Here is a 57,671-nt window from a genome sequence, read left to right as displayed (position 1 = left end):
TTAGCAAAATTCATAAGCTCTATGGTATTAATGTAATATTCTGAGTCACAAATTTAAGTAAAAACGTTTTTGTGTAAAGGGTTTACGAGTTAAAATTATTTTCCGGGTATTAGGTATTAGGCGTTGGGTTTTTGGTTGTTAGTAAACTTGGCTATACAACAGATTAGCGTTTTACTCTCATAATCTAAAAATCGTTACCTTTGCAGTCTTCAAAAACATGCAAAAAACCGCCCACCCCATATACAACCTGCATTTCGGATTGCTGTGCCTTAGCTCACTGCTATTTTCGGCAAGCTTTAATATGCTTATACCCGAACTGCCTGCCTATCTAAGCAGTCTTGGTGGTGCAGAATATAAAGGGTTGATCATTGCGCTTTTTACTCTTACAGCAGGAATATCGAGACCATTTAGCGGTCGGCTTACCGACACCGTTGGCCGCGTGCCTGTAATGGCGTTTGGATCGCTGGTGTGTTTTGTTTGCGGCATATTATATCCTGTACTGGGCAGTGTATCGGGCTTTTTGTTTTTAAGGCTCATTCATGGTTTCAGCACAGGATTTAAACCTACTGCCACTGCTGCCTATGTTGCCGATATTGCTCCCAAAGAACGCTGGGGAGAAGCCCTTGGCATACACGGTTTGTGCTTTAGCACCGGAATGGCCATTGGCCCTGCTATTGGAGACTATCTTACACGACATTTTTCATTAAACATATTATTTTATGTATCGTCAGCCTTTGCGCTGCTGTCTATACTTATACTTACCCATCTTAAAGAAACCATAGCTGTAAAGCAAAAGTTCAGTTTTAAACTACTCAAAATAACCCGTAAAGATATTATTGCCCCAGAGGTACTCCCGGCCGGCATTGTTACTTTTATGGCTTACATAAGCAGTGGTGTAATCCTGACGCTCCTGCCAGATTTTACATCCTCTATTGGCGTAGAAAATAAAGGCATGTTTTTTATGGTGTTTACCATAGCATCTTTAGTTATACGCTTTGTGGCAGGAAAGGCTTCAGACAAATACGGTCGCATTCGCGTTATAAAACTGGGGCTCGTACTGCTTGCCGCCGGAATATCGCTAACGGGCTTTGCCCAAAACCTTACCGGACTTTTAATTGGCTCTATTGTATATGGCATTGCAGCCGGAATACTATCGCCTGCACTTAATGCCTGGACGGTAGACATGAGCCTGCCCGACCACCGTGGCAAAGCCATGGCAACTATGTATATTGCCCTTGAGGCCGGTATTGGCCTGGGGGCACTTATTTCGGGCTGGTATTATCAGGACATCATCGCCCGCATTCCGCTTTTAATGTATGCGTCGGCTATAATTGTGCTGCTTGCATTTGTTTACACCTATTGGTACGAAAAGAAAAAAGCTACTTTACAATAATTCCCCGATTATGCAATCTACCGATAAGCAAAACAGCCGCCAAAAGGCAGCTGTTGTTTTGTTGTTTGTGTAAAGAAGCGTCTGTTTATACAATGGTGTAACCGCCATCGGCAATAAAATAGCCACCTGTAGTAAACGATGATTTTTCTGAGCTTAAAAAGGTAACCAACTCTGCTATTTCCTGTGGTGTGCCCAACCTGTTCATTACAGATTTAGCTTCAAGAGCTTTCAACATATCCTGATTGGCATGTGCTGTTAGTAACGGAGTTTCTATATAGCCTGGGCCAACCGCATTACAGCGAATGTTTTTTTGACCATATTCTGCAGCAATATTTTTAGTGAGTCCCACTACTCCATGCTTAGACGCCGTATAGGCCACACTGTTTGGTGCCGCTACTGTGCCGTGTATAGAAGCTATATTTACAATACTGCCCCCTCCGTTTTTTTCCATTTGCTCCAATTGATAACGACAGGCATAAAATACACCACTAAGGTTAAGGGCAATTACTTTATCCCATGCAGTAACATCATATTCACCGGTTGGTGTGGCCGGGCCACCTATTCCAGCATTGTTGCAGGCCACATCCAGCCTGCCATATTTTGCCACAACGGCCTCAACCAGTTTTTTATTTTCTTCCGGCAAGGACGAATCGGCTTTTACAAAAAAAGCATCCCCACCGGCATCCTGTATAGCTTTTACGGTTTCTTCACCGTGTTCTGTACTCACATCGGCAACAACAACTTTTGCACCCTCACGGGCATAAGTTTGTGCTATGGCGCGGCCTATTCCGGATCCTGCACCCGAAACTACCGCTATTTTGCCTGCTAATAAAGACATATCTGTTTTGTTTTAAAATTTGTACTATAAAGTTAATGCTTTTTCTAATTAAAGCTTCAAAAAGAAGCGTTAAATTAAGATCAGGAACCATCCTAAAATGAAAATATGATAAAAAACACAGGCATACTTTTTGTATATTTGAGAATATACAACATAATGAACTCCTATGTTTGAAAATTTTTGCAGCTACCTGAATGACAAAGCCAAATTTACCAATGCCGAAATAGAGCAAATAAAAGCGGTAAGCCAGGTTAAAAAAATAAGCAAAGGCGAATTATTAATGCAGGAGGGCACTTTGTGGATTTACAACGCCTTTGTGTGTAGTGGCCTGCTGCGTTCTTTTTACACCGATGTTAACGGCACTGAATTTACCCTGAGCTTTGCTCCCGAAAATTACTGGGCAGGCGACCGCCAAAGCATTTTAAGCGGTAAACCTACACCCTACAGCGTTGATGCCATAGAAGACACCGTGGTAATACTCATAGAGCAAAAAGACTTTTATGAGCTCAGCAAAAAAATAGATGCATTTAACACCATGATGAGCACGCTTATACAAAAACATCTTGTGGTTACTGAAGACAATGTAAACAACAGCATTCGTCTTTCTGCTGCTCAAAAGTATTATACCTTTCTTGCAAAATACGGGAGGGCCGCACAGCGAATACCTGCCCACATGATAGCCTCATACATTGGCACAACACTACAGGGGCTGGAACAAATTAAAAAGAACAGGCTGTAGTTTTTAACAGGCAATCAAACTCAAATCTGCTAACTTTGTACTCATGTATGCCTTAGTAGACTGCAATAACTTTTATGTATCCTGCGAGAGGGTTTTCCAGCCGCAATGGCAGGACAAACCTGTTGTAGTATTGTCTAACAACGACGGCTGTATTATATCGCGCAGCGAGGAAGCAAAAGCATTGGGCATAGGCATGGCCGAACCTGAGTTCAAGATCAGGGCGGTGCTCCAACAAAACAATGTAAAAGTCTTCTCGTCTAATTACTCCCTCTACGGCGACCTTAGCCAACGTGTTATGGGCATTATGCGCCTCTATACCCCCAATGTGGAAGAATATAGTATAGACGAAGCATTTTTAGATTTTAACGGAGTCGATGTACCTAACTATCATGCCTTGGGTTTAGAAATGCGAAACAGGGTGCAAAAATGGCTTAGCCTGCCTATTTGTGTAGGCATTGCACCAAGCAAAACACTTAGCAAAGCTGCCAACCGTATTGCTAAAAAATTTCAAGGGCGTACACAGGGCATTTATGTTATAGATAGTGAAGAAAAGCGTATTAAAGCCCTTAAGTGGCTTAAAATAGAAGACGTTTGGGGCATAGGTTACCGTACTGCAAAAAAACTTAAGGCTAAAAACGTACTTACTGCTTATGATTTTACACTGCCTCAATTAGAGCCATGGATCAAAAAAGAAATGGGCGTTGTGGGCATGCGCATTAAAATGGAACTGGAAGGCAATCCCGCTATTGGCGATGGCTCTGTACCCGAACAAAAAAAGAGCATTGCCACCACACGCAGTTTCCCAAAGCAGCTTAAAGATTATGACCTTATTCGTGAACGCGTAAGTACCTTTGCCTCGGTTACCGCCGAAAAGCTGCGAAAGCAAAACTCTATGTGCCATACCGTTATTGTAATGCTTGTGGCAGACAAACACAGTATAGACACCCCTAAATATCATTACAGCCGCGCAATTACATTGCCGTTTGCTACAAACTCGGCTCTTACCATTAGTAATGCTTCCATACAATTACTCAAAGACCTGCTGGCTGGTACGGATACGGTTAAGTTTAAAAAGGCAGGTGTTATTGTGAGCGAACTCGTGCCCGACAACGCTAAGCAGTTTAACCTGTTTAACGACGAAGACCCACGCCATTTAGCACTCATGAAAACCATGGATAAAGTAAACAGCAAAATGGGCAGCCGTATTGTTCGCCTTGGTGCACAGGCGCAAAAAACCTGGGACATGAACCAAAACATGCTTTCGCCCCGCTATACTACAGACATTAACGAAATACTTGTGGTGCAATGCCGGTAGATAAAAACAAAACAAATCTTACTTTTTATACCCCAAACCATGAGGCCGGTACTGCACTGCCGCTTGTAAATCATAGTGTTTCGGCAGGTTTTCCTTCGCCTGCGCTCGATTTTATGGAGTATAAAATAGACCTCAACCAGCACCTTACGCGCAATGCCTTAAGTACGTTTTATATAAAAGTGGCAGGGTCGTCTATGACAGATGCAGGTATAGACGATGGTGACCTGCTTGTGGTAGACCGCAGCCTTGAACCCGCAGACAGACGTATTGCCATTTGCCTTATTGATGGTGAGTTTACCGTAAAGCGCCTAAAGTTGGAAACCGACTGCCTGTATCTTATACCCGAAAACCCAGCATACCACCCCATAAAAGTAACCGAAGAAAATCAGTTCATTATTTGGGCTATTGTTACGTATGTGGTTAAGAAAATCGTATAAATCATTATTCCCAAAATCCATAAAAAAGAATTAACACAAAAACAAAATCCCACAATAAAAACATTATGGGATTTTGCATCAGACTATTATATTACCTAAGGATTCAGGACTTTAAAGCGCGCTTTAATAACCTCCGGGCCTCCATTGGCCATATCGGTACTGTGCAGGTAGGTAATTTCTTCATCCCCATTTTCAAGACCTTCAAAAACCTTATCAATAAAACCGCTTACTGGCGGAAAACTGCTGTGTATGCCCGTACCGCCAAGGTCGGTATCAAGAGCAGGAGGAATAAGCTCTATAACCTCTACTCCCTTATCTCTAAGCAAATAGCGTGTACTAAGGGTAAAAGAATGTAAAAATGCTTTGGTTGCACTGTAAACGGCTATTTTACTGGCAGGCACAAACGCTAACCCCGACGTTACATTTATAAGTGTTTTAATCGATGAGAGCTTTGAAAATAAATGTGTAATATGCAGAGGAGCCTCAATATTGGTTACAATTTCGGCATGGGCACGCTCCACAAAATCAGTATCAGCAATGTCCATCCAGTTTTGTATACCCGCATTGTTTATAACAGCATCAAGGTCAGGATGGTTTTCCAACACCCAATTGTATAGCTCCTCACGACTTTGTGAATCAGAAAGGTCGCAAACTTTTGTTATTACATTAGGGTACTTAGCTGCAACTTCATTAAGCAGGTTTTCTCGCCTGCCGCAAATTATTACGGTATTTCCGTGCTGCAAAAATCTTTCGGTAAGCCCCAAACCTATACCACTGGCGCCCCCTGTTATTAAAATTTTACTGCCTGATAATTTCATTTTAAATTGAATTTTATGATGGTACAAATTTACACCCCCACTGATGGTTGTCATTTACGCGTTTCAATCTATAATTTGTAAAAATCAAATCAGGTATGCTATTCCCTAAATGCCTGAGGCGAGAGCTTAACCTGCTTTTTAAAGAAGTTACTAAAGTGTGCCACCTCATCAAAGCCTAAAGACCAGGCAATTTCGCTAATGCTCCAGCTTGTTTGGCGCAACAGTATTTTAGCCTCCTGCAGCAAACGGTCTTTTATAAGGTGAGTAGTGGTTTTGCCTGTGTGTTCCTTAAGCATTTTATTAAGGTGGTTTACGTGTATTGAAAGGCGCGCAGCAAAATCGCCTGCCGTTTTCAACACAGGTTTGTGGTTTGGCGATGCAATGGGAAACTGCCTTTCCAGCAACTCTATAAACAGCGATACCACCCGCGCCCCCGACGTATTTGCTGTGTACAAATCGGTATCGGGCTGCAACTTTTGACCGTAGTGTATCAGCTCCATAAGATAATTTCGCAGCAAGTCGTATTTATGGGCATAGTTGCCCTCTAGCTCATTATACATTTTCACAAACAAGGCTTTAACTTCTTCTGCCTGTGTAGCATTAAGCATAAAAACCGGAAAGCCTCCGGGAGAAAAGATAGGTAACTCGTCTATAACCACGCCGCTCTTGCTTTTCACCAAGAACTCGGGGGTAAAGATGCAGAAATAACCATCGGGGTTTTCGTCCAGTGGGTGCCAGTGGTAAGGCACGCGGGGAGAGGCAAACAGCAACGCATAGCTGTCTATCTCTACGGTCTTATCGGCATACTCGGCCCGGTGCCGCCCTATAATAAAACTTATTTTATAAAACGCCCTGCGGTTGTAGGGCATTACAGGCTTCTCCCGATACTTAGCTACCATTTCGCCCACATTAAACACATTAAAATGCCCTATATCCTTACTTATGCCTTCCGGAAGCAAACCGCCTCCTGCCCCATTTCCTTTATGAAATTCTTTGCTGTAAAACTGTTCTAAGGTTGTGCTTTCCATATGCTATGTATTTGCAAAAATCAAAGGTAGAGAAAAATTGCTTTCGGGTCAATTTCCCGTACGATAGGTGTTTAGACATTACAACTTCAATACATCACTTTTCCCTCAGCAATAAATTTCTTTTCCCGAAATTTGCAGCATGGAAACTACTATCACTAAAACACAAATTACGGTTATGAGCATTGCCGCCGGAATTTGCGTGGCAAACATATACTACAACCAGCCTATACTGAACGACATAGCAAAAAACTTTAATGTAAGTGCCAGCAAAGCAGGCATAATATCGGTAATGGCACAGGCAGGCTATGGGTTAGGGCTCTTTTTCCTGACACCGCTGGGCGATAAAATAAACCGCAAAAAACTCATCATTGCACTTATGGCGGCATTGGTAGCGGTTCTGGTAGGCACTACGTTCGTGCAAAACTTTTTTTGGCTTTGTGTTTTTAGCCTGCTAACAGGTTTGCTGGGTGTTGCCGCACAGGTAATATTGCCCATGGCCGCCAGTATGGACAGCAAAAACCGGGGGCGCACGGTGGGCATTATTTTTACAGGGATACTTGTAGGGATACTCTCGGCACGGGTAGTAAGCGGCTTTATTGCAGGCTGGCTCAACTGGCGCTATGTGTATGGCATATCGGCAGTAATGGTGCTGTTAAGCATGGCATTAATACAGTTTACCCTGCCCAATGCAACACCGGGATATCAAGGCAATTATGCAAGCCTTTTAGGCAGCACGCTCAAACAATTGCAACGCTTTGCACTACTGCGCAAAACTGCACTTTTGGGTGCGTTGGTGTTTGGATTGTTCTGCTCATTTTGGACCACGCTTACCTTTCATCTTAGTGGCGAGCCTTTTAATTATAAAACCGATGTTATTGGCCTCTTCGGGATGCTTGCCATAGCCGGAGCCATGCTTGCCCCACTCTTTGGAAAGCTTGCCGATAAAGGCAACCCACGCAAATCTCAGCTTTTTTCGGTATCTTTAATACTTGTGGGAGTACTTTTAATACAGGTGTATCCACTATCGGTTACAGCATTTATTATATCAGTGCTATTGCTCGACGTGGGTGTCCAGGCCACACAGGTAACCAATGTTGCTACAATCTATACCCTCGATGAAACCGCACCCAGCCGCATAAACACTGCCTACATGACCACTTATTTTATTGGCGGTGCGCTGGGCAGCTTTGCCGGCATACAGTGCTGGAATGCCGGGGGCTGGCAACTGGTATCCTGGCAATTGCTAATATGGTGCCTTTTAGCACTAGCCATAGTGGTTGTAAAGTCGAAAGCTATAAAATCATAACATTAAAAGCCTGAACTTCTATTATCTATCCTCTAAAGTCTATTTTGAATCTAATAAATATCTGCCATCTAAATGAAAAACCTCATTATATCTATTCTTATTGCCATCCCTCTTTATGCCCAAAAGCCACAACTGGAAGAGGTTGCCGATGTTGGTAAAAACCAGCCTATAGGCGTGGCTGTGGAGAGCAGTACTAACAGGTTGTTTGTTTCTTTCCCCCACAACGAGCCGTTTATGTTTGCCCTTACAGAGATAAAAAACGGCAGGCGCGTGGCTTATCCTAACGAAGAATGGAACAAACAAGGCACCGACGATAAGCATTTTAACAACGTGCAGGATTTGTATGCCGACGATAAAGGATCGCTTTGGGTGTTAGACTCCAAACCTGCCGGTGGAGCATCGGTTTTTGGCGATTCGGGAAGTGCTCAAACAGGAGAATTTAAACTGATACAATTCGACCTTGCCAGCAATACAGCAAAAAAGGTGTATCGTTTTGGTGGGCTCCCGTTAGATAAAAGCGGACTTAACGATGTTCGTGTTGACACCCAAAAACAATTGGCCTACCTTAGCGACCCCGCCCTTAAAGCCATTGTGGTTTTAGACCTTAAAACCGACACGGTTAGGATAGTATTGCAGGACGATGCCTCTACAACTGCCACCCCCAGATATACACTTAAAATAGATGGGGTGGAAATGACCGACGAAAATAACAAGCCTTTTGTGAGCAATGTAAACAGCATTGCCCTTACTAAAGATAACAACTATTTTTATTACAAACCAATTAACCACGACCGCCTGTATCGCATAAGGACCAAACATTTGGCTAATACTAAACTTAGTGCAGAAGACATTACATTTAAAGTAGAAAAAATTGCCGATGTTGGCATGAGCCATGGACTTGAGTGTGATGCCAAAGGCAATATTTATTATGGTGACTCTCAAATGCACGCTATTAGATATGTTACGCGCTTTGGAAAAGTAAAAACCCTTGTAATTGATGGCCGTATTATATGGCCCGACTCTTTTGGTGTGGGCAGCGACGGCTATTTGTATTTTAGCTGCGCGCAGCTAAACCGACAGCCAAAATATAACAATCAGCAAAGCAAAGTAGACCTTCCTTACAGAATTTACAGGGTGAAAATGCCGAACTAAACCGGGCGCCTCTATACCGATTCTAAAAATCACTCCTAACCAGGCTGATTAAAAACCGTTTACACCTACAGGCAGATTTTGTTAGTAAATAGTATGCCAAAGCCGTGTTAAAGAGCTTTAAATTATAGCTGTTTTGTGTAGTTTTGAGATTTTGAGAGCAAAAAACCAATATCATGAACTACAGGCAACTATGCCTTTAACCTGCTTAAATTTTTAAATCGTACTATGGGAATGTTTGTAATTAGCAAACGCTTTAACGGAGATTACAAATTTGTTTATACCTCGCGCAAGGGCAAAACTATTTTTACCAGCATCAGCTGCAAGCAAAAATCAGATTGCGAGCTCATGATAGCCGGTATTAAAGACAATCTCCCACAGTTTACTTTTACAAAGAACAGCACAGCCAGCGGCAAATATTTTTTCCGGCTGTCTAAAGGCGGATTGGTACTGGCTACAAGCCGCAAATATTCTACAGAGCTTAGCTTAAAAAAGGGCATAACCGAGATCCATAAATACATGGACAGATCGGAGATGCTCGATTTCTCTGAAAATGATCTTTTATTCCCTGCTGCCGAAGAGGTATTTGGACAGGAAGTGCAGGCATAAAACCTCTTTTATTAATTTTGCAATATTGACAACAAGCTTAGTATTAATAAAGACGATGGAAAATAACGTTAAGATTTTTAGGGAGGCTAAAAATATAACTCAGACAGAGCTTGCCGAAAAATCAGGGATTTCTTTGCGAACTGTTCAGAGAATTGAGGCCGGGAATGCATTGAAAGGCTTTACACTCAAAGTCCTCGCAGAATCTTTAGATACCGAACCTGAAAATTTGATTATTAAACCACAAGAAACATTAATAGACAGGGCTAAATTAATAAATCTTGCGGCACTATCAGGACTCATAATTCCTTTTGGAGGTGTAATCTTTCCTTTAATCCTAACATATAGAACAAAAGACTTAAAAAATAAAATGCTTGGACAGGATATAGTTGTTGTCCAAATTTTGCTGTCATTCTTTTTTTCTGTTTTAATGATCGTAAGCCCGTTTATTCAAAAAGGTCTGTCATTAAAATTTCCACTTTTTATAGTTCCGCTCGTAGCAATGATCTTTATAAAACTTTTCATTATCATTAAAAACGGCATCAGCCTGAACCAACACAAAAAAACATTTATTCAATTAAATATCAGCATTCTATAACTTTATTTACACAAATGTCATAAAAGTGTCGTATTACATTTTGTGCTTCATTGGTTAAAAAAGCCGAAGCTTGCACAAAAAACATATGATGATACTTAAAAGGGTCTTGTTGATTGTTTGTGTAACAATTATTCTTTTGTCTTTAGGCGGATTTTTTTACTTAAAAAATAAATTCACTCCCGCTGAAAATTGCTTGACTGTAAGTCAATTTACCCAAAATATCCCTATAAAATGGAATACAGATGATGAAGATACTTACTCAGCAATGTATTTGCCAATTCAAATTAAAGGAATTAACAGAACATTCTACATGCAATTAGATTGTGGCGCTCCAAGCACTCTTTTTTATAAAAGATCGTTGTATTCCATCGTTAATAAATTTAGCGATAAGCTTAAGGCTGATTTGAAACAAAATCAGGCACAATTAACTTTTTATATTGGCAACATGAGTGTGAGCTCAGATAGCTTTTCTTTACTTGATTATGGGCAACATACCGATTTAAATAAAGATTTTAATATTATTGGAACAATTGGTACAGACCTGTTAGAAAAAAGGGTGACCGTTCTAGATTTTAAGAACGAACGCTGCTCATTTATACAGAAAATGCCAGAAGATGATTTTACAGATTTCGAATTCAAAAACCGCCGAATTATAATTCCTGCAACTATTGAAAACAGGAAATTAAAACTGCTGTACGATTCCGGTAGCAGCGGCTATGAACTCATAACCAACAAATCAGAATGGGAAACATATAGAACCCCCAACGGCAAAATAACAACCGATAAAGGAAACTCATGGGGAAATACCCTAACAGTTATTTCTGCATCGGCAAACAAACAAATATTATTTGGCAACCTCAACCTTCCGCTTACAAAAGTTACCTACATAGAGGGTATCTCTCATATACAAAAGCTATTAATGAAAAAATCAGGCATGCAGGGAATGATAGGCAACAAAATCTTTAAAGGTCATAAAATTATCCTTGACTGTAAAAATGAAAAATACAAAATTGAATAAACTCTATGACCTTTTATAAAAGATCAGATCAGCTACATATGCACTATTGATAGTTCTTAATAGCTTCTACCGGGGCAAGAACATTATAATCTTTCCAGATAGCCGGGTCAAATTTACTGATGTAGTTAACGTTATAATTAGCTTTTTCGGTTATGCCTGCAAACTCTGCAGCAGTTGCAGGCTTGCGGTCTATTATAAACAGCTCGTTAGTAGCAAATACATCTACTTCCATTAAAAATTCAATCTTAAGCATGCGGGTTTCCTCGTCTTTACTTACTTTGTTTTTAGTAAATTTTAAAGACCTGTTTATGTACATATAATTGCGCATTTGCTTTTTCACAAAGTTTACAGCATACTGCCCGGCTTCGTTCTTAGCAAAAGTTGCTGACACCTTTGTGCCGTCCTGGATCATTTTTAGACCTAAAACAAGCTTAAGGTTTACTTTGCGCTCGTACTCTCCGTCTACAAGATTGTAATCCAGCTTTACAAGGGCAAAGTCTGCGGCGTTAACATATAGCTTGCCGTAATAATGCGCAGATCCTTTAGCAGGTTTAAAGTCTATAATATAAATGGTCTCTCCATTAAAGGTGGCAAATCCTTCAAGAGCATAGGTGTATCGCTTAAACTCGGTTAAAAAATCAAGCTCTTCGTTAGTGTAAAACTTGTTCAGTTTTTCGCTTAGTGCAGTAATACTGCTCCTTAACGATGCGGTCTTGACATCTTCTTTAACGTCTTTTGCGGGAGAGCTTACTTTTAGCGAATCGTCTACCGGCAGGATCCCTGAGCGCACTTTGTAGGTAGCATCGGGTTCTAAGTGCTTTTTAATTACTTCTATAAGCTTACTGTTTTGGTCTCCCGCCACATCTTTTTCTTTATTTTTCAATTCCACAGCCTTTTCTACCACAAGTTTAGATTCGCCGTTTTGTGTATATAAAAATCCGTAAGCCTCAGAGAAATCAGTAGAACGTTGCCCTTTTTTCTTCTTAGCAATTTCTTCCAGCTCTTTGTTAAGATCTTTTAGTGTCGACTTTTTTTCGAGCGACGATTTTATCATTTCAAACTTGCTGTCTATTAATTTGTTGTCATGGCTATTTCGCAGAAAAAAAGTTTGCTTTGCCGTTTGTGAAGCATAGTTTTGGGGCGCGTTCTCTTTTACTTTAGTAAGTATTTCAATAGGCGTGTATTTTTTATTGGTAATAAATACCTCATCCAAAACATTTACCTGCTCTTTAAGCACATAAGTGCCCGCTTTTAAGTCGGCCAACGGAATGGTAAGTGTTTCATAACCTATAGACGAAAAGATAATTTTGTTGTCTTCGGGTTTTTCCGGAACAGTAATTACAAATATACCTTCCTCATTGCTCATAACCCCATATGTAGGGCCTATTTGTATCGAAACATAAGGGACAGGTTGATTTTGTGCATCGATCACTTTAGCTGTAACCGTTTGTGCAGCAGCATTTATACTAAAAACAAAAAATAGTATAGCCGTAAATTGTAATATTTTTTTCATTGGTAGGGTGTTTTTAAGTGTAAACGATTTGCACATTGTTTTGTAACATAACAGCAAAGCAGCCAAACTTTAAAATCAGGATAACTCTTTATTTATTTAACCGATGAGCCAGCCAAAAATATAAAATTTTCGTTAACATTTAATAAAAAACACAACAGCTCCAAGCCTACCCCTAATTTTAATCAAAATGCTATTTTGTTTTCCAACGGGTGTTTTTCCATTGTTTTTGCTCTCCGGCATCCAGAAACGTCCAGGCAACAATGCGCGTAGATTTATTACCTGTGCCCATAGTAATGGTTTGAACCTTTGTAGCTTTTACAGCCTCTAAAGTTTTGTAAATACCTTTAAGGTTAGACTGTTTAGACACTAATGTAGAGAACCAAAATACATTTTTAGCAAACTTTTTGCTCTCTGCAGCCATGTTGTTTATAAAAGCATATTCGCCACCATTGTAAATAAGTTCGTTACTTATTCCTGCGAAATTCAATTCGGCAGCCTTAACTTTCTTCCCTGATAAATTCTGTACTTTTCTAAGCGTGCCTTTTTGCGCATCCTGTGCCGATGCATGAAAAGGCGGATTGCATACCGTTATATCGATCCTGTCTGTCTCAGCAACTATTCCACTAAAAAACTGCTTGGGATTGCTTTGCAGCCGGCATTCAATCTTATCCTTAAGTAGACTATTTTGATCTGTGATGTGCTTTGCCGATGCTAAAGAATCTGCATTAATATCTGATGCTATAAAGTTCCATCCATATTCTGCAACTCCTAAAATGGGGTAAATGCATGTAGCACCCGTACCTACGTCTAGCGGTAACGCTGCTGCCCAAAGGCGTGCGCCCAAAATTGCTTTCAGCGAGCAAATCGGCCATGTAATGAATGTAATCTGCCCGGCCCGGAATGGGCGGTACTAAATTATCATCCGGAAAATCCCAATTCCTGATATTATAATAATGACTTAGCAGGGCTTTATTGAGCAACTTTACCGCAAGAGGGCTCGCAAAATCTACCGAGTCATCGCCATATTTATTAGGTTTTACGTGTTGTAGTAATTCAGGAACAGCAACTGTTAATGCTTTAAGGTCATAGCGCTCGCGGTTTTTATTTCGGGGATGCAGTGTAGTTTTTTCCTGCCTATTTTTTTCTGAAGACATAAATTAAAAAGTTCCTGAAGCATACTGAATAATGCTGAATGAATAATGTTGTGTTTTAAAATAAGGCAAGATAGCATAAAGGAGTAATTTAAAACTGCTTCTCAATTCTTTCGGCTTTATGACTTTTAAATTTTAGACTTACTTATTTGCTTATCCCGGCAATAACGTTTACAGTTAAGGCCACAATAATAGTATTAAACACAAAAGATATAAGGCTGTGCAACAGCACAAAACGCCTTACGGTTTTAGATGATATGGTAACATCTGATACCTGAAAGGTCATGCCAATTACAAACGAAAAATAGGCAAAATCTATATAATCAGGCTTAGCAGCATCGGGAAAGTCTATGCCGCCGCCCTCTTTGCCTGTTTTTATATTATCAAAATTGTGATACAGGTGCGCATATCTGATGGTAAAAATGGTGTGCAACAATATCCAGGATGTGGTTACTGCTGCAAGTGTAGCAACGGTGCGCAGATCCTGATCAAAAACCGATTCGGCCCCACTAACAATCAGCAATACTGTACCCGCCAGGCTAATACACACCGAACTAAGCACAATGGCAAATATTACCCGCACATCGTCGTCCTGCCTCTTTACTATTTCGTGCTGCTGTGCGGCAGTGGTGTTAAAAAACAGTAGCCAGCTCATGCTGATCATGGCAATTGCAAAAACATCCCAACACAAAATAATACGTGTACTGCCACTAATATGTAGTAGTTGTGTTGCAGCATAGCAAACCCCCGCACAAAAGAGCGATATCAGCAGTTTTTGATAGCCACTGGTGCGCACTATCCATTTAGGCATGTTCGTTTTTTTCTCCATTCTTAGAATTTACCCTCCCGACGATTACTCTTCTTTAGCAACATAACGTGCATCGGCAGGCAAAACAGTACCACATTTCGTGCAGGTACGCAGCTCTTCGCTGTTATAAAAATGTTTAAAGTGCGGAAGAAAATCTTTCTCTATATTATGCAATTCAAAATAGACTTCGTGCAATTTATGATTGCAGTTTTCGCAAAACCAGAGCAATCCGTCAGTAAAACCACGTTCGGCACGAACGCGTTCTATTACAAGCCCAATAGACCCCTCGCTCCTTACAGGAGAGTGTGGTACCCTGGCAGGATGCAAATACATATCTCCGGCAGTAAGCTCCATTTCTTTACGTTCACCCTCGTCCTGAACCACTACTTTAATAGTGCCTTCAAGTTGATAGAATAATTCTTCGGTTTCGTTGTAATGATAGTCTTTTCGGGCATTGGGTCCGGCAACCACCATTACAATATAATCGTCAGACAGCGGATAGATATTCTTGTTCCCTACAGGAGGTTTTAAAAGGTGTCGGTTCTCGTCGATCCATTTATTCAGGTTAAAGGGCTTTTGTAAGGCCATGGTATGCGTATTTTAAAGTTAGAACTAAGGTACTGAAATCTGCTGTAACAAATAGCTGATCTTTATCAGGAATTTCATAAAAAAGCTTAGGCACCATCTATTATTTTATTTCGATACCATTATTGGGGTACAGCAACATTTCATCCTTTTGTATTATAAATCAATACAATAACTTTTCAAACTTTGTAATGTCTTTAAATGATGCGCATCTTACTAAAAGACAAAGGCGGAATCTGAAAAGCCTAAAAAGAGTAAGAAAAGATAATTTCTAAAAATCAACTATAATGGAACTAATTAATATTCTAGTTACAGTAGACGGAGCCAAACTTGCAGAGCAGGTAAGTGATTCCAAAATTGCGGCAGGTACTAAAAATGCACCAACCGGCTTGGGCGCCTGGAGCACTTCTGATGTTTATATCGCAATGATATCACAGTATAGTAACGTTGTAAATGACGGAGGTAAATCCGAACTAACAATTTCAGCAAATTCCGGAGATTCAATCCGATGGGCCATGACAACATTTGGAAATAATGCTGATTATTCTGCATTTCTATATGCCAGTTCATTTAACCCGTCTGACGCAATTGTCCCGAACCCACTAACATATATCAATTCTCAAATTGAGGAGCATCTTCCAAATAACAGTGGTACCTTAACTCCTTTTACAAACAACATATATATTGCTCAGGGTACAGTTGTAAAAGTAGGTCTACAAGTTCAATATACGCTTTCGTTTCAATTAGTAGATAATTCAAATGGCAGCACAATTGGATATTTTTCTTGGGATCCGTTTATTCAGGTAAACCAAGGCTGATTAATCTAAATTACTTTTATAGGGGTTGTTATGAAATCATAACAACCCCTATAATTGTTTCTGCTCAAAGCCATGATGTAGTTTATATCTTGATACTGGTAAATAGACTTTACTGGCTAAATTTGAATCAAATTTTTTTAGTCCTCCCATATTTTCCTAAAGTATTTGCCTTTTAGATTTATAAAAGATAACTTTACTTTTTATGATACCCAAATCATGCTCCATGAAAGTAAAAACCATTATAATTTTAATAACAACCGGTATATTTATGTCGTGCCAAAGAGAAAACAAGGCAGAGACCATTGGCGATGATAATCCGCTGCTGGCCATGTGGGATACTCCGTATGGAGCTCCACCCTTTGATAAAATAGAGAACAAACACTACAAACCCGCCCTTGAAGAGGCAATGCGAATACAGCAGGCCGAGGTAGATGCCATTGCAAACAGCCATGAATTGCCTACATTTAAAAATACTATTGTAGCTCTTGAAAACAGCGGTACACTGCTTACCCGCATTAAAACCGTTTTTAACAACCTCAACACTGCCAATACTAACGATGAGCTACAGGCCATTGCCAAAGAAATGGCTCCGCTGCTCTCTAAAAACTACGACGACACCTACCTTAATGAAAAGCTGTTTGCCCGTGTAAAAAAAATATGGGATAAACAACTCTCGTTAAAACTCAGCACCGAAGACGCCAAACTTTTGGAGCGCAAATATAAAAGCTTTGTGCGAAGTGGTGCCCTGCTCGACGAAAAGCAAAAAGACAGGCTTAGAAAGATAAATGAAGAACTCTCTGTACTATCGTTACAGTTTGGAGACAATGTACTGGGCGAAACCAATAGCTATGAGCTTGTAATTAAAGACAAGGCAAACCTTGCCGGGCTGCCTAAAGAACTTGTTGATGCCGCCGCGCTCGAAGCCAAAGAGAAAGGTAAAGAAAACCAATGGGTGTTTACACTGCAAAATGCCAGCGTTATGCCTTTTTTGCAGTATGCAGATAACCGCGAACTCCGCAAAGAAATATGGACTGCCTATCAAAACCGCGCCAATAATGGCAACAAGCTAGACAACCGCATTGCCATAGTGCAAATGGCAAGCCTTCGTGCCGAAAAAGCCCAATTGCTGGGATACAAGAGCCATGCCCATTTTGTGCTCGAAGAGCGCATGGCCAAAACCCCCGAAGAAGTGTACAAACTTATCGACCAGATCTGGAAGCCTGCACTGGCTAAAGCTAAAGCCGAAGAAGCCGACATTAAAAAAATGATGGAAGCCGACGGTATTGCAGGCCCTGTACAGCCGTATGACTGGAGGTATTATACAGAAAAGATCCGCAGGCAACGATTTAACTTCGACGAGCAGGAACTTAAGCCTTACTTTAGCCTCGACAGTGTGCGCAACGGTATTTTTACTGTGACAGAAAAACTGTATGGGATTAAATTTAAACAGGTAAAGAACGTACCTGTTTATCATAAAGAGGTTACAGCATGGGAAGTTACCGAAGCAGACGGCAGGTTTATTGGCCTGTTGTATATGGATTTCTTTCCGCGGGCAAGCAAAAAAGGCGGTGCCTGGATGACTTCTTACCGCAAACAGTACAATACTGACGGTACACGCACTGCACCAATAATAAGCATAGTGTGCAATTTTACTAAGCCAACAGGCAACGAGCCTGCCCTGCTTACGTTTGACGAAACCACAACTTTTTTTCATGAGTTTGGACACGCACTGCACGGACTGCTGAGCAACGTTACTTATGAAACCTTATCGGGCACCAGTGTACCAACCGATTTTGTAGAGTTGCCTTCTCAGATAATGGAAAACTGGGCTGCCGAACCCGAAGTGCTTAAACTGTATGCCAAACACTATAAAACCGGCGAAACACTGCCTGATGAACTGATAGCAAAAATGCAACAGGCCGCCACTTTTGACCAGGGGTTTGCCACAGTTGAGTTTCTTGCTGCTACTTATTTAGATATGGCCTACCATACACGTTCTGAAGCCATGACCCAAAATATAGGCCCTTTCGAGGCAGAAGCCATGCAAAAAATAGGGCTTATACCGTCTATAATTCCACGATACAGGAGTACCTACTACAGTCACATTTTTAACGGCGGATATTCGGCCGGATACTACAGTTATATATGGAGCGGCGTGCTTGATACCGATGCCTTCGAAGCCTTCAAAACTACATCACTTTTTGACCCAGCGACGGCAAAATCATTCCGTACCAATATACTGGAACGTGGTTTTACTTTAGACCCGTCGCTGATGTACCGAAACTTCCGTGGTGCCGACCCGTCTATAGAGCCGCTATTAAGAAAGCGTGGCCTTCAGGAACAAGTTTTGATTAATGATAAGCTTTAAATCGTTTTTAAAATTGAAAGTTTATTACTAGAGATTTATAGCAACAACAAATTGTTGTTGCTATAAATCTTTGTTTTCTAAATATCTCTAAAGATCTAGTTGGGTATTTCTATTTCTTCCTGATCAATTTTATATGGCTCATAATCTTCTATTGGGGGTGGAGGTGGCGGAACATCATCCAAAGTATCAGATTTATTAACAGCAACTGCACCCATTATAAATCTTTCATTGTATGGTAGTGGCAAATCGATACTGTCATTATTAACACCTGTAATACTATCTACAACCACAACCTGCTCGATAGGCTGTTTGTTTCCGAAATCATCGGCACAGCTAAGAAGTGTTGTCCCCATGACAACTAATAGTGCAAGCATGAACATTCTCCTAAAACTGGTTTGAGTATATATAATTCTTTCCGGTACTTGTATAATTATACTCTCCAATTGGGTCTTCTTAAACCGCCCACACATTTTTTCCCCGGCATTGAGGTGAATATAAATAGCTATTTGGTCATTGGTCATACCACTAAAATCGGTCACGGTTTTTTGGCACTGTCCGCAAAATTTGCCCTGTGCATTTGGGGTCATATCCTCCCAGCTTTCATGGCATGGTGTAGGAATAGAAAGTTTAAAGTGGTTCATAGCTTCTAATGGATTGGTTGTTAAAACATAACGCTCTATTGTAACAGAATAGTGTTTAATTTTGAAAGAATTTTATTAATTTTTTAAACGCCATAGAGCATCCATTTTTTGTTCCTTGCCATGTATTAAGTATTTTTGAGATATGGAACAGCCCACACCTGAAAGGATAAAAGAAATATTCGATCCGTTTTACAAAGCCGATATAAATGTATGGGCAGAATTTTCTAAATGTGTACACCCACGCACTTTCGAAAAAAATGAAATTATAAAAGATTACCATAAAACTGAAAAATACATCAATATTGTTATTTCCGGATCGGTTGCTCATTTTGTCCTTGCAGATGAAAAAGATACGTGCATCAACCTGTACTACGAAAAGCAGTTTTTTAGCGACTACCTCTCATTCCTTACCCAATCGCCAACCGTTATAAAAACGCAGGCATTGGAAAATTCCGTTATCTGGTCGATAAGCCATACCGATTTAAATGAATTGTATGCAAGATCTAAAACCGGACTCGTTATTGGCAAAGCTATTTCAGATGCCATGTTTATTCGCAAACAGTTTGAGCAAATAAACCTTCTAACACTTTCGCCTACCGACAGGTATCTCAAACTTATTAAAGAACGCCCCGAAGTTTTCCAGAGAACATCTTTAAAAATTATTTGCTCATATCTTGGCATTACTGCCGAAAGCCTGAGCAGGATAAGGAAAAAAATATCCTAGAAATATCATTTCTTACCTTTCGTCAATTTTTTAGAAAAACCGTCTCTTTACCTTTGGCTTATAATTAAACCAAATACAAAAGATGAAAAACAAAATAAACTACACTGCTATTATTACCTTTTACGTTATTGCAGTTGCACTACGTTACCTTACTAACAAAACTGATATACTGAGCCCAATAGACAATGGCATTTTAAAGGCAATTTTACATGGCATTGGCCCTGCGGTAGGAGCAGTAGTAGTATTTACAGTTTTTAAAATAAAACCTGTTCTTAGCCTTAAAGGCAATTATAAAAAGCTGCTTACCCCATTCCTTATATTTTGGGCACTGCCTATAGTGTTAATTTTAGGAGCCGAATATTATACCAGTAAAACCGTTTCGTTTGCAACAGTTACTGCAATACTTATATATGGATTATTAGAAGAAATAGGATGGCGTGGCTTTTTGCAGCAGGAACTTAAATCGTTACCTCCATTCTTAAACATTTTAATTGTTGCGGTATTGTGGTTTGCATGGCATTTAAACTTCGAAATGACCAGCTCTAACATCATGTTTTTCGGAATTTTAGTTCTTGGAAGCTGGGGTATTGGTAAAGTGGCCAACAGTACCCACTCGCTACTTGCAGTATCGGCATTCCATTCGCTTAATAACTTTTTTGCCGAAATGAATTCGCTCAAAATAGCCATACTTATCACATTGTTGTCTGTTTGGGTAATTTCGCTGATAATCAAAAAAAGACAGTCTGTAAAAACCAATGCCGAACTGAAAACTGTGATTGAAAACTAAACGTTTACTCACTCACGATTTCTACCCGTCTTTGCACCTCATTGCCTGATTCGTCGGTAATGGTAATAGTATAGTTGCCCGTGTTTGCCTTTATCTGCATTTCATGAAAGGTTTGGGTTTCGCCCAGATATTTATCATTAAGATACCAAAACAGCCTGGCATTGTTTTGAGTATGGGCGGCCTTAACTATAAAAGGTTGCAGCCTGCCGTTAAAATCTTTAGTCAGGTATATTTTCCCATTCTCTTTTGGGTAGATAAAATCCATATAGGCACCAGAACCAGCTTCACAATCAGGCCTGAATGGAGGCAACGGCATGTAATCCATGTGCCCGCCTTTATAGTACCACTCCATTACAGGCGGCAGCACAAACCACGATCTTGTCTGCATTTTGTCGACACTCTCACAACTGCTGTTTACGCGATACCGCCCTGTAGAATCCAAATGTACCAATTTATGATACGGACATACGCTGGTTCGGCTACCTTTCAACGGAATCCACTGCTTTTCTGCCAGGCAGTATTCCCCTGCAATATGACCGCTCAATTTGCAAATATCTGCCTCTTCAAGGTCGTTAAGTGGTGCGGCAAACCAACGTTGACGCGGCAACAGGTTAAAAACATCAAATAAAACAGGTGCTGCACTGCCCACACCCGTAAGCGATGGCCTGCCCTCTCCCGATGCATTACCTACCCACACCCCCACCACATAGCGAGAGTTTGTACCAATAGCCCAGGCATCGCGGCTGCCAAAACTGGTTCCGGTTTTCCAGGCAATTTCTAAAGACGAATCATAAAAACGCCAAGCCTCATCGGCTTCAGGGCGGTTAACTTCTTTCATGGCATTATAGGTAAGCCATATAGAGCTTGCGCCAAGCTGTGGTTTATCGTAAACCTCTTTGCCAAAATCAGCACTATCAGATGAATCCCAATTCAGCTCGGCAAACTCATTGGTGTGGTATTTGGCATCGTGGGCAGTGAAATAATTAAGTGTAGAGGTCAGCCCGGCATATGTTCGGCACAGATCCCACAGGTTGCTTTCGGCACCACCAAGAATAAGCGACAACCCATAATGGTTGGGATGTTTTTTAATATCGCGCAGCTTAAAATGCTGCAACTGCTCATAAAATTTATATACTCCAAAATCTTTCAGCATCAGCACCGCCGGAATGTTAAGCGACCTTGATAGTGCACGTTGTGCAGGCACAGCACCATCATAAGTCAGTTCATAGTTTTTAGGGCTGTAGCCTGCAATCTGGGTGGGTACATCGGACACGAGTGTGTTGGGCAACAATTCGCCGGCATCGAGCATTGAGGCAAACAAAAAGGGTTTTAAAATACTGCCTGTACTTCTTGGGGCGGTAATAACATCTACATCTTTTTGGTGGGCGGCATCGGTTGGTGCATTGCCCACATAGGCAACAATGTTATGTGTTTGCACATCTATTACCAAAACGGCAAGGTTGTGTACTTCGGTTTGGCGGTATTCCTGATAATAGCGCGACGCAATTTGGTTTACACGGTTTTGCAACTCACTTTTTACGGTTGTTTTTATACGCTGCCCCTGTTTTGTTTTGGCTATGTGCTGTAATAAATGTGGTGCAGCCTGTGGCAAATTAAAAGGCTTTTGCGGCAGGGGTTCCTTTAACGAAAGTTCGTAAGTGGTTTTATCGATTATTGTTTCGTCGAAAAGTTTTTTGAGCAGGCGATTGCGCTTCTCGCGAAGTTTGATTTGATTTTTTCCCGGATAGATAAGTGCCGGTGCATTAGGCAATACCGCCAGTGTTGCGCTCTCTGCCCACGACAATTGCTGTGGCTGAACACCAAAATAACGCCACGAAGCCATTTGCAGTCCTACTACATTGCCTCCATAAGGCGCATGTGCGGCATACAGACCTAATATATCATCTTTGCTATGGCGAAATTCTAAACGGGTGGCGAGTATAATTTCTATAAACTTTTCAAAATAGCTACGCTTTTTATGTTCTCTACTAAGACGAATTACCTGCTGTGTTAGTGTGCTGCCACCCCGCACTACCCTGCCTGCATCATGGTTTTGCTTTACAGCTTTTGCGATGGCCACAGGATTAAACCCCGGATGACGGTAAAAATGCTGGTCTTCAAAATATACTATGCATTGCCTGAATTTGTATGGCACACTGTCCTGTGCAGGAAAACGCCATTGTCCATCTTTTGCAATACGTGCTCCCAAAAGTTCGCCCTCGGCACTTTCTATTACAGTGGCATAGGGAGTTTCAAAAAGTGTACGCGGAAGGCAAAAATAATAGGCTATCAATAATGCCGCAATTACACCCGACTTGATTTTGTTTGCCTTTACCCAATGCACAATGTACAGCCAAATGGCTGCTAAAAACCTGCGTATTTTGCCGGATAGCGATGCTGGATTCATGTATTTTTAAACGAAGAATAGTATTTGACGGCAGCACTAATATCGTAATTTTACTTGATAGAGAACGACATGGTTACTTTAAAAATGGCATTATCGGCAGCATCGCTGTAAGCATACCCACCATAACGGTAAAACACACCTGCCCCAAGCCCCAGATAACCTATATTAAGATAGTTGAATTTTAAAATGTTATCTACCTGCAGGCCTGTTTCAGAGAAAAATTTATCTTTTGTTTTATAGTTAATAAAACTGTGCCCTTCGGTATGCTTAAGGTTACCCCAACCAAAATTATTATGCAATACCAGTTGTGGTTGGAACCAGTCGGTTTTAAACAGCAAACCACCGAAATTGTGAGACGTAAACAGGTTTACATACCTGTCTGACAAAAATTCGTAAGGCCTTACCGTTTGAAATGTCCTGCGGATGATGAGCGGATATTTGGTATCATAACTTCCCTCGCCGGTAAACAGCATCCCGTAAGGCAATGCGCGATCTATATAACCGCCTTCTAATCGATAAGTAGTGCGCCCCACATTTTTTATAAGGAACGACTGCTCTACCGCTGCTTCAATTTTGTTGTACTCAAAGTTTCCATCAAAAGCACCTTTAAGCCCACGTGCATAGTGCAGGAATAACACAGGATAAACGGTTCCCATGCTTATGTTTTGCCCAAATCCTCCCACAATGCGCTCTTTAAATGCAAACTTAAGGTTAACACCAAGCTCTGTGTTATTATACTGAATGTATGTTTTGCCATTGTGTGTAAAAGCATAATTATACATAGGCGTGGTTCGTCCGGTAGTCAGTCCAATATTCCATTTGGTGTATCGCAAAGCCCTAAAGCCTACTTCGGCCCTGGCTTCCTGCACCCTGTCATATTGATAGCCCAGCAAAGCTCTTGTGTTGTAGGCATTCGGTACCGGAAACTTATAGCCATGCTTCCCGGTTTCGATAAGGTTATCCTGGTATTTTCCCCTAAACACAAACTCGTGTTTTTTTGACACCGTAAACACTGCTTCGCCACTGTATTTCCAGTCATGGTCTTCAAGGCCATAGCCTGCATAGCCACCTATTGAAACATTTTTAATTAGCTTATCGTTAGTGTAAAGCCCCAGCCCCGGCCTCCAGCCTTCGTAGCGGTTAAAAATAAACGCCTTTGTAATATCTACATCTATAAATCCCCAAGGAATGCGCCCTGTGGCAAGCTTTTCAGACAAGGTCATGAGCCTGTCAAAATTGTATTTCTGTCCCAGGCTGTCAATATATTTATAGGTATTCTGTTCATAAATAGTGAGAGGGTCTTTACGCACTCCTGCCCAATACAGGCTGTCTTTTTTCCCGGCATTGTCATCCATGTGTACTGCCTGGAGTGGAAAGTCACGCTTTCGCAATGGCGGATTTATCACTACATCGTCTATGTAACTTTTGCCTTCGGCAACCATTATGCCTAACGCTTTGTTCGGGCTTTCGGCAAAACTCAATACATAGTTTAATTGTTCCGGAAACCAGTAGCCATCTTTCAGACCGTACTGTTGTTGTATTTTTATATCTATTTTGCCTTTTTCATAGGGCGATGCTGTAACGTTTTGCACTGCATATTTATGGGTATTTATATACAGCAGCCCCGTTAACCCTTCAAAATTCTTTTTTGGCAAAGGTTTATAAGACAAAACATAAACCGTATCGTTGTTGGTATATAATGTATCCTGAATGGCAAACTTATATTTATTAAGGCTGCCTTTAGTGACTGGGTTGAGGTAGTTTACATTAAAAAAAGTAATGTTGTCTTTATAAAATGAAAACGGTTGCAGATCGGTTGCCAGGGATGCAAAATGCGGATCTTTTAAACCCGATGCCTTTGTAGCTATAACCTTCTCTTCGCTAATATCTGGGGCAATGAATTTCCGTTCTGATACCGACTCCATCATAAACAAATGCCCGTTTAATTTTTGCTTAAGTTTCAGGCTGTCTTCAGCCTTTTTAAACTTCATGTCAAAAACCACTTTGTTGTAAGTACGGCAGGTAAACGACGGAATATTCTCGGGGTCGTTAATATCTTTATTGGCAATAACCTTTCGCATTATGGCATTCGCCGGATTTTCTCCGCTGATAACTACCTCCTTTAGTTCATTAGAAGAAAACTCCAACCGAATATTCAGATTGAGCGGGTTGCCGTTCAGGATTAAGGTTTGCGTCTTGTAGCCTACATAACTACAGGTAAGCTTGGTTAGGGGCTTTGCAGATGTATAGGTAAACTTACCGTCTATATCGGCTGTAACCCCTGTTGTATTATTATCGTTGAAAACAACGCTGGCAAAAGCAAGGGGCTGTTTGGTAGCTGAATCGGTAATTGTACCGCTAACAGTTGTCTGGCTTATAACTGATGACGAAACAAGCAGGCATAAAAACAACAGCTTCTTTTTAAGAAGAGGTAACGATGATTTTAAAAACATTATAGTATAAGATTGATTGATGTAGTTATACTACGCAATTTTATACAAAAAATTGTACAAAAACTGCAATCCAACACAAAATCCCTCTTATTTTACAAAGTTTTGGTTGTTTTAATATCTACCAGCTACCTCCTGCACCACCGCCACTAAAGCCGCCGCCGCCAAAACCACCACCAAAACCACCTCCGCCTCCGGAGCCAAAACCACCGCCAAAGCCGCCACCCCTTCCGGAGCTCCTGCCCAGGCTGCCTAATATCATTCCTGTAAGTATAGAGTCGGCAATATCGCCGCCGCCACGGCCACCATTACCACCACGGCCACCACCGCCCCTGCGCGACAGGAACGATATAACAACAATAATTATAATGATAAAGAAAACTAATATACCTGCGGCACCGCCACCGTCATTGCCGCCATCACTGCCCTTGCGGGTGCCTTTATATTTCCCGGCAAGCATTTTTATAATTGCGTCGGTACCTTTATCAAGTCCATTATAATAGCTTCCAGCTTTAAATTCAGGAATGATAACTTCACGTGTCATTTCACCCACCTGGCCTGCAGTAAGCCGGTCTTCTACACCATAGCCGGGAGAAATCCATATTTGACGCTCTTTTTCTGCCAGTAAAATAAACACACCATTATCTTCTTTAGAAGATCCTCCCACTCCCCATTCCTGACCCCATTTTGGTGTAAGCAGCCCTATGTTTTCGCCCTTGATTGTAGGTGCAATGGCAATAACAATTTGTGTTGAGGTGCTGTCGGCATAGTTGATTAGCTTGCGCTCCAATTGCTGTTTTTCAGCTTCGGGCAGCAATTTGGCATAATCGTAAACGCTGGTCTGGAAATCAGGCTTTGGCGGAATATCAAACTGTGCAAACCCCGCCTGCGGAAACGCGAAGCAAACGAGTAGCAACAGTATAAATGCGGTATGTATTTTTTTCATTATCCTTTAGATATGGTATCCGGAAGTTCGTTCTTGTCGTCATCGGCATACGGAAAGTAATGCTTAAGCCTTTCGCCTGCGCGCAATATGCCTGCCACAAGCCCTTCGGCAAACAAGCCCTGTTTAAAATGATCTATAACAGTATCTTTAGTACAATCCCAAAAATCATTCTCTACAGCCTTATCAATACCTTCATCGCCCACAATGGCAAACGACTTATCTGCAACGCCCACATAAAACAACACCCCGTTACGGGCGGCGGTTGCATGCATGCCTAAAGCAAGAAAAACCTCCTGTGCCCTTTCGAGCGGAGGTTTTTCAGAATGGTTTTCTATGTGCACCCTTATTTCGCCCGATGTGTTTTTCTCGGCCTGCCCAATAGCTGCAACAACAGCCTCTTCCTGTGCAGGGGTTAAAAATTCGGTTACTTCGGCCATGGGGCTATTTTATATTAAATTCTACATCTACTGGTTTATCGGCACCCTCAACTGCATTAAAGTATGGTTTCTCTTTATATTCGCCAACGAACATAGAGTTAGGGAATTTCAGCACGTAATTATTATAATCCTTAACGGTTTCATTATAGCGGTTTCTTGCCGTTTGTATTGTATTCTCTGTTGAGGCAAGTTCGTCCTGTAATTTCAAGAAGTTTTGGTTTGACTTCAGGTCAGGATACCTTTCTACAGTTACGTTACCTATAAGCTTATTAACCGACCCCATAAGTTCTGATTGTGCTTTTGCAAATGCCGCAAGCTGCTCCGGTGTGGCGTTAGATGGGTCTACCTGCACAGAATTTGCCTTAGAGCGTGCCTCGGTAACCTCTACAAGTGTGCTTTTTTCAAAATTTGCTGCGCCCGATACTGTTTTTACAAGGTTGCCTATAAGGTCGTTCCTGCGCTGGTAAGAAGTGTTAACATTACCCCATGATTCGGCAACATTTTGATTTTCCGCAATAGCGCCATTTTTAACTTTCATAGACCAAAAAAAGCCTATTACAATTATTGCTACAATAATAAGTACGGGTATTAACCACTTTTTCATTTTTCTATTTTTTAGAGTTCGTTTTTAATGTTTGTCAACTGGGTTTTTATAGCTTCTAATTTACGGATAATTTCAAACTTATCCAGCGTTTTTTTCTGTCCTTCCTTCAGGTGTACTTTTGCCCCTTCGAGCGTAAACCCACGCTCTTTAACCAAGTGATAAATAAGTTGCAGGTTTTTTACATCTTCCGGAGTAAACATACGGTTGCCCTTGGCATTCTTCTTAGGCTTAAGGATGTCGAACTCCTTATCCCAAAAGCGAATTAGGGATGCGTTAACATCAAAAGCCTTAGCGAGTTCGCCTATACTGTAGTATCGTTTTTCGGGCAGGTCTAAATGCATTAATCGAGGGATTGGTTTTCCTGGTTAGCTAATTTAGAAATTAAAATGTATTCTTTAGCAGAAATATTGCCGTAATAAAAATTTAACGGGTTTACCACAGGTCCGTTCTTGTGCACTTCATAGTGCAGGTGAGGTGCTTCGCTGCGCCCTGTACTGCCTACATAGCCAATAACATCACCGCGTTTTACCCTTTGCCCGGCCTTGGCCTTGTAGCGGCTAAGATGCCCGTAAAGTGTTTCATAACCATAGCCGTGGCGGATAACAATATGGTTACCGTATCCGGACGCGCGTGCATCGGCAATTGTTACCACGCCATCTCCGGTCGCATAGACAGGCGTGCCGGTGCGGGCAGAAAAATCCATCCCGGCGTGAAACTTACGCACCTTTGTAAAAGGATCGGTCCTGTATCCAAAACCCGATGCCATGGCACGCAGGTCTTCGTTCTTTACAGGCTGAATGGCCGGAATAGCGGCCAGCAGTTTTTCTTTGTCTTTTGCAAGCTTGGCTATCTCATCCAGCGATTTGCTTTGTATAACCAGTTCCTTTGCCAGTACGTCGAGCCTTTTAGTAGTACCCTCTACCAGTTGCGAATTGTTGTAGCCCTCCAGCCCCTTGTATCGGTTTACCCCTCCAAATCCTGCCTTGCGCTGCTCTTCGGGTATTGGTGTACTGTTAAAATAAGTGCGGTACAGGTTGTTGTCGCGCTCCTCTACACTGCCCAATGCCTCTTCTATAAGGGCAGTCTTGCGGTTAAGGAGTTCGTACTGAATTTTCATATATTCTATTTCCCTTGCCTGCAGCCTGTCTTTGGGCGTTTCGAAAAAAGGAGTATTTAACAGCACTACAAAACACAAAAAGCCAAACAGCGCGGCTGCGGCAATAAACAGCACCACAACACCTATTTTTTTCCCCTTCCTGGTCTTTATCTTAGTAAAGGCCAGCTTTTCGGAATCGTAATAATATTTTGCCTTCGCCATGTTCTTAAATTATTCTATTTTTGCAGCTTACGGTAAATGCTTTAAACTGTAAAACCATAAACGCACAAATGTAAGAAATGTTACGGTTTTACGCTCATTTTTTGATGTATAAAGGCACTAACCACAGTTGATACAGAACATAAAACAAACTTTCATACCCATGAAAAGCCAGGATATAAGAAAACAATTCCTACAATTTTTTGCCGACAGGGGCCACCTTATCGTGCCTTCTGCTCCCATAGTTACTAAAGACGACCCTACCCTGATGTTTAACAACAGCGGTATGGCCCAGTTTAAAGAATATTTTTTGGGCAATGCCATACCTAAAAGCAACCGTATTGCCGATACCCAAAAATGCCTTCGCGTGAGCGGAAAGCACAACGACCTTGAAGATGTAGGCTTTGATACCTACCACCATACCATGTTTGAAATGCTGGGCAACTGGAGCTTTGGCGATTATTTTAAAAGGGATGCCATTAACTGGGCATGGGAACTGCTAACGGAAGTATATAAAATTCCGAAAGATATATTGTATGTTTCGGTTTTTGAAGGCAACCCCGAAGAGGGTGTGCCGTTTGACCGGGAAGCGTATGATATTTGGAAAGAACTGATAGATGAAGACCGCATATTGCTGGGCAATAAAAAAGACAACTTTTGGGAAATGGGCGACCAGGGTCCGTGCGGACCGTGCTCTGAAATTCACGTAGACATCCGCAGTGCCGAAGAGAAAGCTTTGGTATCGGGCAAAAGCCTTGTAAACAACGACCACCCACAGGTTGTAGAGATATGGAACAACGTGTTTATGGAGTTTAACCGCAAGGCCGATAAAAGCCTTGAGAAACTGCCTGCACAACACGTAGATACCGGTATGGGCTTTGAGCGCCTTTGTATGGTATTGCAGGGTGTTACGTCTAACTATGATACCGATGTTTTTACACCGCTTATCGAAAAAATTGAAAGCCTTACAGGCAAAAAATACACTATAAAGGCGGCTAACGAAACCGAAGACAAAACCAATATTGCCATTCGCGTTATTGCCGACCACGTTCGTGCCGTGGCTTTTGCCATTGCCGATGGTCAGCTGCCGTCTAACGGTGGTGCGGGCTATGTCATCCGCAGGATATTAAGGAGGGCTATCCGTTACGGGTTTACGTTCCTTGATACTAAAGAACCGTTTATTAACCAGCTTGTGGCGGTGCTTGCTGCACAAATGGGTGAATTTTTCCCTGAGATTAAATCGCAACAAGCATTGGTTACTAATGTGATTCGTGAGGAAGAGGCCTCGTTCTTAAGAACGCTTGACCAGGGATTACAGTTGCTTGACAACGTAATTACCCAGACTGAAGGCAAGGAAGTAAGTGGTGCAAAAGCTTTTGAACTGTATGATACTTTTGGCTTTCCGGAAGACCTTACGGCGCTTATCCTTAAAGAAAAAGGATATACGTATGATAAAGACGGTTTTGATGCCGAGCTTAAAAAACAAAAAGACCGCAGCCGTGCTGCAAGCGAAGTAGCTAAAGACGACTGGGTTACCCTTGTTGACGGCAATACCGAAAGTTTTGTGGGCTATGACCAGCTTGAAAATGAGGTTAACATTACACGCTACCGTAAAATAGATTCTAAAAAGGACGGATTATTATATCAGATAGTGCTTGACGCTACACCATTTTACCCTGAAGGCGGCGGCCAGGTGGGCGATAAAGGCGTACTGAAATCGGCCAATGAAAGCATTGAAGTTATTGATACTAAAAAAGAGAATAACCTTATACTGCATATTACAAAATCGCTGCCGGAAAACGTAAATGCTGCCTTTACTGCTGTAGTAAACGAAACGCTAAGGGACGAGTCGCAAAGCAACCATACCGCTACGCACTTACTGCACCAGGCATTGCGTACTATATTGGGCACGCACGTAGAGCAAAAAGGATCATTGGTTAGCCCTAACTACCTGCGTTTTGACTTTTCGCACTTTAGTAAAGTAACCGACGAGCAGCTTAAAGAGGTAGAAGATTTTGTAAACGCCCGCATACAGGAACACCTACCGCTTATAGAGCGCAGGAATATTCCGTTTAAACAGGCGGTTGAAGAAGGTGCCATGGCATTGTTTGGCGAAAAATATGGCGACAGTGTACGTGCTATTAAATTTGGCGACAGTATGGAGCTTTGCGGCGGTACGCACGTAAAAAACACTGCCGATATATGGTATTTTAAAATTATCAGCGAGGGTGCTGTAGCGGCCGGCATACGCCGAATTGAAGCGATAACCGGAACTGCGGTTAAAAATTTCTTTGCTGCACAGGAGCAAACTCTCGACGAAATTAAGGCTACGCTTAAAAATCCGCAGGACACTTTAAAAGCAGTGGTGTCTTTACAGGACGAGAATGCAAAACTTAAAAAACAGGTAGAGGCATTGCTTCGCGATAAGGCTAAAAACCTTAAAGGCGAACTTGCTGCCGAACTACAGCAAATAAACGGGGTGCAGTTCCTTGCAAAACAGGTGGCACTTGACCCTACTGGGGCTAAAGACCTTGCTTACGAACTGGGCGCTCTTGGCACGAACCTTTTTATTGTGCTTGCTACTGCCGAAGATAACAAACCTATGCTTACCTGCTACATCTCTAAAGAGTTGGTAGCCAAAAAAGGCTTTAATGCAGGTGCTGTGGTTAAAGAGCTTGGCAAATACATTCAGGGCGGCGGCGGCGGCCAGCCTTTCTTTGCTACTGCCGGAGGTAAAAAACCGGAGGGTATTGCTGAGGCACTGGCAGCAGCGGTGAATTTTGTGAAGTAAGAAGTTTTGTGAAAGATTTTTTCTCGCAAAGGCGCGAAGGCGCAAAGCTGTATGGATAAATATTGCACATACAGGCGTTACATAAGTCGCAAAGATTAAAATGCTAAAGCATTTTTGGAGCCGGATAGCATGAGGGTAACGTTCTCGAAAATTACGAAGTAATTTACTTTGCGCCTTATTAAACGTTAGCTTTATGATAACAGTTTACACATACAGCTTTGCGCCTTCGCGCCTTTGCGAGAAAATAAAATATTGAGAAAAATGTCACGCAAAGCCACTTTGATAAATAATTGCTTATGAAGTCTGTTTAAAAGTCGCAAAGATTAAAATGCTAAAGCATTTTTTTAAGCCTGTCGGCTTTGCATTCTTAAGAAATTACGAAGTAATTTACTCTGCGCCTTATTAAACGTTAGATTTATGATAACAGTTTATGCATACAGCTTTGCGTCTTCGCGCCTTTGCGAGAAATAAAATTAAATAGTTCCCATGACTGAAAATGAGATTTCTAAAATAATCGTTGACACTTGCTACAGGATACATGTCAAACTTGGTCCCGGTCTTTTAGAAACAGTTTATGAAACTATTTTATACTATGAGTTAACCAAATTGGGTTTAAAAGTTGAGCGTCAAAAAGCATTACCGTTATTTTGGGATGATTTAAAAATGGACGTGGGTTTTCGGGCTGATCTTATTGTTGAAGATAAAGTTATAATAGAAATTAAATCGGTAGAACAGCTTAATTCTGTCTGTTTAAAACAAGTGCTAACGTATCTTAAAATTACAAACTGTAAGTTAGGGTTGCTGGTTAATTTTAATGAGGAACTGATTAAAAACGGAATTACAAGAATTGTAAATAATCTCTAAATTTGATTTCTAACTTTATTATTACAAATAACAGTCCACATTGACAGATAAATATACCAGCTCCAAAATAGTAGCTATATCTTTCCTGCTCCAAATTTTTGTGGTGCTGATACACTCTATAAATCTCATTTTTAATTTTGGTGAAGAAAGCCTTAAAGCCCAAAGAACACTAAATTCTTTCACACAAAACTTTATCAGTAAAGGTTTGACAAATATTGCGGTGCCAATGTTTTTTATTATTTCCGGGTATCTGTTCTTCTGTAAAATTAAAACGGGTACCACAACAGAGTTTAAAGATAAATTTAAAAATAGGTTTAAAACACTCGCCATCCCGTACTTATTTTGGTCGCTATCCGGCATTTTGCTTTTTTTTATTCTCCAGTCTTTTCCGTTTTCAAAACCTTTCTTTACAAAAGATCTTGTTCAGGATTATGATTTTGACAAGTGGATACGAACCCTATTTTATTTACCCATAGCCGCACAACTATGGTTCATCCGCGACCTGATTGTTCTTATAATAATCAGTCCGCTGTTGTATAGGTTACTAAGTTTAACCCCAAAAGCAATCCTTCTATTTAGCTTTGTATTTTGGTGTTCCAACACACGGATATATTTATTTTCTCCCGAATCGTTACTTTTCTTTCTTATAGGGAGTTATTGGGGTATAAGTAAAATCAGTCTTCAAAATTTACCGCGTGTAAAAAACAGCACGCTTTTATTAGTGCTCTGGATAGTATTAATAACTGTAAAAACGCTGTTAACCGAAAATCATTTCCATATAAAATGGATGGTTATATTGCTGAACAAAGCAAGCATAATTACGGGCATTATTGCACTTTGGTATTTCTACGATATTCTTTATAAAGATGTCGATATTACCCAAAAAAGATATTACGTCCTTTTTAAATATTCGTTCTGGATATATGTTGCCCATCAGCCACTACTTAATATTATTAAAAAAGCATTATTATCGGTTATGGGTTTTACAAACACTACTTCGTTTATTGTCTATCTTGCAGCGCCTTTAATAACCTTACTCATAATTATACCCACAGCAATACTGTTAAGAAGATATGTACCTAAATTCTACTTTTTTACGACAGGCGGCAGATAATATAGTTTTGTAACTTTGCTATATAAACTTTGTAAAGCCACCGCATGCTGTTTTCTACACCAATACCTATTACAGAGGGCGAACATAAAATAAGCCATACCTCACGAGTGCTGTCTTTAGGATCGTGCTTTGCAGTTAATATAGGGCAAAAACTGAACTATTTTAAATTTCGCAACACTATCAATCCGTTTGGTATACTGTTTCATCCTCTGGCGTTAGAAAAGTTTGTTGGATATTCCGTAAACCAAAAAGCATTTACTGAAGAAGATCTTTTTTATCACAACGAGCGTTGGCACTGCTTTGACGCCCACTCTGACCTGAGTCATTCTGACAAAGACGTTTTACTGGCTAACCTGAATACCGCTACCTCCTTAGCCCATGCCGAAATAAAAAAAGCAAGCCATATTGCTATAACCCTCGGAACGGCATGGGTGTATCGTTACAACACCACCAATCAGTTTGTTGCCAATTGCCACAAAGTACCTCAAAAGGAATTTACTAAAGAACTGCTTAACATACAGGCAATAGAACAAAGTTTAAATAATATTATTGATATGATTGCAGAGGTAAACCCCAAGGTGCAGTTAATATTTACCATATCTCCTGTGCGCCACATTAAAGATGGTTTTACTGAGAACCAATGGAGCAAGGCTAACCTGATCTCGGCCTTACATCAAACAATAAACCGTAAACTACAAACATCAAACTGTAATTACTTCCCATCATACGAAATCGTAATGGACGAACTGCGCGATTACCGCTTTTATGCCGAAGATATGATCCACCCGAACCAAACTGCCATTGACTATATTTGGGAACGGTTTACAAAGGCCTGGGTCGACGAGGAATCTCAAACTATAATGAAAACCGTTGATGGCATACAAAAAGGTTTACAACACAGATCTTTTAATCCCGATGGTGAACAGCATAGAACATTTCTATCTAAATTGACTGATAAGATTGCCTCGTTGCAAAAACAGTATCCGCACATTACTTTTTAGGTTTACCCTAACACGGTTCTATTATAAATATTCTTACATTTAAAAATAAAAACCCAATGGTAAAAAAAGTACTTATAGTTGTGGTTATTATTGTGGTGGCAGTACTTGCTTTTCGTTTTTGCGAATTTAAAAAAGACGATACTGAGCGTACTACCATAGAAGAAACTGCGCTTATACAAGAGCAAATCAAAAACGTAGGGAAACTCGTGGTTACCGAAGGTCATTTTAGCGAAGTACTAACCTATAAAGACCAGCAAAAATATTTTATGGATATGATGTCTTTTGAAAAAAAGGCTATTGTTATTGTAAATGCAGATGTTACCGTAGCCTACGACATGAGTAAAATTGAGTATGATATTAACGAGGCTACAAAAACCATTACCATTAAAAATATACCTAAAGAAGAAATTAAGATAAGCCCTGACATTAAATTCTATGATGTACAGCAAAGCCAGATGAATACTTTTAGCGGAGACGATTACAACAAAATAAACAAGACTGCAAGGGAAAACATCAGTAAAAAAATCGAGAAATCTACTCTGAAGAGCAATGCCCAAAACAGGCTTTTAAGCGAACTTTCTAAACTTTTGATACTAACCAATACCATGGGATGGACGCTGCAATATAACGGCGAACAGGTAAATAACGAAAGTATAAATACGTTACTGTAAAAAGCACGAATTTCACAAATCGCCCGGATTGAATCCAGTTTGATCTGTGAAATTCATAGCTAAGCAATAGACAAAAATTAGTTCACGTTTTCTTTTTCAAATATAAGTTCGAGGCCACCCTCAATAAGGTGCGCTATTTTGTTACGCCTTACTTTAAGTTCGTCAAGATATTTTAAAACCTCATCCAGTAATTGGGTTCTACCCTGTTCATTCAACAGCTCGGCTATCTCTACCGACAGTAACCAATCATCAGGATGGTTTTGTTTAAGCAACATAAACAGGCTTTCAAGAATACCGGCATCGTCTTTACCTTCCCTTACATTACGAACCTGCAGGTATAGCTTCTCAAGTTCTTCACGCTCTTCCGAACGCTTTGCCTTAATGGTTTTTGTAGACGGCACATGCGATATCATATCGAAGCTGTTAACATCGGCCGGACCGGAAAAAGCAGAGATCACTTTTTTGCCTACAGCCATATCATAAATACCCCACTCTGGCCTGAACAGTACTGTACCATTATGGGTAACAGTACAGTCTTTAAAACTTATAAGTATAATTTTACCCTGTATATTTCGGGTACCTGTAATAATCTCTCCGTTAACAGTTATACCACCCTCAAACTCTAGTGTAACACGCTCCCCCTCATAAATAGCATAAGCTTTAAGGTCGCGCGGACTCATATCTTCAATAGCAAGATTAATACCATGCAGTTTACCAACAGGGCTGCCAAAACCTTCAGCATGATAATCAGTACTATGCCCTACTAATTCTTTTTCGCGATAAGAAAGGGCTGTCTTTCCTGTAGTTTGTATGTAAATAGGTTTGCCGTTTTCTTCTATAACATTAGTAAATACACCCGAAACCTGCAAACCTGTGCTTAGTTCAACCGTACCCAACGCTTTAGAATTTATAAGCTTTTCTACACCCGAAAGACCTCCGGTGCGTAGTGCCATGGTATTGGCAAACTCTTCGAGTACCTGGCTCAAATAGGCAAAATCCGGTGTAACATAAAGTTGGGGCTGCAGTTTTGTAATATCAAAACCCTGATAGGCAGCTTCAATGCTGTAAGGCAGTTTTTTTACATTATCGGTCATGCACCAGGCACTCTCTCCAATAGAAGACAACAGCCCTGCACCATATATTTTAGGATTTTCGGCAGTGCCAATAAGTCCGTATTCTACCGTCCACCAGTGCAGGTTTCTAATAAGTGCCATTTCAGATGGTTCAACGGGAGCATTCTGCAATTCGTCTACCTTTTTCTCTACAGCATCAATTTCGGCCTGTGGTGTTCCTTCGGCTTCTTTAAGTATTGAAAGCAGCCTTATAGCTTCGTATATTTCATAATCATGTGCCGACGATATAGCTTTACAGCCTATCTCGCCAAAACGCCTTAAATATTCGGCATACTCCGGATTGGCAATAATAGGGGCATGGCCCGCGCCCTCATGAATAATATCGGGCGCAGGAGTATATTCTATGTGCTCAAGCTGACGAATATCCGAAGCAATAACAAGCACATTATATGCCTGAAATTCCATGAACGCATTAGGAGGAATAAACCCGTCTACCGCAACTGCAGCCCAGCCAATTTCCTGCAATATACGGTTCATGCCATACATGCTGGGTATGCTGTTTATTTCGATGCCGGTTTTTTTTAGCCCGTCAAGATAAGAGCTGTGCGCCACACGGCTAAGGTAATTTACATTTTTGCGCATTACATAACGCCACACCGCCTGATTTATAGGAGTATAATCGCTGTAATCCTGTGGCTTTATAAACTGTCTTAAATGCTTAGGCAGCCTTTCTATAAGTGGATTGCTAATGATAGATGCGCTCATAAAATATGAATTTTAATACTACTGTAAAATTACGGATTTGTTATGTAATATTAGCAAATCGTAAAGTTTATAATTTAATTTTTAGCACAATAAAGTTTAAACTGAGAATAGTACAACGCAAAAGCCATGCTTTTGGCATGGCTTTATGTTATAGACTAAAAGTAAAATTATTGCCTTAACAACTTTTCTACTTTCGCACCTTTATCGGTAGTTACTTTTACAAAGTAAATGCCTGAAGCACGGTTAGAAATATCGATCGTTGCACCATGAACAGCCTGCAATAACCTGCCCTGAACATCATACAACTGTACAGACCTGATCTCTGACTTTGCTGTAATCTTTATAACACCGTCAGTCGGATTTGGAGCAACGGTTATAGAATTGTCTGTTGCGAATTTGCCTGCATTCAGAATAGCAAACGTAGTGGTAGCTTCGTTCGTTACAATAGGCCAGTTATAGTCAAAGAAAATATCGGCCTGCTGTGTAACACTACTATTTACCGCAAGGGTTTCCAGTGTTTTTATTTTAAAGGTAACATTACCCTTACCCTCACCCGGTAGTTGTATATCATCAAAATAGAACTCTACTTTGTTGCCTGTTACTCTTGCTTCCATTGGGTGAGAGGCATACAATACCTGCAATGTGCTTAGGTCATATTTTGCAGTATCTATAACGTCTTTAACCACAATAAAGGTTGCAGGGGCAGTGCCTGTATTCTCAAAGTTAATGTTATAATGCAGGTACTCTCCTATTTTGTCAGGACTAACTGTTGCACCTTCAAGGCAGGTAATATCGTTAGGATCATAAGAGCCTACAACAACCTGATCAAAATTAAATACATTATCATACGGTGTTTCATCACCTGTTGATGGGGTAATAGTTGCCGTAAAGTTTAATACATCACCAATATTTACAGCCGGCGTTTCCATGGGGCTGTTTACATTAAGGGTAACATTTACGGCACGGGTTTCAAACGGCAGCAGGTCAGAATAACCAAACGTTACAGAGCCTGCAGACGTAACTGATGGTGTTTGTGATGCCGTAACATAATCAAGCACAGCAGCATCATAAGTAAGAGTCACATTACCGGACAGTGCTTGATTACCCTTGTTTTTATATATAATTTGATACTCGGCATCAAAACCCGGACGGGCAGGAACTAATGATGAAATTATAACCTCAGCATCATTATGCACACCATTAGCAGTTACACAAAAGTTTTGGGTTGTCGTATTGTTATTGTTATCTGCAAAAGTTACTGTAGCAGGTGTGACAGTAAACCAGTTGCTTTCAAATTGCGGGGTAAGGGTAAATGCACCTACCTGAGTATAAAAGTTGTAAGTGCCATTTGAAGTAAACGAAATACCTGAAATTTCACCGCTAATTTCAACAGCCACTAAAGACACAGGCAAATCATTAGCATCGCAACCGTTGTTATCTGCATCAAAAAATACAGTCCCCGTAATTGTGTTATGATTTCCTCCCGGAGTAAAATCACAATAGGTACTTAAAACCACATTCTCTGCTAAATTTATAAAATTATCAGCTTCCCCCTCATCTATACAAACAAATATTTTATTGCTTACTGGCTGAATATCATTTACATAAAAGCTAAAATCAATAGTATAGTTTGCGTTTCCGTTCTTTAAATTTAAATATACGTCATCTAAAAAATTTCTTAATTCAATTGCCAGTAGGTTTATATTGCTACATCCGCTCAAATCTATATTTGTAAGGCTACTGGAAATAAGTTGAAAATTGTTTAACGATGGCTGAACACCCAATTCTAATGATGTAAGAACATTAAGATATTGTAAAGAAACTTCATTAAGGTTTGGTGAATCAGACAGATCAAGACTTGATATCGGATCTCTAAGAATAGCTATTCTACTTAAACTTGTCAATCCTGTTAGATTTATACTTGTAATCCTGCCAATCAAATCAAGGCTTGTTAAATTGGACAGCCCTGTTAAATCAACCGAAATATTATTCATTATACTCAAATGTAATGTTCTAAGATTATTAAATGACTCTATACCTTGCAGAGAAGTAAGGGTGGTGGCTGGAGAAGTTGATACATTTAAACTTGTAACCTCAAGTGCCTCAGACACCTGAATCTCTCCATCATTATTTGTATCTATTGACAACTGGTCACTTAACAAATAATTTTTAAAATTCACATCAGGAATATTCACAATTTGCGCACCTGCAATTCCTGAGACCATCAGGAAAAACATAAAGAATAAAGTTTTTTTCATAAGCAATTTATTAGCGTTTTTAATAAAAGATGAAAAAACTTACTAAAGGTTGCGTTAAAAAAACAAAAAAAGACCCGCTTTCGCGAGTCTTACATGTCAATATTGCATTTCTATTATTATTTATCCTTTTGTGGTGGGAATTTAGCAACTATCTCAGCAACAAATTCGTTTATACGTTCCTGCTTTTTGTTACGGTCCTGAGTCAATACCCCGGTGCCTATGCCCTGCCAAACCAGTTCTTTTTTAGAAGCATCTATAAGATCTATATATAATGTACCTTCGGTGTGGGTGCTTACACTGTTGTAGTTTCCACCCCAACCCCAGGGGCCGCCCCAACCCCAACCGGGTCCCCAGCCATAACCATAATATCCCATTCCGTAGCCGCCCCAATTGTTTACATTAACCTCTTTATTGGCTTTAGTAAAAAAGTTAACCAGTACATCGGGCTTTTCACTTTTAGTGAAACCTTTTTTCTGCAACTCTGCATCGAGGGCTTTTAATATGCGCTTCTTGTCAAGGTCAGATATTTCGGCCTTATCTACCCCGTCTTTAAGGTAACCATAGGTTTTATATTGCGTAAAATCGACAGACTCATCATAATCTGTAGCCACACGCACAGAACTGCACGAAGCCGCCAGCGCAGTGATAAATAAAACTGAGAGCAATTTTATAGTTTTCATGATCGTAGTAAAAAGTTAATTGTTTTCATAATTCATAGCAAAGCACCAACAGCATTTACAATTATACCTTTTAAAATGCTCTAACCAAGCAAAGTGTCGTCTACCACATTTGGCAATGTAACCTTGAGTAGCGGCTGGTGTTCCATGGCACGTTTTATAGCAAAAACCGCCCCATCGTTCCTTGCCCAGCTACGTCTTGCAATACCGTTATTAACATCCCAAAAAAGCATTGATTCTAAACGTCTTGATGCTTCGTTAGAACCATCAAGAACCATACCAAAGCCACCGTTTATAACCTCTCCCCAGCCCACACCGCCGCCGTTGTGTATGCTTACCCAGGTAGCACCCCTAAAGCTATCGCCAATAACGTTTTGTATGGCCATATCGGCTGTAAAGCGCGACCCGTCATAAATATTAGATGTTTCACGATAAGGTGAGTCGGTACCGCTCACATCGTGGTGGTCACGGCCTAAAACAACTGCGCCAATTTCGCCCTTGGCAATGGCTACGTTAAAGGCACGGGCAATGTTTATGCGCCCTTCGGCATCGGCATACAAAATGCGTGCCTGAGACCCCACTACCAGCTTGTTTTGCTGTGCGCCCTGTATCCATTTTATATTGTCCTGCATTTGTTGTTTGATCTCATTGGGAGCAGTTTGCGCCATTTCTTCAAGTACTGCTGCCGCAATAGCATCGGTTTTTAAAAGATCCTCCGGTTTGCCCGATGTACACACCCAACGAAATGGCCCAAAACCATAGTCAAAACACATGGGTCCCATAATGTCCTGCACATAGCTTGGATATTTAAAGTCGATGCCGTTTGGTGCCATAATATCGGCTCCGGCACGCGACGCCTCTAAAAGAAACGCATTACCATAATCGAAAAAGTAAGTACCCTTAGCCGTATGTTTATTGATAGCATCAGCCTGACGACGCAATGACTCCTGTACTTTATCTTTAAATGCTTCAGGGTCGTTAGCCATCAGTTCATTAGATTCTTCTAACGACAAACCTACCGGATAATATCCACCCGCCCATGGGTTGTGCAACGATGTTTGGTCGCTGCCAAGATCTATATATATATTTTCGGCATCAAATTTTTCCCATACGTCTACCACATTTCCCTGATAGGCAATAGAAACTACCTCTTTATTTTCTTTAGCTGTTTTAACTCTTTGCACCAAGGCATCAGCATCCGTTATTACCTCATCTACCCACCCCTGGCTGTGACGTGTGTTTACCGCTTTAGGATTAACCTCTGCACACACAGTTATACAGCCTGCAATATTACCGGCTTTTGGCTGTGCACCACTCATACCGCCAAGACCGGAGGTTACAAACAATTTGCCTTCTAAACCTTCACCGTTTTTAGCTATTTTACGTCCGCCGTTCAGCACTGTAATAGTTGTTCCGTGCACAATGCCCTGAGGGCCAATATACATGTAGCTACCTGCCGTCATTTGACCATATTGCGATACACCAAGCGCATTAAATTTCTCCCAGTCATCAGGCTTGGAATAGTTAGGGATAACCATACCGTTTGTTACCACAACCCTTGGCGCTTCTTTATGCGACGGGAATAACCCCATGGGGTGACCGCTGTACATTGCCAGCGTTTGCTCCTCTGTCATCTGGCTAAGGTATTGCATGGTTAGCAGATACTGCGCCCAGTTGGAAAATACCGCCCCATTGCCGCCATACGTAATCAACTCATGCGGATGCTGCGCCACGGCAGGGTCAAGGTTGTTTTGTATCATGAGCATTATGGCCTTTGCCTGCTCACTGTTACCGGGATATTCATTTATTGGCCTGGCATACATATCATAATCAGGACGCAGGCGGTACATATAAATGCGGCCATACGTTTCCAGTTCTTCGGCAAATTCTTTCGCCAAAACCTCATGATGCTGTGATTCAAAATAGCGAAGGGCATTGCGAAGGGCCAGTTTTTTTTCGTCGGGCGTTAGTATGTCTTTTCGCTTTGGCGCATGATTTACTGTAGGATTGTATGGCTTAGGCTGTGGCAATACTGCCGGAATACCCTGTTGTATTTGTTGCTGAAATGTCATTTTTGGTGTTGGTATTGGGTGTTTGGTCTTAGGTTTTTGGGTTTTTAAGACGTTGCGGTGCAACGTCTCTACTTCTTGAAATTTCCTGTGCGTTTATCATATCCATAAGGACAGTGGCGGCATCCGCTCTTGCAGCAATAACCACGCTTTAGGTGATACTTTTCGGTAAAAACCTTATAGCCTTCGGGCGACAGGTAATAATCTTCGCCCTCTATTAATTTATTTCCCGAAACATGGTTGCTCATAAGCACAAATTTAGCAACTTTACAACTAATGATACTTATTGCTTCTAAATATTTAGTTCCAAAGGGCTACAGCGGCATTACGCTTTATCCGTTTATAATAGTTCGCGAAAATCATTTAAAAAAGCAGCCCGTGCTCATAAACCATGAACGCATACACATAAGGCAACAGGCAGAATTACTTGTCGCGGTGTTTTATTTATGGTATGTTACAGAATTCCTTATTCGGTTCTTAATGTACAAAAACAAGAGGCTGGCCTATCAAAACATTTGTTTTGAACGGGAGGCATACAGCAACGACACCAATCCCGGCTACTTAAAAAACAGGCGGGTTTGGGCTTTTATAAAATATCTATAATGCTAATGTTTTATGTCTAACTCTAATTGCCTGCCCTCCTGTAATGCTTTTTTATCCATGGTAGTACCAATAAGTATACCTATAAACATACCAATAGGAAGCCCTATTCCCAATAAACCCATATTACCCACGGAAGTACCAAATGCAATGCCAATTGGCAACCCAAAAACCGACATACCTAAAGCCAGCCATATATTTCGGTAATAATTTTTAGGCACTATTTTAAGTTGTTTTTCCAACACTTTTAAAATAGCGGTCTGTTTAAGCTTTATAACTTTTGCGAGGCTTTCATTTGTAGGCAGGGCATTAAGGGCATCTACCTCATCATTAATAATCTTTACAATATCTTCTGTCAGTTGTTTTTTTTGCAGTTCGCTCAACACCAGTCCAAACTGAATGTAAATATTGTGAAGCTTAGTGTTAGGTTCGATCTCAGGCCTGCCTGTTAGTTGGTTTAAAATCATTTTATTTTTGGTTTAGTATAGTTTAATAGTGGTAAATAGGTATATGTTTTTAAGAACATGTTACACATTGCTCTGCCAAAATAACAAATTTTTATTCATCAGACAGCTCACCCGAAGGGATTGTATAAGAGCACTCTACTAAATTATTTTTTACGTTAGCACTTAAAAGCGTACTTTTGCAAAAAAGTAAAGTAAGTTAATGAATAATATTGTAGCCATTGTAGGACGCCCGAACGTGGGCAAGTCTACTTTTTTTAACCGTTTGATACAGCGCAGGGAAGCTATTGTAGACTCTGTTAGCGGTGTTACGCGCGACAGGAATTACGGCAAGAGCGAATGGAATGGTAAGGAGTTTTCTGTTATTGATACGGGAGGTTACATTAAAGGAAGTGATGATATTTTTGAGGGCGAAATTCGCCGTCAGGTAGAACTGGCCATTGATGAGGCCGATGTTATTGTTTTTGTTGTAGATGTTGAGGAAGGCATTACACCAATGGACGAAGAGGTGGCAAAGCTGCTTCGCAAGGTTACAAAACCGGTTCTTTTGGCTGTTAATAAGGTAGATAATGCCATGCGTGAAAAAGATGCCGTAGAGTTTTATAACCTTGGCCTTGGCGATTATTATACCATTGCAGGTATGAACGGCAGTGGTACAGGCGATTTGCTTGATGCCCTTGTAGATCTTTTGCCTGAGGCCGTAGCACCCGACGAAAATGCTGTTGCTTTGCCACGTTTTGCAGTGGTGGGAAGACCAAATGCAGGGAAATCATCTATTATTAATGCACTTATTGGCGAAGACCGCTATATAGTTACAGATATCGCAGGCACAACCCGCGATGCTATTGATACTACCTATAACCGTTTTGGTTTTGAGTTTAACCTTGTAGACACGGCAGGTATCCGCCGTAAGGCTAAGGTAAAGGAAGACCTTGAATTTTATTCGGTGATGCGTTCGGTTCGTGCTATTGAACATAGCGATATATGCCTTTTGGTTATAGACGCCACCCGTGGTTTTGAAGGCCAGGATCAAAGTATTTTCTGGCTTGCAGAAAAAAACCGTAAAGGTGTAGTAATACTGGTTAACAAATGGGATCTTGTTGAAAAAGACACGATGACTACCCGCGATTATGAGCTAAAAATACGCGAAGAGTTGCAGCCGTTTACCGATGTGCCTATTTTGTTCGTATCGGCAAAAAACAAACAGCGCTTACTTAAAGCCCTGGAAAAATCAGTGGAAGTTTTTGAAAGCCGCAAACAGCGCATTGCTACTTCTAAGCTTAATGAGATAATGCTGCCAATTGTAGAGAACATGCCGCCACCGGCATTAAAAGGCAAGTATGTAAAAATCAAATTTTGCATGCAGTTGCCTACCCCTACACCACAGTTTGTATTTTTCTGCAACCTGCCACAGTATGTAAAAGATCCTTACAAGCGTTTCTTAGAAAATAAAATGCGCGAAATATTTAATTTTGAAGGAGTGCCAATAGACATTTACTTCCGTCAAAAATAAAAAACAAGATACCCCAAAGCCAGCGCTTTTTGGGGTATTTTTTTACAATAAAAAAGCCCCAATAGATTTTATGTTCCGGCGCTAATTATTGAGAATTATTAATACATTTGACTAAAATTAAACGAAACATACATGCTACCCGGCTTACCCTTTTACATACCCTCTGTATTCAACATAACTGTAGCAGCTACAGCAGTTTATTCTGTAAAAACAGTACAGCGCACAGGACTGGTTTCTGTAAAAAAACTTAGCTGGGCAATGGGGTTTTGGCTTGTATTACAGGCTGTACTAACCCTTTTGGATTTTTATGATTCGCCCGTAGAATCTACCCCGCCCAAGCTGGCACTGTTTGGCATCCTTCCGGCAACAATTGCACTCTTAACCATATTTACAACCCAAAACGGACGTAACTTTATAGACAGCCTCCCACAGGAAAAACTTATACTGCTGCACACGCTGCGCATTCCTATAGAACTGGTATTATATTGGCTGAGCCTCAATATGGCGGTGCCGGAACTTATTACTTTTACCGGAAGCAATTTTGACATTATTGCCGGACTAACTGCACCATTGGTATATTATGCTTATGTAAGAAAAAATATAAGCCGCAACGTTCTTTTATTATGGAATGTTGTTTGCCTGTGCCTGCTTATCAATATCGTTGTACTAGCCATACTATCGGCACCTTCGCCAATGCAGCAATTTGCTTTAGACCAACCCAATGTTGCAATGCTTAACTTTCCGTTTAGCTGGCTGCCTACTTTTATAGTTCCGTTAGTGCTGTTCTCTCATTTAGCGTCTATAAGAAAGCTTATTGTTAAGCCGGTTGATACTATATAACCGCAACTTTACCTCATGAAAGATTATCTAATTGTTGGCGGTGGCCTTGCCGGAATCAGCTTTGCCGAAACGGCTTATCTAAATAATAAAACGTTTACAATTGTTACGGACACTTCGCAAAACAGCAGTCTTGTTGCGGCAGGAATTTATAATCCGGTAATATTAAAGCGCTTTAGCCTGCCCATGGACGCTAAAGAACATGCTGATTACATGAAGCCTTTCTACCTGCGGATAGAACAACGCTTAAACATAAAATTTGATGTTGAGCTTCCCGTTTTCAGGAAATTTGCATCGGTCGAAGAACAGAACAACTGGTTTGAAGCAGCTGATAAACCTACCCTTGAACCTTTTCTTTCAACAAAAATAGAACATGTAAAATATCAATACCTGCCATCTCCGTTTGGATTTGGCCGTGTAATGCATACCGGATATGTAGACACCGATATTTTAACCGAAAGCTACCACGTCTGGCTAAAAAGCAACGGCAACCTGTTGCAGGAAACGTTTACACATACCGACCTAATAATACATAATGATTATATAGAGTATAAGGGCATAACTGCAAAGCATATTGTTTTTGCCGAAGGCTTTGGCCTGCACACCAACCCGTGGTTTAGTTATCTTCCGCTGGATGGTACAAAAGGAGAATTGTTGCTTATAAAAGCTCACAATCTAAAATTAGATGTGGCAGTAAATGCCGGGGTGTTTATATTGCCGTTTGGCAACGACCTGTATAAAGTAGGCGCAACCTACGAGTGGGTAGACAAAACCCCTACCCCTACGGTGGCAGGTAAAGCAGAACTTTTAGAAAGGCTGAACGAAGTTATTACCTGCAATTATGAAGTTATAGAACACCTTGCCGGGATACGTCCTACTGTTAAAGACCGAAAAGCATTGGTAGGAACACATCACATTCATAAAAATGTACATCTTTTAAACGGGCTTGGTACGCGTGGTGTAATGCTCGGGCCATCTTTAGCTAAAGAGCTTTTTGAGTCTATAGAGAATAACAGGCCTGTAAAAAAAGACGTGAACTTAAACAGGTTTAAAACCTCTGTTATTTAGACTTTTCTAAGGCCGCAAGCTTATTTATGCGATACACAAAAACATAATAAGCTGTTGCAATTAAAGCCAGCCATACAAGGGTTATGTAAATTACAACTCCTGTGGTTGTCGCGCTTTTTATTAACGATGCATACATAAAATAAAGCAATACAGCATTCACAGCCAGGTTTATATATTTCCATACCCCCATAATAGGGGCTCTTTTGCCTTTTTTCTTTAATGCTCTTTTTTTGAGGGTAATATAAATGCCGCTTAAAATAAGTGAGCAAATGCCAAGTCCGGCTACAAACCAAATAATTTTTGTGGTAAGCCCACCCCAGTTGCCAAAGTGCAATGGGTCGGCAATATCAGCAATGTAAATTACTGTGCCAATATTTTGCGCATCCTGCCGTGCCACTACTTTGTAATTTTTGGTGTCTATAAAAACCCTGTTGGCCCGCTGCCTCACCAAGGGCTCATCGCTTTTTCCGGTAAGATACATATAATCAGTTTCGTTACCGGGCATCGATATGTCTCCTACTTTTAGACCATCTATAGTGTTTTGGGCTATTGACACGGCTTTGTCAAAGTCTACCGTTTTACTTGCTTCGATTTGTTGTTCCTTCCCTTTTTCATCGGCAATTACAGGCAGTTCAGGATTTCCGGCATCGCCTAAGCCTGCAATGTTTGTACGTTCCAAAAAATACCAGAAACCAGTGAGCGAAAACAATAATGTAAACGGTACCGACCACAACCCTACAAGCCTGTGCAGACTCCTGAAAAATACAATCGGGCCTTTTCCGGTAGTAAGCTCAAACAGTTTATGCCACCATTTTTTATAAAACAATAGCGCCGTAGTTAACGATACAAACAGCAAAAAGCCAAAAAACAGCACGGTAAAGTGTCCTATTTGCATAGGCATGAACAAATTATAATGCAATTTCCTAAAGTAGCGTTGTATAGTAAGATTGGTTTCTCCCTGTATAGCACCAGTGTATTGGTTTGCAAAAACATATGTCTTTTTGCCGTTTTCTTCTTTAGTTAGTATATCGCAAACATAAGGAGCATTGTTTTTTGACCAATGAATAATAGTACCGTCGGGATATTTCTGTTTAAAATTTTTAGCAATAAGCGAGCGCGAAACAATAGCTGCCTGTGGTGTTGCCCTGGTTTCGGGGTTAAAAAGCCAATCCATCTCAGTGCTTAGTGTGGCAAATGTTCCTGAAAAGCAAACTATAAAAAACAATATGCTGAGTTTTGTTCCTATCCAGCTGTGTATCTCAAATATTTTTTTTCGGTCAAAAGCCATAGCGAAAAATCTTTAATCAGGTTGCAAACGCGGCAAATATAGCAGTAAAGTAAAGGCTTGTTTGAGGCTTTGGATTATTTAACAAATTTTTGTTTCAAACAGAAGCAATATAACACCACAGCTATTGCCTTACGTTGCTTCAGACTATATTTTTGCACTATTAATAATTAGTCTAAATAAATGAATAAACTTTACTATTGTTTGTGTATAGTATTTTTATGTACACAAACATTACTGGCACAAAGCATCCTTAGTGGGGAGATAAAGGATGTTAACAATCTTCCCGTTCCGGGGGCAAGCGTAAAACTGGTCGAGAAAAACCTTGAGACGTTTACCAACAACAATGGCAATTTTCAATTTAAGAACATTGATAATAACACTTATCACTTTATTATTTATGCCATAGGTTTTGAAACTAAAAAGGTAGAATTTGCTTTTACAGGCAACACATTTACTACCGAACTTAAGGAAGAATCTTTGCAGTTACAGGAAGTAGAGATTATAGGGCGTAAAGAGCGTTCATACAAAAACACCAATTCTTTTACCGGCACACGCACCGAAACAGCTCTTAAAGACGTACCACAATCTATAAGCTATGTTACCAAGGAAGTCATAGAAGACCAACAGGCATTTCGCGTAGGCGATATTGTAAAAAATGTGAGTGGGGCTTCAAATTATTCTTATTACAGCGATGATATTACATTGCGCGGTTTCCGCACCAGCTCATCGTTAATAAACGGCATGAAAAGGATTATTGGCGAAGGCTGGAAACAGCCCATACTTGCAAATATTGAACGCGTAGATATTATAAAAGGTCCGGCATCGGCGCTATTTGCCAATACAGATCCGGGAGGTACCGTAAACATGGTGACCAAAAAACCGCTTGATGAAGATCGCCGAAATATAAACTTTGCTTTTGGTAGTTATGATACCTATCGTATAAATGCCGATTTTACAGGCCCTATGGACAATTCTAAAACATTGCTGTATCGCCTTAACCTTGCCTATCAGGATGCGCAGTCGTTTCGTGTGCTGCAGGGCAGCGAAGATATAATGGTAGCGCCGTCTTTTTCTTTTATTCCAGACGATAAAACACAGGTAAATTTCGATTTTGTGTACACAAGATCGAACGGCAGGCTCGACAGGGGGCAGCCTATTTTTGGGGCTACAGCAGGTACTAACCTTAATTCTACACCAATATCATTTGCCATTGGTAAAGAAAACGACTATTTGAAAGAAACATACATTTACTTTACAACATCGGTTAAAAGAAAGATTACAGATAACATTAGCCTTAATGCATCGTACATGAAATTTATGGCAGGAGAAGACCTGCTGGAACACCGCACCTCTAACCGCTATGCTGTAGACCCGGAAGGCAACACGCTGCCAACACAAATGGAGATGCGAACCATTGTTAGAAAAGGTAAAAACTACAGCGATAACGTTTCGTTATATCTTGTGTCTGATTTTAAGACCGGCCCAATAGAACACAAACTGCTAACAGGCTATGATTATCTGCAAAATAAAACCCCAGTAGGCAACTCAAACTATGGAGCCAGCGGTTATATTGACGGTTTGCCAAATGTGCCTTTTTTCGATCTTGTAAACCCCAACTATGCATTAACCGATATGAGCGGCTATGTAAATGTGTCTGCACAAATACCGCAAACCAAATATTTTGTAAACGGTATCTATGCACAGGATCAAATTAAATGGGGAAAAATACAAATGTTATTGGCTCTAAGACATGAAAACTATGTAGATGTTGCCAACTACAACACACCACAAAGCCGTGAAATTAAACAGGATGCCTTAATACCAAGGATTGGTTTAGTATATTCTGTAACCGACCAAATAAACCTTTATGGCACATATACTGAAGGCTATCAGCCACAAGGCAGTGGCATTATAGGCGCACCGCAAATATATGGCGGGCCGTTCGACCCGCTAATCAGTTCAATGTATGAAGCAGGTGCGAAAGCAGAGTTTTTTAATAAACGCCTTTCTATGAATGTAGCCCTATACAATATAGAGCAAAACAATATATTGATAAATGCCAACAATCCCGATAACCCCGATATGCTGCGTCAGGTAGGACAGCAAAGATCTAAGGGTGTAGAGTTGGATGCCTATGGCATGATACTGCCAAACCTTAGTGTATCGGCAAACTTTTCTTACAGCGAAGCTAAAATTACCGAGAGTGATGATCCGGATGAGATAGGCAGTCTGCTACCAAACGCACCAAAGCTGCAAACAGGCATTTGGGCAAAATATAACTTTACTATCCCGGCGTTAAGCGGTGTTGGCATTGGAGCCGGTGTTAACCACACAGGAGAGCGCAATACCCAAAGTGCTATTTTAAAACTGCCGGAATATACATTGGCTAATGTGGCACTCTACTATACTGTTGGCAAACTTAAACTGTCTTTTAACCTTAATAACGTTTTCAACAAAACGCACTGGGTGGGCGGATATGATTATGTAAGACTGTTTCCCGGAACACCAAGAAATTACATGTTAGGTATGAGCTACAATTTTTAGATTGTAAAAGCTCTTATAAAATACAGCCCGGCAAAATGCCGGGCTGTATTGTTTTATTTATCTGCCTGATTAAGTTCTTTCCAGTCTTTCCTGTAACTCACAAAAAAGTTTATCCATAAATTGCGTGCCCATCGCATTTGCAGTGGCATAAGACCAATAAGTGTAACAACTATGGCTATAAATGCCGTTTCGATACTCGATTCCAAAAATACATACGACACTATAAATGCCGCAACAGAAAAGGCAACACCTAACCCGTAGCTAACATACATGGCACCATAAAAAAACGAAGGTTCTATTTTATAATGCAGTCCACAGTGGCTGCAATTGTCGTGCATTTTGTATATATTGCCAAGGTTGAACGGATTTTTGTCTTTATACATACTTTCCTGATGGCAACGGGGGCAGGTTCCTGTTAAAATACTATATAATTTGGATCCTTTTTTTAACATTTGCAAAAAATTTGTGGTTGTGCAAATTTACGATTTAATATACACATAGAAGTAATGCTTAACATTCATAATTTATCGGTTTCTTTTGGCGGTACATATTTATTTGAGGAAGTAACATTCCGCCTTGGTGCCGGAGACAGGGTGGGTCTTGTAGGGAAAAACGGCGCAGGAAAATCTACCATGCTCAAGATACTTTCGGGAGATATTCCGCCTGATTCGGGTGTTATAGCCACCGAGAAAGAAGTACGCATGGGCTTTTTGAGGCAGGACATCGATTTTATTCCCGGCCGTACCGTTCTTGATGAAGCCTACCAGGCATTTGTGGAGATTAAAGTTGCCGAGGGTAAGATAGATGAGATTAACCATCAGTTGGCTACCCGCACTGATTATGAAAGTGAAGGCTACTCTAAACTCATACAGGATCTAAGCGACTATACCCACCACTACGAAATTTTAGGCGGTTACAACTATCAGGGGGATACCGAAAGAATATTGCTTGGCCTTGGTTTTAAACGTGAGGATTTTGATCAGCTTACTGATACTTTTTCGGGCGGATGGCGTATGCGTATAGAACTTGCAAAACTGCTGTTGCAGTCTAATGATGTACTGCTTCTGGATGAGCCTACCAACCACCTTGATATTGAGAGTATCATTTGGCTGGAATCATTCCTGCGTACTTATCCTGGCGTGGTGGTAATTGTATCCCACGATAAAATGTTCCTTGATAATGTGACCAACCGTACCATAGAAATATCGCTTGGCAAAATTTACGACTTTAATAAACCATATACACAATATCTTGTACTTCGCGAAGAAATACGCGAAAAGCAGCTGGCTACCCAAAAGAACCAGCAAAAAAGCATAGAGCATACTGAGAAGCTTATCGAAAAATTCCGTGCAAAGGCCAGCAAAGCATCTATGGCACAATCGCTTATTAAAAAGCTTGATAAGGTAGAGCGCATAGAAGTAGATGAAGACGACAACTCTGTAATGAACATCTCGTTCCCTGTTTCTATGACACCTGGTCGTGTAGTGGTAGAGGCTGAGCATGTTACTAAAAAATATGGCGATAAGCTAATTTTAAAAGACCTGAACCTCCTTGTAGAACGCGGTAGCAAGATTGCCTTTGTGGGCCAGAACGGGCAGGGTAAATCCACTTTTATTAAAGCCATTGTAGATGAAATTGATTATACAGGTGTTATAAAACTTGGGCACAACGTTCAGTTGGGTTATTTTGCACAAAATCAGGCAGAGCATCTTGATGGCGAAATTACGTTGCTGCAAACCATGGAAGATGCCGCTACCGATAGTAACCGAAGCAAGGTGCGCGATATGCTCGGGTCGTTCCTCTTTAGGGGTGACGATGTAGAGAAAAAAGTAAAGGTGCTTAGTGGTGGCGAGCGCAATCGACTGGCACTTTGCAAACTCCTCTTGCAGCCCATAAACGTGCTGGTAATGGATGAACCTACTAACCACTTAGATATAAAATCGAAAAACGTGCTTAAGGCCGCCCTGCAAAAATATGAGGGCACGTTGTTGCTGGTTAGTCACGACAGGGATTTTCTTCAGGATATGAGCAATATTGTGTATGAATTTAAAGACCACAAAATACGCGAATATCTTGGCGATATTAACTTCTATTTAGAACAGCGCAACATGCAAAACATGCGCGAAGTAGAAAAGAAAGACACTCCTAAACAGGAGCAGAAAGTTGTAAAGCCAGTTACTGCGCCCGTTAGTTTTGAAGACCAAAAGAAAAACAAGGCCCTCCAAAACCGCTTAAGTAAAATAGAAAGCCAGATACAGGAAATTGAAAAAGGCATACAAAAAGACGACCGTGCCTTAGCCGAGCATCCTGAAAAACACATGGGCGACCCTGCATTTTTTGAAGCTTATGAAAAGAAGAAAAAAGACCTTGATAAGCTAATGGAAGAATGGGAACAGGTACAGGAAGAAATTGAGAATTCTTAGAATAAAAATAGGCAGCCAAAATATGGCTGCCTATTTTTATTTACATTAATCGGTATTGATCTTTACTTCTTTTTTGGTTTTAGACACCGTAATGGTTTTAGACTCTTTTCCCTCTTTATCTTTTATACTGATACCGTTTTGATCTAAACTTATAGAAGTTCCGTCTTTCTCAGTAGTATCAGGAGCAGTAGCCTGAACTCTTGGTTCCGGTGCTTTGGGTGGCGCAGGATCCTGTACGGGTGGCGGTGTAGGTGGTGCCGGCGGAGTTGCAGGAGTGTCTTTTTTGCAGGAAGCCATAGCAAGTACAGCAAAGCCCGCTATTATAAGTTGCTTATTCATAAGTAATAGTTTATTAGGTTATTACAAATAAAGTTACTGCTTATAAAATGGTTTATACTTAAAACCAACTTAAAATTTAAGCAATCAGTCCAATGCGTTTAGAATGTTCAATGGCCTCACTGCTGTTTTTAAAATAGCAGGCAGCCACACCCAGGCTCTCTATATTTTTTATAGCCGCAATTGCCTTTTCCTTTTTTTGGCTGCCTGTTTGCCTTATGTAAACAGCCTTAACCGTTACCGGAAATATCTTGCAAACATCTTCATATAAATAAGGGTCGTGCTGCGAGTCATCACCCAACAAAGTATACTGCAAATGCGGATAAAACTCCAGTATGTGTTTTATCTTGTCAAACTTGTGGTTGTGGTTGCCACGTCCTGTAACTAAAAAATCCATTAGGCTGTCTTTAATATCTTTCAGTAAAAGCACTGCCCGGGGCAGGTCGTGCTTTTCAGTAAACTTTACAATAAATTTATAAAGGTTCCACTCGCTGCTCGAAACATAAAAAAAAGCGTTCATCTCATCCTTTTTATTTCTTCCGGCTGTGCTCAGTGCCTGATAGTGGGGCACTACATCTTCAAATATCTTGCGGTCATTAATATTCTTCCACAATAATATATATATCTTCTTAAAGATATTGCGGGTGTGCGATACCAAAAAAGTATCGTCAATATCGCTTATAAACCCAAGATCGCCTTCATATGGGCGAATGTATGTGCCTTTCTCCCTGATCTCCTCACCTTCATAAAAAGTACTAACATAATAATCGGCCCAACCATGTGCAAGTTCTTCTTTAAGCGGAATACAGAACTTAAAATAACCGTCGGAAAGTGTCTTGGTGTGTATGCGCATACCGTTGTGTTCAAGATAAACATCGGCATTAGCAATGGTTTTTATAAGGAACATGCGTAATATAGACTTCGCGTTTTTAAACCGCTTCTTCTCAAATTCATAATTGCCTGCAGAACTGTTCCTGAAAACATGTCCAAAAACTATAAATTCCTGATCGTTTGCATAACCGCGATAAAGTTTTAAAGTTGGCCTCATGAAAAATTATATATTTGATAAGATATTTCAATATCCAATTTACCTACTTTTATTGGAAAATGAAGCCAATGAATTCCCAAAAGAAATTTTTACTGGTAATTAACCCTATATCCGGAGGTAACGACAAGACCGACCTTGCCGATGCCACGCGCGCCTACGCAGCACAGCATGGTGTGGAACTGGTAGAGTATGAAACCACAGGTAAAAACGATGAGGAAAACATACGTAAATTATATAGAGACCACACACCACAACGCCTGCTTGTGGCCGGAGGAGACGGAACTATAAAAATGGCTGCTGAAGCAGTAGAACACCAGGATGTTGTAATAGGGGTACTTCCTGCAGGATCGGCAAACGGACTATCGGTAGACCTGGAACTTCCGGATGATATGGAAGAGATATTAAAAATCGCTTTCCATAACCATTATATGGAAATGGATATGGTGTGTATTAACGATAAAAAAAGCCTTCATCTTAGCGATATTGGTGCCAATGCCGCCCTTATCCGCAATTATGAAAACAGCAGCATTCGGGGTAAACTGGGTTACGCGCTGCAGGCCATACATACCCTAACAGAACTTGACGCCCCTTTTAACGCAACTATAGAGGCCAACGATATTGTTATTGAAGCCGAGGCAAAAATGATAGTTATTGCCAACACACAACGCTATGGTACAGGTGTTACGATTAACCCTATTGGTATTATGGACGACGGTAAGTTTGAAATAGTAATACTAAAATCTATCGACCTTTTTACCGTTGGAAAAATATGGACCGGAAATGTAGACCTTGAAAATGAGGATAATATTGAGATCATTTCGACGCAGCAGGCTACAATCACGACTAATAGACCTATTGCTTTTCAGATAGATGGAGAGTTTTGCGGTGAAGTAGACAAATTGAATGTACGCATACTACACAAACAAATGAAGGTTGCTGTGCCGGATAAGAGGCTGGAGTAAATCTATGTATTTTTAAGAAATGCCGTATAGATAAAAGTTAATTGGCTATATTTGAAATCAGCCAATTACCCTACATGAAATATTTAGAGAAAATTCAAACCCTGTTACCACTAGGCTATCTGTATTTAATACTTTTAGGACTTTTAGACGAAAGCATCCAATATTACCAATTAGGGATAAACATATTAAACTTTTCCTCAATTACCGATATTTTACTAAGGCCCATTGCCGAGATGTTTTCGGGACCTATATTGCTTATAGTATCTATATCATTCTTTCTTCTTTTATTTGTCATCCAAAACTTTATAGTGCAACAGGTGTACAAAAATCGTAACCGAAAAATATTAGGTCGCATTCGCTATAATGAAACTACATCCAAGAAAGAGATAAAAAAAGCTATTTTCCCAATATTCATCCTGTTCTTTGCTTTCGAACTGTTAACTATATTTGTTGGAATAGGACTGGGCGGTGGAGAGAAAATAGCGAAGGCAATAAAAACGAAAAATTTCACCTATAACTATAGGGTAAATTTCAGTTCGGGCAAAACCGAAGATGTTTACCTGTTCGACATGAACAGTTTGTATTATTTTTACACTACAAAAGACAGTAATAACATCAAAATAGCCCCTGTCGGAAGCATTAACAGTCTTGAACTTATAAACAACAAAAAACTGAAATAAGCCACTAATCCTTGAACGGGCTACGCACTTTCCAAACTATCTTAGGATCATAAAATTTAAACAAACGACTCATAAAAAGGTTTATTAACGGGTTTGTATGTTTAATGATACCATATACCTGTTCAGCCTCTGCCCCAACCGAGCTCTTGATTTCCATTGCTGAGCGTGCAAAAACAATATGCTTAAACTGCTTTTTAACGGCATAGGCAACCATATCATAAAGCATGTTTAAGTACAACATTTTTTCTTTTTGTACAGATGCATCGTAGCCTAAAAAATAAGTATCCATATCATCTCCATTCTTTATAAGGGTATTGAATCCTATAAGATTACCATCAACAAAATAGCCATAAAATAAAAAGTCGGAATCAAGCTGTTGTTTAAAAACCTCAAAATGGTCTACTGGTAAATGAAATGTATTGAACGACGCGTTACCGGCAACCGTCAAATACAATTGATTAATGCGCTCACGGTATTGCTTTATATCTTCTAAGGACAATTTGCGTTTCTCAATACCCTCGGCCTTCTTGCGGGCACGATTATATTGTGTGCGGTACTTTGTAGATAGATCTGCCAGATAATCATCAATACTTAACCATTGGTCACGAATGCCGAATATCATATTAGGCTGTGTACAAAACCTGTAATACCCTTTAAACCCTCCTGATTTAAAGTCGGGCAGCTCATCATTATTAAAGTCTTTTATTGAAAGTAAATTGATGTATATGCACTCTTTTCTATACTGCCTTTTTAACTCATTCAAAGCACCATACAACAATTTGAGGGCATCTGCTTGATTAATTGCGTTAGTCAGTAAGTAGGCATTTTGTCCGGTAAGCATATTATTACCCAAAATAAGAATATGCGAAGAGAATTTTTTAAACAAATAATCCTTTAAACAAAATCCTTTTCTCTCCTCCACAAAAGTATTAACCTTACTTAGATTTATGTATTGAGACAGAGCAATAGCACACAACTGATTATTTTTATAAAGCCCAATAAAATGGCAGTCCATGTTTACAGGGCTTGAGGTTTGAAGCACCTTAAGATAATTACGTGACAAAAAAATATTTTCACAGGCTATGTTGTCCCACCCTATCGGCAATGCATTAGCATCTTTAAATATTTTAAAATGATGATCGGTGTTCAACTTGACTAATATATTGCTGTAAAAGTACAGGCAATTTAGTTATGCAGTTTTGTTGTAAAGTCCAAATTATTCCCATGCACAAAGAATCCCGCCCATGAGAGTTAGGCATACTATCCAATAGCCGGCGTTAATCCAAATATATTTCCAGCTTTTGCCTTCAAATAACGAACTTGTTCCTACAATAGGTAATGCCAAAAACAATCCTGTCATAAACCCATGCAGCATTCCATGCTTAAAAGTCCTGAACTCATGACCATAATCGGCCATAAAAGCAGCATAGCTTGGTTTGGCAGTCTCTAAAAACGGCATGCCTCCTATCATGCTTAATGCTCCCATTTGATGTACAACAAGCCCCTGTAATATCAGGTTCGACATTAAGGCAAACAACAAGGTAAGCCCAAATATTTTAAAAATATTAGCCTTTTTTGCAGCATCAGGGTTTACTCCAGCCTCGCGCATCCAAATGGTACCAAATACTTTAGGATTATACCACACAAAACCTACAGGGAGTACTATTATGGTTGCTATAAGAAAAGCCCACGGATTAACTAACATAACTATTTGTTTTAAAGGTTTGTAAAACAAATATAGACTTTATTCTATTGCATTATTTACAATTTGCCATGATGTTATAGTAAAAAACAAAACCCCCTTACTATAAAGTAAGGGGGTTTTT

The 57,671-nt window shown here is 40.4% G+C and carries 55 protein-coding genes (1 of these 55 running past the window's edge); 26 read left to right on the top strand and 29 right to left on the bottom strand.

Annotated elements, in window-relative coordinates:
* Positions 1–14: the 5' portion of a heavy-metal-associated domain-containing protein gene (locus GR160_RS17605; RefSeq protein WP_160751215.1), read on the bottom strand. 556 nt of this gene lie to the left of the window's left edge; only the first 14 of its 570 coding nucleotides appear in the window; it begins with the start codon at positions 12–14; its stop codon lies off the left edge, out of view.
* Positions 15–217: 203 nt separating this feature from the next.
* On the opposite strand from GR160_RS17605, the gene GR160_RS17600 reads away from it, so the two are divergent.
* The gene (locus GR160_RS17600; RefSeq protein ID WP_160751214.1) at positions 218–1,393 is read left to right on the top strand and encodes an MFS transporter; all 1,176 of its coding nucleotides are present in this window, start codon (positions 218–220) and stop codon (positions 1,391–1,393) included.
* 85 nt (positions 1,394–1,478) lie between these two features.
* On the opposite strand, the gene GR160_RS17595 is transcribed toward GR160_RS17600, so the two are convergent.
* Positions 1,479–2,231 carry an SDR family NAD(P)-dependent oxidoreductase gene (locus GR160_RS17595; protein WP_160751213.1) on the bottom strand — a complete coding sequence of 251 codons (753 nt, stop codon included), beginning with the start codon at positions 2,229–2,231 and terminating at the stop codon, positions 1,479–1,481.
* A 166-nt stretch (positions 2,232–2,397) separates the two neighbouring features.
* Between GR160_RS17595 and GR160_RS17590 the strand changes: the two genes are divergently transcribed.
* From GR160_RS17590 to GR160_RS17580, 3 genes are read left to right on the top strand one after another with little or no spacing between them, the layout of a single operon-like run.
* Positions 2,398–2,970 (top strand): Crp/Fnr family transcriptional regulator, encoded by a 573-nt coding sequence (locus GR160_RS17590; RefSeq protein ID WP_160751212.1) that lies wholly within the window; start codon positions 2,398–2,400, stop codon positions 2,968–2,970.
* Between the two features lie 43 nt (positions 2,971–3,013).
* A complete protein-coding gene (locus GR160_RS17585) occupies positions 3,014–4,285 on the top strand; it encodes a Y-family DNA polymerase (RefSeq protein ID WP_160751211.1) in 1,272 nt (423 codons plus the stop codon).
* Positions 4,276–4,722: a LexA family transcriptional regulator gene (locus GR160_RS17580; protein WP_160751210.1), complete on the top strand. Its 447-nt coding sequence runs from the start codon at positions 4,276–4,278 to the stop codon at positions 4,720–4,722. The genes GR160_RS17585 and GR160_RS17580 overlap by 10 nt, the downstream gene beginning before the upstream one ends.
* A gap of 95 nt (positions 4,723–4,817) precedes the next feature.
* On the opposite strand, the gene GR160_RS17575 is transcribed toward GR160_RS17580, so the two are convergent.
* On the bottom strand, positions 4,818–5,540 hold the full coding sequence (locus GR160_RS17575) for an SDR family oxidoreductase (protein ID WP_160751209.1): 723 nt from the start codon (positions 5,538–5,540) through the stop codon (positions 4,818–4,820).
* 98 nt (positions 5,541–5,638) lie between these two features.
* The gene (locus GR160_RS17570; RefSeq protein ID WP_160751208.1) at positions 5,639–6,568 is read right to left on the bottom strand and encodes an AraC family transcriptional regulator; all 930 of its coding nucleotides are present in this window, start codon (positions 6,566–6,568) and stop codon (positions 5,639–5,641) included.
* Positions 6,569–6,707: 139 nt separating this feature from the next.
* Here GR160_RS17570 and GR160_RS17565 point away from each other — a divergent pair, with 139 nt between their 5' ends.
* The 5 genes from GR160_RS17565 (at position 6,708) to GR160_RS17545 (ending at position 11,245) form a co-directional block, all read left to right on the top strand.
* Positions 6,708–7,874, top strand: a complete 1,167-nt coding sequence (locus GR160_RS17565; RefSeq protein ID WP_160751207.1) for an MFS transporter — start codon at positions 6,708–6,710, stop codon at positions 7,872–7,874.
* A gap of 72 nt (positions 7,875–7,946) precedes the next feature.
* Positions 7,947–9,026: an SMP-30/gluconolactonase/LRE family protein gene (locus GR160_RS17560; protein ID WP_160751206.1), complete on the top strand. Its 1,080-nt coding sequence runs from the start codon at positions 7,947–7,949 to the stop codon at positions 9,024–9,026.
* Between the two features lie 225 nt (positions 9,027–9,251).
* Positions 9,252–9,632 (top strand): DUF1508 domain-containing protein, encoded by a 381-nt coding sequence (locus GR160_RS17555; protein ID WP_160751205.1) that lies wholly within the window; start codon positions 9,252–9,254, stop codon positions 9,630–9,632.
* Between the two features lie 55 nt (positions 9,633–9,687).
* The gene (locus GR160_RS17550; RefSeq protein WP_160751204.1) at positions 9,688–10,227 is read left to right on the top strand and encodes a helix-turn-helix transcriptional regulator; all 540 of its coding nucleotides are present in this window, start codon (positions 9,688–9,690) and stop codon (positions 10,225–10,227) included.
* A gap of 85 nt (positions 10,228–10,312) precedes the next feature.
* Positions 10,313–11,245, top strand: a complete 933-nt coding sequence (locus GR160_RS17545) for a hypothetical protein (RefSeq protein ID WP_160751203.1) — start codon at positions 10,313–10,315, stop codon at positions 11,243–11,245.
* A gap of 43 nt (positions 11,246–11,288) precedes the next feature.
* Here GR160_RS17545 and GR160_RS17540 read toward each other — a convergent pair whose 3' ends face one another.
* The 5 genes from GR160_RS17540 to GR160_RS17525 form a co-directional block, all read right to left on the bottom strand.
* A complete protein-coding gene (locus tag GR160_RS17540) occupies positions 11,289–12,758 on the bottom strand; it encodes a carboxypeptidase-like regulatory domain-containing protein (RefSeq protein ID WP_160751202.1) in 1,470 nt (489 codons plus the stop codon).
* A 190-nt stretch (positions 12,759–12,948) separates the two neighbouring features.
* Complete coding sequence (locus tag GR160_RS17535; RefSeq protein WP_370519234.1) at positions 12,949–13,602, bottom strand: RlmF-related methyltransferase; 654 nt, start codon at positions 13,600–13,602, stop codon at positions 12,949–12,951.
* On the bottom strand, positions 13,484–13,912 hold the full coding sequence (locus GR160_RS19605) for an RlmF-related methyltransferase (protein WP_370519233.1): 429 nt from the start codon (positions 13,910–13,912) through the stop codon (positions 13,484–13,486). The genes GR160_RS17535 and GR160_RS19605 overlap by 119 nt, the downstream gene beginning before the upstream one ends.
* Positions 13,913–14,054: 142 nt before the next feature.
* The gene (locus tag GR160_RS17530; RefSeq protein ID WP_202390813.1) at positions 14,055–14,738 is read right to left on the bottom strand and encodes a DUF1345 domain-containing protein; all 684 of its coding nucleotides are present in this window, start codon (positions 14,736–14,738) and stop codon (positions 14,055–14,057) included.
* Positions 14,739–14,762: 24 nt separating this feature from the next.
* Positions 14,763–15,305 (bottom strand): 3-hydroxyanthranilate 3,4-dioxygenase, encoded by a 543-nt coding sequence (locus tag GR160_RS17525; protein ID WP_160751201.1) that lies wholly within the window; start codon positions 15,303–15,305, stop codon positions 14,763–14,765.
* A 284-nt stretch (positions 15,306–15,589) separates the two neighbouring features.
* Here GR160_RS17525 and GR160_RS17520 point away from each other — a divergent pair, with 284 nt between their 5' ends.
* Entirely contained in the window at positions 15,590–16,120 is a 531-nt protein-coding gene (locus GR160_RS17520; protein ID WP_160751200.1) for an AidA/PixA family protein, read from the top strand.
* Between the two features lie 223 nt (positions 16,121–16,343).
* Positions 16,344–18,488 carry a M3 family metallopeptidase gene (locus GR160_RS17515; RefSeq protein WP_160751199.1) on the top strand — a complete coding sequence of 715 codons (2,145 nt, stop codon included), beginning with the start codon at positions 16,344–16,346 and terminating at the stop codon, positions 18,486–18,488.
* A gap of 95 nt (positions 18,489–18,583) precedes the next feature.
* Here GR160_RS17515 and GR160_RS17510 read toward each other — a convergent pair whose 3' ends face one another.
* Positions 18,584–19,129: a hypothetical protein gene (locus tag GR160_RS17510; RefSeq protein ID WP_160751198.1), complete on the bottom strand. Its 546-nt coding sequence runs from the start codon at positions 19,127–19,129 to the stop codon at positions 18,584–18,586.
* A 142-nt stretch (positions 19,130–19,271) separates the two neighbouring features.
* Between GR160_RS17510 and GR160_RS17505 the strand changes: the two genes are divergently transcribed.
* Positions 19,272–19,853: a Crp/Fnr family transcriptional regulator gene (locus GR160_RS17505; RefSeq protein ID WP_160751197.1), complete on the top strand. Its 582-nt coding sequence runs from the start codon at positions 19,272–19,274 to the stop codon at positions 19,851–19,853.
* A gap of 82 nt (positions 19,854–19,935) precedes the next feature.
* On the top strand, positions 19,936–20,640 hold the full coding sequence (locus tag GR160_RS17500) for a CPBP family intramembrane glutamic endopeptidase (RefSeq protein WP_160751196.1): 705 nt from the start codon (positions 19,936–19,938) through the stop codon (positions 20,638–20,640).
* A gap of 4 nt (positions 20,641–20,644) precedes the next feature.
* On the opposite strand, the gene pbpC is transcribed toward GR160_RS17500, so the two are convergent.
* The 7 genes from pbpC to GR160_RS17465 form a co-directional block, all read right to left on the bottom strand.
* Positions 20,645–23,047 carry a penicillin-binding protein 1C gene (gene pbpC / locus GR160_RS17495; protein WP_160751195.1) on the bottom strand — a complete coding sequence of 801 codons (2,403 nt, stop codon included), beginning with the start codon at positions 23,045–23,047 and terminating at the stop codon, positions 20,645–20,647.
* Between the two features lie 50 nt (positions 23,048–23,097).
* A complete protein-coding gene (locus GR160_RS17490) occupies positions 23,098–25,500 on the bottom strand; it encodes a DUF5686 and carboxypeptidase-like regulatory domain-containing protein (RefSeq protein ID WP_160751194.1) in 2,403 nt (800 codons plus the stop codon).
* A 118-nt stretch (positions 25,501–25,618) separates the two neighbouring features.
* Entirely contained in the window at positions 25,619–26,443 is an 825-nt protein-coding gene (locus GR160_RS17485; RefSeq protein WP_160751193.1) for a YgcG family protein, read from the bottom strand.
* Entirely contained in the window at positions 26,443–26,880 is a 438-nt protein-coding gene (locus GR160_RS17480) for a TPM domain-containing protein (RefSeq protein WP_160751192.1), read from the bottom strand. The genes GR160_RS17485 and GR160_RS17480 overlap by 1 nt, the downstream gene beginning before the upstream one ends.
* Before the next feature lie 4 nt (positions 26,881–26,884).
* A complete protein-coding gene (locus GR160_RS17475) occupies positions 26,885–27,484 on the bottom strand; it encodes a LemA family protein (protein WP_160751191.1) in 600 nt (199 codons plus the stop codon).
* Between the two features lie 11 nt (positions 27,485–27,495).
* The gene (locus tag GR160_RS17470) at positions 27,496–27,825 is read right to left on the bottom strand and encodes a MerR family transcriptional regulator (protein WP_160751190.1); all 330 of its coding nucleotides are present in this window, start codon (positions 27,823–27,825) and stop codon (positions 27,496–27,498) included.
* Complete coding sequence (locus tag GR160_RS17465; protein ID WP_160751189.1) at positions 27,825–28,802, bottom strand: M23 family metallopeptidase; 978 nt, start codon at positions 28,800–28,802, stop codon at positions 27,825–27,827. The genes GR160_RS17470 and GR160_RS17465 overlap by 1 nt, the downstream gene beginning before the upstream one ends.
* A gap of 160 nt (positions 28,803–28,962) precedes the next feature.
* Between GR160_RS17465 and alaS the strand changes: the two genes are divergently transcribed.
* The 5 genes from alaS (at position 28,963) to GR160_RS17440 (ending at position 35,240) form a co-directional block, all read left to right on the top strand.
* Positions 28,963–31,590 (top strand): alanine--tRNA ligase, encoded by a 2,628-nt coding sequence (gene alaS / locus GR160_RS17460; RefSeq protein ID WP_160751188.1) that lies wholly within the window; start codon positions 28,963–28,965, stop codon positions 31,588–31,590.
* Positions 31,591–32,076: 486 nt separating this feature from the next.
* Positions 32,077–32,454 carry a GxxExxY protein gene (locus GR160_RS17455; protein WP_160751187.1) on the top strand — a complete coding sequence of 126 codons (378 nt, stop codon included), beginning with the start codon at positions 32,077–32,079 and terminating at the stop codon, positions 32,452–32,454.
* A gap of 40 nt (positions 32,455–32,494) precedes the next feature.
* Positions 32,495–33,568, top strand: coding sequence for an acyltransferase (locus GR160_RS17450; RefSeq protein WP_160751186.1), 1,074 nt, complete (start codon positions 32,495–32,497; stop codon positions 33,566–33,568).
* Between the two features lie 44 nt (positions 33,569–33,612).
* Positions 33,613–34,569: a GSCFA domain-containing protein gene (locus GR160_RS17445; protein WP_160751185.1), complete on the top strand. Its 957-nt coding sequence runs from the start codon at positions 33,613–33,615 to the stop codon at positions 34,567–34,569.
* Between the two features lie 56 nt (positions 34,570–34,625).
* Positions 34,626–35,240, top strand: coding sequence for a DUF4230 domain-containing protein (locus tag GR160_RS17440; RefSeq protein WP_160751184.1), 615 nt, complete (start codon positions 34,626–34,628; stop codon positions 35,238–35,240).
* Between the two features lie 77 nt (positions 35,241–35,317).
* On the opposite strand, the gene GR160_RS17435 is transcribed toward GR160_RS17440, so the two are convergent.
* The 5 genes from GR160_RS17435 to GR160_RS17415 form a co-directional block, all read right to left on the bottom strand.
* Complete coding sequence (locus tag GR160_RS17435; RefSeq protein ID WP_160751183.1) at positions 35,318–37,078, bottom strand: aromatic amino acid hydroxylase; 1,761 nt, start codon at positions 37,076–37,078, stop codon at positions 35,318–35,320.
* A 167-nt stretch (positions 37,079–37,245) separates the two neighbouring features.
* On the bottom strand, positions 37,246–39,336 hold the full coding sequence (locus tag GR160_RS17430; RefSeq protein ID WP_160751182.1) for a T9SS type A sorting domain-containing protein: 2,091 nt from the start codon (positions 39,334–39,336) through the stop codon (positions 37,246–37,248).
* Positions 39,337–39,452: 116 nt separating this feature from the next.
* Entirely contained in the window at positions 39,453–40,016 is a 564-nt protein-coding gene (locus GR160_RS17425) for a DUF4136 domain-containing protein (RefSeq protein ID WP_160751181.1), read from the bottom strand.
* A gap of 80 nt (positions 40,017–40,096) precedes the next feature.
* A complete protein-coding gene (locus GR160_RS17420) occupies positions 40,097–42,085 on the bottom strand; it encodes a urocanate hydratase (protein WP_160751180.1) in 1,989 nt (662 codons plus the stop codon).
* A gap of 68 nt (positions 42,086–42,153) precedes the next feature.
* On the bottom strand, positions 42,154–42,330 hold the full coding sequence (locus GR160_RS17415) for a DUF5522 domain-containing protein (RefSeq protein ID WP_160751179.1): 177 nt from the start codon (positions 42,328–42,330) through the stop codon (positions 42,154–42,156).
* A 28-nt stretch (positions 42,331–42,358) separates the two neighbouring features.
* Here GR160_RS17415 and GR160_RS17410 point away from each other — a divergent pair, with 28 nt between their 5' ends.
* Complete coding sequence (locus tag GR160_RS17410) at positions 42,359–42,685, top strand: hypothetical protein (RefSeq protein WP_160751178.1); 327 nt, start codon at positions 42,359–42,361, stop codon at positions 42,683–42,685.
* A 2-nt stretch (positions 42,686–42,687) separates the two neighbouring features.
* Here the strand turns inward: GR160_RS17410 and GR160_RS17405 are convergent, their stop codons facing one another.
* The gene (locus GR160_RS17405) at positions 42,688–43,149 is read right to left on the bottom strand and encodes a hypothetical protein (RefSeq protein WP_160751177.1); all 462 of its coding nucleotides are present in this window, start codon (positions 43,147–43,149) and stop codon (positions 42,688–42,690) included.
* 199 nt (positions 43,150–43,348) lie between these two features.
* Here GR160_RS17405 and der point away from each other — a divergent pair, with 199 nt between their 5' ends.
* The 3 genes from der to GR160_RS17390 all read left to right on the top strand — a co-directional run bounded on the left by der (position 43,349) and on the right by GR160_RS17390 (position 46,564).
* Positions 43,349–44,659: a ribosome biogenesis GTPase Der gene (gene der / locus GR160_RS17400; RefSeq protein WP_160751176.1), complete on the top strand. Its 1,311-nt coding sequence runs from the start codon at positions 43,349–43,351 to the stop codon at positions 44,657–44,659.
* A 132-nt stretch (positions 44,660–44,791) separates the two neighbouring features.
* Entirely contained in the window at positions 44,792–45,499 is a 708-nt protein-coding gene (locus GR160_RS17395; RefSeq protein WP_160751175.1) for a hypothetical protein, read from the top strand.
* Between the two features lie 15 nt (positions 45,500–45,514).
* Positions 45,515–46,564 carry an FAD-binding oxidoreductase gene (locus tag GR160_RS17390; protein ID WP_160751174.1) on the top strand — a complete coding sequence of 350 codons (1,050 nt, stop codon included), beginning with the start codon at positions 45,515–45,517 and terminating at the stop codon, positions 46,562–46,564.
* On the opposite strand, the gene GR160_RS17385 is transcribed toward GR160_RS17390, so the two are convergent.
* A complete protein-coding gene (locus GR160_RS17385) occupies positions 46,557–47,852 on the bottom strand; it encodes a PepSY domain-containing protein (protein ID WP_160751173.1) in 1,296 nt (431 codons plus the stop codon). The two genes, GR160_RS17390 and GR160_RS17385, sit on opposite strands and share 8 nt — an antisense overlap.
* Positions 47,853–48,032: 180 nt before the next feature.
* Here GR160_RS17385 and GR160_RS17380 point away from each other — a divergent pair, with 180 nt between their 5' ends.
* Entirely contained in the window at positions 48,033–50,396 is a 2,364-nt protein-coding gene (locus GR160_RS17380) for a TonB-dependent receptor (protein WP_160751172.1), read from the top strand.
* A 53-nt stretch (positions 50,397–50,449) separates the two neighbouring features.
* Here the strand turns inward: GR160_RS17380 and GR160_RS17375 are convergent, their stop codons facing one another.
* Complete coding sequence (locus GR160_RS17375) at positions 50,450–50,848, bottom strand: DUF983 domain-containing protein (protein ID WP_160751171.1); 399 nt, start codon at positions 50,846–50,848, stop codon at positions 50,450–50,452.
* 54 nt (positions 50,849–50,902) lie between these two features.
* Here GR160_RS17375 and GR160_RS17370 point away from each other — a divergent pair, with 54 nt between their 5' ends.
* A complete protein-coding gene (locus GR160_RS17370) occupies positions 50,903–52,819 on the top strand; it encodes an ABC-F family ATP-binding cassette domain-containing protein (RefSeq protein WP_160751170.1) in 1,917 nt (638 codons plus the stop codon).
* A 45-nt stretch (positions 52,820–52,864) separates the two neighbouring features.
* On the opposite strand, the gene GR160_RS17365 is transcribed toward GR160_RS17370, so the two are convergent.
* On the bottom strand, positions 52,865–53,158 hold the full coding sequence (locus GR160_RS17365; RefSeq protein WP_160751169.1) for a hypothetical protein: 294 nt from the start codon (positions 53,156–53,158) through the stop codon (positions 52,865–52,867).
* Positions 53,159–53,234: 76 nt separating this feature from the next.
* A complete protein-coding gene (locus GR160_RS17360) occupies positions 53,235–54,203 on the bottom strand; it encodes an App1 family protein (protein WP_160751168.1) in 969 nt (322 codons plus the stop codon).
* A 68-nt stretch (positions 54,204–54,271) separates the two neighbouring features.
* Between GR160_RS17360 and GR160_RS17355 the strand changes: the two genes are divergently transcribed.
* Positions 54,272–55,165 (top strand): diacylglycerol kinase family protein, encoded by an 894-nt coding sequence (locus GR160_RS17355; RefSeq protein ID WP_160751167.1) that lies wholly within the window; start codon positions 54,272–54,274, stop codon positions 55,163–55,165.
* A 74-nt stretch (positions 55,166–55,239) separates the two neighbouring features.
* Positions 55,240–55,845 (top strand): hypothetical protein, encoded by a 606-nt coding sequence (locus GR160_RS17350; RefSeq protein ID WP_160751166.1) that lies wholly within the window; start codon positions 55,240–55,242, stop codon positions 55,843–55,845.
* Between the two features lie 4 nt (positions 55,846–55,849).
* Here the strand turns inward: GR160_RS17350 and GR160_RS17345 are convergent, their stop codons facing one another.
* Positions 55,850–56,995, bottom strand: a complete 1,146-nt coding sequence (locus GR160_RS17345) for a GNAT family N-acetyltransferase (protein ID WP_160751165.1) — start codon at positions 56,993–56,995, stop codon at positions 55,850–55,852.
* Positions 56,996–57,061: 66 nt separating this feature from the next.
* Positions 57,062–57,550, bottom strand: coding sequence for a DUF1761 domain-containing protein (locus GR160_RS17340; RefSeq protein WP_160751164.1), 489 nt, complete (start codon positions 57,548–57,550; stop codon positions 57,062–57,064).
* Positions 57,551–57,671: the final 121 nt, after the last annotated feature.

It is taken from the genome of Flavobacterium sp. Sd200 (assembly GCF_009826935.1).
Lineage (GTDB): Bacteria > Bacteroidota > Bacteroidia > Flavobacteriales > Flavobacteriaceae > Flavobacterium.
This window is presented reverse-complemented; position numbering and strand designations above follow the sequence as displayed.

Coding starts and splice junctions, on each gene's coding strand:
- GR160_RS17600 (WP_160751214.1), top strand. CDS start 218: ATGCAAAAAACCGCCCACCCCATATACAACCTGCATTTCGGATTGCTG.
- GR160_RS17595 (WP_160751213.1), bottom strand. CDS start 2,231: ATGTCTTTATTAGCAGGCAAAATAGCGGTAGTTTCGGGTGCAGGATCC.
- GR160_RS17590 (WP_160751212.1), top strand. CDS start 2,398: ATGTTTGAAAATTTTTGCAGCTACCTGAATGACAAAGCCAAATTTACC.
- GR160_RS17585 (WP_160751211.1), top strand. CDS start 3,014: ATGTATGCCTTAGTAGACTGCAATAACTTTTATGTATCCTGCGAGAGG.
- GR160_RS17580 (WP_160751210.1), top strand. CDS start 4,276: ATGCCGGTAGATAAAAACAAAACAAATCTTACTTTTTATACCCCAAAC.
- GR160_RS17575 (WP_160751209.1), bottom strand. CDS start 5,540: ATGAAATTATCAGGCAGTAAAATTTTAATAACAGGGGGCGCCAGTGGT.
- GR160_RS17570 (WP_160751208.1), bottom strand. CDS start 6,568: ATGGAAAGCACAACCTTAGAACAGTTTTACAGCAAAGAATTTCATAAA.
- GR160_RS17565 (WP_160751207.1), top strand. CDS start 6,708: ATGGAAACTACTATCACTAAAACACAAATTACGGTTATGAGCATTGCC.
- GR160_RS17560 (WP_160751206.1), top strand. CDS start 7,947: ATGAAAAACCTCATTATATCTATTCTTATTGCCATCCCTCTTTATGCC.
- GR160_RS17555 (WP_160751205.1), top strand. CDS start 9,252: ATGGGAATGTTTGTAATTAGCAAACGCTTTAACGGAGATTACAAATTT.
- GR160_RS17550 (WP_160751204.1), top strand. CDS start 9,688: ATGGAAAATAACGTTAAGATTTTTAGGGAGGCTAAAAATATAACTCAG.
- GR160_RS17545 (WP_160751203.1), top strand. CDS start 10,313: ATGATGATACTTAAAAGGGTCTTGTTGATTGTTTGTGTAACAATTATT.
- GR160_RS17540 (WP_160751202.1), bottom strand. CDS start 12,758: ATGAAAAAAATATTACAATTTACGGCTATACTATTTTTTGTTTTTAGT.
- GR160_RS19605 (WP_370519233.1), bottom strand. CDS start 13,912: ATGTCTTCAGAAAAAAATAGGCAGGAAAAAACTACACTGCATCCCCGA.
- GR160_RS17530 (WP_202390813.1), bottom strand. CDS start 14,738: ATGGAGAAAAAAACGAACATGCCTAAATGGATAGTGCGCACCAGTGGC.
- GR160_RS17525 (WP_160751201.1), bottom strand. CDS start 15,305: ATGGCCTTACAAAAGCCCTTTAACCTGAATAAATGGATCGACGAGAAC.
- GR160_RS17520 (WP_160751200.1), top strand. CDS start 15,590: ATGGAACTAATTAATATTCTAGTTACAGTAGACGGAGCCAAACTTGCA.
- GR160_RS17515 (WP_160751199.1), top strand. CDS start 16,344: ATGAAAGTAAAAACCATTATAATTTTAATAACAACCGGTATATTTATG.
- GR160_RS17510 (WP_160751198.1), bottom strand. CDS start 19,129: ATGAACCACTTTAAACTTTCTATTCCTACACCATGCCATGAAAGCTGG.
- GR160_RS17505 (WP_160751197.1), top strand. CDS start 19,272: ATGGAACAGCCCACACCTGAAAGGATAAAAGAAATATTCGATCCGTTT.
- GR160_RS17500 (WP_160751196.1), top strand. CDS start 19,936: ATGAAAAACAAAATAAACTACACTGCTATTATTACCTTTTACGTTATT.
- pbpC (WP_160751195.1), bottom strand. CDS start 23,047: ATGAATCCAGCATCGCTATCCGGCAAAATACGCAGGTTTTTAGCAGCC.
- GR160_RS17490 (WP_160751194.1), bottom strand. CDS start 25,500: ATGTTTTTAAAATCATCGTTACCTCTTCTTAAAAAGAAGCTGTTGTTT.
- GR160_RS17485 (WP_160751193.1), bottom strand. CDS start 26,443: ATGAAAAAAATACATACCGCATTTATACTGTTGCTACTCGTTTGCTTC.
- GR160_RS17480 (WP_160751192.1), bottom strand. CDS start 26,880: ATGGCCGAAGTAACCGAATTTTTAACCCCTGCACAGGAAGAGGCTGTT.
- GR160_RS17475 (WP_160751191.1), bottom strand. CDS start 27,484: ATGAAAAAGTGGTTAATACCCGTACTTATTATTGTAGCAATAATTGTA.
- GR160_RS17470 (WP_160751190.1), bottom strand. CDS start 27,825: ATGCATTTAGACCTGCCCGAAAAACGATACTACAGTATAGGCGAACTC.
- GR160_RS17465 (WP_160751189.1), bottom strand. CDS start 28,802: ATGGCGAAGGCAAAATATTATTACGATTCCGAAAAGCTGGCCTTTACT.
- alaS (WP_160751188.1), top strand. CDS start 28,963: ATGAAAAGCCAGGATATAAGAAAACAATTCCTACAATTTTTTGCCGAC.
- GR160_RS17455 (WP_160751187.1), top strand. CDS start 32,077: ATGACTGAAAATGAGATTTCTAAAATAATCGTTGACACTTGCTACAGG.
- GR160_RS17445 (WP_160751185.1), top strand. CDS start 33,613: ATGCTGTTTTCTACACCAATACCTATTACAGAGGGCGAACATAAAATA.
- GR160_RS17440 (WP_160751184.1), top strand. CDS start 34,626: ATGGTAAAAAAAGTACTTATAGTTGTGGTTATTATTGTGGTGGCAGTA.
- GR160_RS17435 (WP_160751183.1), bottom strand. CDS start 37,078: ATGAGCGCATCTATCATTAGCAATCCACTTATAGAAAGGCTGCCTAAG.
- GR160_RS17430 (WP_160751182.1), bottom strand. CDS start 39,336: ATGAAAAAAACTTTATTCTTTATGTTTTTCCTGATGGTCTCAGGAATT.
- GR160_RS17425 (WP_160751181.1), bottom strand. CDS start 40,016: ATGAAAACTATAAAATTGCTCTCAGTTTTATTTATCACTGCGCTGGCG.
- GR160_RS17420 (WP_160751180.1), bottom strand. CDS start 42,085: ATGACATTTCAGCAACAAATACAACAGGGTATTCCGGCAGTATTGCCA.
- GR160_RS17415 (WP_160751179.1), bottom strand. CDS start 42,330: ATGAGCAACCATGTTTCGGGAAATAAATTAATAGAGGGCGAAGATTAT.
- GR160_RS17410 (WP_160751178.1), top strand. CDS start 42,359: ATGATACTTATTGCTTCTAAATATTTAGTTCCAAAGGGCTACAGCGGC.
- GR160_RS17405 (WP_160751177.1), bottom strand. CDS start 43,149: ATGATTTTAAACCAACTAACAGGCAGGCCTGAGATCGAACCTAACACT.
- der (WP_160751176.1), top strand. CDS start 43,349: ATGAATAATATTGTAGCCATTGTAGGACGCCCGAACGTGGGCAAGTCT.
- GR160_RS17395 (WP_160751175.1), top strand. CDS start 44,792: ATGCTACCCGGCTTACCCTTTTACATACCCTCTGTATTCAACATAACT.
- GR160_RS17390 (WP_160751174.1), top strand. CDS start 45,515: ATGAAAGATTATCTAATTGTTGGCGGTGGCCTTGCCGGAATCAGCTTT.
- GR160_RS17385 (WP_160751173.1), bottom strand. CDS start 47,852: ATGGCTTTTGACCGAAAAAAAATATTTGAGATACACAGCTGGATAGGA.
- GR160_RS17380 (WP_160751172.1), top strand. CDS start 48,033: ATGAATAAACTTTACTATTGTTTGTGTATAGTATTTTTATGTACACAA.
- GR160_RS17375 (WP_160751171.1), bottom strand. CDS start 50,848: ATGTTAAAAAAAGGATCCAAATTATATAGTATTTTAACAGGAACCTGC.
- GR160_RS17370 (WP_160751170.1), top strand. CDS start 50,903: ATGCTTAACATTCATAATTTATCGGTTTCTTTTGGCGGTACATATTTA.
- GR160_RS17365 (WP_160751169.1), bottom strand. CDS start 53,158: ATGAATAAGCAACTTATAATAGCGGGCTTTGCTGTACTTGCTATGGCT.
- GR160_RS17360 (WP_160751168.1), bottom strand. CDS start 54,203: ATGAGGCCAACTTTAAAACTTTATCGCGGTTATGCAAACGATCAGGAA.
- GR160_RS17355 (WP_160751167.1), top strand. CDS start 54,272: ATGAATTCCCAAAAGAAATTTTTACTGGTAATTAACCCTATATCCGGA.
- GR160_RS17350 (WP_160751166.1), top strand. CDS start 55,240: ATGAAATATTTAGAGAAAATTCAAACCCTGTTACCACTAGGCTATCTG.
- GR160_RS17340 (WP_160751164.1), bottom strand. CDS start 57,550: ATGTTAGTTAATCCGTGGGCTTTTCTTATAGCAACCATAATAGTACTC.